The organism is Streptomyces sp. NPDC002537, from assembly GCF_053594975.1.
Genome location: NZ_JBSFWT010000012.1, coordinates 57,672 through 115,342, shown reverse-complemented (window position 1 = coordinate 115,342; position 57,671 = coordinate 57,672). Strand labels below are relative to the sequence as shown.

Sequence of the window (57,671 nt, the reverse complement as noted above, 5' to 3'; positions counted from 1 at the left end):
GGGACGGTGGGGGTGTACATCAGGGCTTCCTCGCCGTGCAGCTCGAACACCCGCGGGGCGAGGAACACGCACTGCGCGTAGCCCTGGCAGCGGTTGAGATCGACCACGACCCGCATCCCGGTCCGTTTCCTCTCGTCGGCCCGCAGCCCCTCTCCGTCCTATCATCCGCGGCGGGACGGCGCCGGTGGTGGTGCTCCGACAGGGTTCTGCGGAGTCCCGTAGGGGACTCGTCACGGAGGGGGCCCGTGCGGCTCAGGTGACGGTGGTGACGACGACGAAGCGCAGGTCGGGCTGTTCCGCGGGCATGAGGACGTGGCTGGTGACGCGGATCTCCGCGCCGCCGTGGCAGGGCAGCCGGAGGCGGAGGCGGTGGCCGCCGGGGTGGTCGACCACGGCGTGCTGTTCCGCCCAGATGCGGCGGCAGGTGCCGTTGGCGGCCAGGACGTCCTCGATCAGGGCCTGGATCAGCGCGTTCCGCGGGGCCCGGTGGCTGGCCAGCCGGAGCATGGGCAGATAGGTGCGGGCGCAGGTCTCCTCCCAGTCCAGCACCTGTTCGCGGGCCTCGTCCGAGGTCAGCGCCCAGCGCATCAGGTTGGCCTGCGGCTCACGGGTGAAGGGGAACCACTCGGTCATGGGGGTGTTGGCGGCGACGATGTTCCAGGCGGCGTCGGAGAGGTAGGCGGGGTGCGGCGCCTGGTGTTCGAGGAGGGCGACGGTCGCGGGGTCGACGGTGGTCCGGCCGTGCCGGGTGCCGCTCGTGGGCGGGCGGCGGCCGGAGACGCCGAGGAAGAGGGTGAGGGTCTCGGTCTCGCTCAGCCGCAGCGCCTCGGCGACGCGCAGCAGGAAGGCGTCCGAGAACTCGCGGGGCGCGCCGGTCTCCAGGGCGCGGTACCAGCCCTCGCTCACTCCGGTCAGCCGGGCGACGTCGGCCTGTGACATCCGCGATCCGGCCCGGTGTCCCCAGATGCGGAGCTCGGGTATGCGCCGCCGGTCGATCCGCTCCCGCCACGCGCGCAGCAATCGGCTGACGGAATCGCCGTCGGTGCACGTCACCGTCGCCGGGAACTCGGGACTTTGGTCCTGTTTCACCATGAGATCACGGGCCCGTCTTTAAACGATCATTGCCATGCCCGTTTCTACCGGATCGGGCCCGTACTGACCAGCCCCGGCCCAACCACCCGGAATTGCCGGGCGAGTTGATTCGCCGCCCGCGCGGAGTGCGGCGCGCGCCGCGGGACCGCCACTGGAACTCACGACACTACGAGTGTCGGATTACCTGTTGCACACTCTGGGGGCGAAGCAGACGTCGCGGCGAGATGCACCCCGTGGCGTCCGGTGCCGCGTGTCCGGATTCGGGAAACCCATAAGGACTCTTTGGGGGTGTCAGAATTTGCGCTTTCATATTCTCGGTCCTTTACGGATCGCCGACGGCCCCGAGGTGGTCGTCCTTCCCCCGTCGAAGCCCACCATTCTGCTCGCCGCATTGCTCCTGCGCCCGGGTGCGGTGGTCTCGACGGACTTCCTGCGGCGTGCGATCTGGGGTGACGAGGAGCCGTCGGCGGCGAAGGCGGCGCTGCACGCGTGCGTGCTGCGGCTGCGGAAGACGTTCACCAAGTACGGGATTTCCGAGGCGGTGATCGAGTCCGTGCCGGGCGGCTACCGGATCGTGGTCGGGGCGGGCTCGCTCGACCTGGCCGGGTTCCGGGAGCTGCGGGCCAGGGCGCGCGCCGAGCGCGATCCCGAGGCGGAGCTGTGCGTGCTGAGGGAGGCGCTGTCGCTGTGGGAGGGGCCCCCGCTGGCCAACGTCCCGTCGGAGTTCCTGCGCCGGGGCGAGCTGCCGGGGCTCGTCGAGGAGCGGCTGGCCGTCGTCGAGCGGGCCTGTGACATCGAGCTCGCGCTGGGGCGTTGCGGGCAGGCGCTGGTGGAGCTGTGGGCCGCGGTCCGGGCCCACCCCGGGCACGAGCGGTTCCGGGAGCAACTCGTCGAGGCCCTCTACCGCAGTGGCCGCCAGGCCGACGCCCTGGCGGAGTGCCGCGAGGTCAAGCGGTATCTGCGGGAGGAGCTGGGGGTGGATCCCGGACCCGGGCTGCGGAAGCTGGAGCTGGGCATCCTTCGCGGCGAGCCGATGGGCCCGCCCGCGGCTCCCCCGGCTCCACCGGCGCGCGAGGCGGCCCCGGTGGAGCCGGTGGAACCGCCGCCGATCGCCGCCGTGTCCTGCTTCACCGGCCGTGCGGCGGAGAGCGCGGCGATCGCCGCGCGGCTGACCGCCGACCGCTCGGGACCCATGATCGTGGTGGTCTCGGGCGCCCCGGGCATCGGCAAGACGGCGCTCGCCCTGCACGCGGCCCAGCTGGCCGAACGGCACTTCCCGGACGGGCTGTTCGCGGTGCGGACGACCCGCGCCGACGGCACGCCCCGGCCGACGGCGGAGGTGGCCGCCGAGCTCCGCCACGGCGCGGGGAACGGTGCCGCCGGGCCCGCCGGGAGCCGCCGGGCGCTGCTGGTCCTGGACGACGTGACCGACGCCGACCTGGTGCGGCCGCTGCTGCCGACGGGCGCGGGCAGCGCCGCGATCGTCACCAGCAGGCTCGGTCTCGCCGGGCTCGTCGCGGCGCACGGCGGCTGGGTGCACCGCCTGGGCACGCTCACCGAGGACGAGTCCTGCCTGCTGCTGGCGTCCGTCCTCGGTGACGGCAGGGCCGAGGCGGAGCCGGAGGCGGTCCGCGAGCTGGCGGCGGCGTGCGGCCACTTCCCGTTCGCGCTGCGCATCATGGCCGCGCGGCTGCTGACCCGGCCGCGGCTGACGGTGTCCGACTGTACGGCCTGGCTGCGCGCGGACCCATTGGCGCGGCTCTCCCTTCCCGACGATCCGCGGATGTCGGTGCCGAAGGCCCTGCGGGACGCGCTGGAACGGCTGGATCCCCGGCTGGCCGACGCGTTTCTCCGGGTCGGCGGCGCACCGGCGGCGGGGATTTCGGTGCCGGTCGCCGCGGGCCTTCTCGGAATACCGCCGGTGGCCGCCGAGGAAATCCTGGAGCGGCTGGTGGACGTGAGCCTGCTCGAAGAGGGACCGGCCGGCGGCTATCGGATGCACGGGCTGCTCCGGGATTTCGCCCGGCGCGCCACCGGACACCAGGACGACTCCCCCGCGCTGACCATGCGCCATTGAATTCATCCGTCTCCTTCACGAGGTGTGAAAGACATGCTCGAAGCCTACGAAGAGATTGCCGGGACGCGGCCCCGCATCCGCCGTGACGTCCTCTTCACCGAGACCGCGGAAGGGGTGCTGTTCCACAACGCGCACGGCGGGTTCCACCTCAACGCCGCGTCCGCGTACCGGTTCGCCACGCTGCTCGTCCCGCATCTGAACGGGGAGAACCGGGTCGCCGACCTGTGCGAGGGGCTCGGCGAGAAGCAGCGCGCCATGGTCGGGAAACTGGTGCGGACGCTGTACGAGCGGGAGTTCGCCCGCGACGCGCCCGTGGCCGGCGCGACGGCCGCGGCCGTCCTGGCCCCGGAGGTGGCGGAGCGCTTCGCCCCGCAGATCTCCTATGTCGACCACTACACCGACGACGCGGCCCGGCGCTTCGCGGAGTTCCGTTCCGCGAAGGTGGCGGTGCTCGGTGACGGCGCGGTCGCCCGCTGGTGCGTGCTGAGCCTGGTCCGCAACGGCATCGCCGCCGTCGGCCACCAGGAGCCCGCCGGCACCGGGCCCGCCCCCGGGACCGAGGCCGCCGGACTCGACGCGGCGGGCTGCCCGGTCGCGCTGCAGCCGCTGGCGGCGGACGGGCCGTTGGCCTGGGGCGATCTGGCGGCGTACGACATCGTCGTGGTCACCGGTGGCACCGCGGGTTCCCGGCAGTTGTTCCGGCTCCTGGAGGCGGGCGTGCCGGAGGGGAAGACCCTGATACCGGCGGCCCTGTTCGGCGGCCGCGCGGTGATCGGCCCGCTGATGACGCGGGACACCTCGGGCTGCTGGGCCTGTGCCGTGCTGCGGCTCGGTGCCCACGGTGACGCCGCGGCGGCCGCCGACCTGTGGAGCGGCGTCTGCCTCCCCGACGGCGGGGCCGTGCCCCTGCCCGAGCCCGGCCGCGGCCTCTCCGCGATGATCGGGAACCTCCTCGGCTACGAGGTCTTCCGGCTCACCACCGGCGCGCTGCCCGCCGAGACCCGCGGGCAAGTGATCGTCCAGGACATGGAGTCCTTCGACGTGGTCGCGGAGCCGCTGCTGACGCACCCGCGCTGCCCGTTCTGCCGTACGGCCGCCACGGAGGCGACGCCCGGCGCGGTGGTGGCACCGGCGGACGGGCCCGACGCGGCCGGGGGCAGCACGTCGGCGGACATCGACACCGACGCGCTGCTCGCCGAGCTCAACGGCCGCCGCGTCCTGGTCGGTCCGCACGCGGGCGTGTTCCACGGGTTCACGGACGAGCCGTGGACCCAGACCCCGCTGAAGGTCGGCACCGTGAGCCTGCCCCTCGGGCACGGTGCGCGGCGGCAGCTCGCCGCGTTCGACCTGCACACCGTCGCGGGCGCCCGGTTGTCGGCCCTCGCCACGGCGGCGGGCGTCTACGCCGAGCACGTCGTCCCGCCGGCCGGCGTCCTCACCGGTTCCGCCGCCGCGGGTGCCCGCCGGGTCGGGCCCGCGGAACTGACCGTGGCCGGCGGCCTCCCCGCCGTCGCCGACGACGTGACCGCGTGGGTCCGGGCCGGTTCGCTGACCGGTGGGCCGGAGGCGGTGGTACCGGCGGGCGCGGTGCGCACCTTCGGCGCGTACAACCGGGACCGGCTGTTCACCGCGACGGCGGCGGGCACCGGAGCGGGCCGTACGGCCGCCGAGGCCGCCGCGCGCGGGCTGTCGTCCGCCCTGTGCCACGACGCGCTGCTGCGTGCCGTGCGCGGGACGGCCGGGGCGGCCCGGGTCGCGGCGGACGCGGCGGGCGCCGACCCGGAGCTGACGTTCCTGGTCAGTTCGGCGCGCAACCTCGGCATCGACTACGAACTCCTCGACCTCGGGGAGGCACGGCGCTCCTCGGCGCACGTGCTGTTCGCCCGCGCGCTCCTCCCCCGGACCGGCGAGTGGATCTGGTCGGTGGCGGGCGCCACCGACCGGCGGCGGGCCGCGGTGACGGCCCTGCGCGACCTGCTGGGACAGGAGCAGCTGGGCCGTGAACTCGACAGTTCCGCCGTGGACCTGGGCGACCCGCTGCTGGCCGACCTGGCGCCGGAGGCGCTGGCCGTGACCGGGGAGAGCGCCGCGCGGCTGGACGCGTCGGACGCCACGTCGTACCGGACGGTGCTGGACCGGCTGCGCGCGGCGGGCCGCGAGGCGCTGGTCGTGGCCACGGACTCGGCGGACCTGCTGGCGGGCGGCATCAGCACGGCCCGGGTGCTGCTCACGCGCGAGGACGCCCATGCCCGCTGACGTCCCCCCGGAGTGGGAGCGGGCCCGCCGGGAGCTGGCCGGGCTGCTGGGCGGGTCCCCGGCGGGGTCCGGGGCGGTCGAGGTCACCGTGCTCGGCATCCGGGACGAGCTGGCCCAAGGCCCGTCCGGTGAGCGCGGGTTCGCACCGCGTGTGCAGCTCTACGGGCATCACGCGCTCGTCGGCCCGGCCGTCCGGGCGGGCGGGGCGTGTCCCCGGTGTCTGGCGCGGCGCTGGCAGTCCGTGCGCGGCCGTGCGCTGCGGGACGCGCTGGAGCTCGGCTCCGGCACGCGGGCCGCGGGGCGGCCGCCGTACGCGGTCCCGTTCCTCGCGGACGCCCTCGCGGCATTGCTGACGGCTCGTCATGACAGCACCGGCGACGGCCTGTTCACGGAGATCCATCTCGTCGACCTCGAAACCCTGCGGGTGAGCCGTCATCAGTTGGTGCCGGACGCCGAGTGCCCGGACTGCGGGCGCCGTGTCGCCGACAGCGCGGAGGCGGCCGAGTTCCCGCTGGGGCCCGCGCCCAAGTACCGGCCCGGCGCGTTCCGGGTGCGGCCGGTGGAGGAGTACGGCCTGCCGGTGGCGGCGTTCGCCAACCCGGTGTGCGGGGCGCTCGGTCCGGGGGTGGTGCACGACGTGGCGTCGGCGTCCACGTCGGCCACGGTCGGCTGCTTCGAGCTGCGCTCGGGCGAGTATCTGCGCGAGACGTTCTGGGGCGGGCACGCCGACACGTACGCGGACAGCGAGCGGATCGGTGTGCTGGAGGGCCTCGAACGGGCGGCGGGCATGCGGGCCCGGGGGCGGGCGTCGGCCGTGCGCGCGTCGCTGGCGGAGCTGGGCGGCGACGCGCTCGACCCGCGCGCGTGCGGCCTGTACTCGGCGGAGTTCCACCGGGCGAACCCCCGCGTGGTGCCCTTCTCCGCCGACCGCGTGATCCCGTGGGTGTGGGGGTACTCGCTGCGGGACCGCCGGCCGCTGCTCGTGCCGGAGATCCTCACCTACTACGGCACGCCCGGCCTGGAGAACCGCTTCGTGCAGGAGAGCTCCAACGGCTGCGCCTCGGGCGGTTCTCCGGAGGAGGCGGTCTACCACGGGCTGATGGAGGTGATCGAGCGCGACGCCTTCCTGCTCGCGTGGTACGGCCGGGCGGCGCTGCCCGAGATCGACCCGATGAGCGGCGCGGACCCCCGGACGCGGCAGATGGTCGACCGGCTGGCGATGTACGGCTACGAGGCGCGGTTCTTCGACACGCGGGTCACGTTCCCCGTGCCGGTGGTGACGGCGGTCGCGGTCCGTGCGGACGGGGGGCCGGGCACGCTGTGCTTCGGCGCGGGCGCGGGTCTCGACCCGGAAGCGGCGCTCGCGGGCGGTCTCTGCGAGATCGCCACCGACGCGGTGAACATCCGGGGCCGGGTCGAGCGCGACGGTGCCCGGCTGCGGGCCATGGCCGCCGACTTCGACAAGGTACTGGCCCTGCACGACCATCCGCTGGTCTACGGGCTGCCGGAGATGGCGGGCCACGCCTCGTTCCTCCTCGGGAACGGCGGCCCGAAGCGCTCGTTGGCGGAACTCTACGGGCCGGGCGGCCGGACCCTGCCGGTGTCGGACGACCTCCGGGACGACGTCCACGCCTGCGTGGCCGCGGTGACCGGCGAGGGCTTCGACGTGATCGTCGTCGACCAGACGCTGCCCGAACAGCGCGATCTGGGGCTGCACACGGTGAGCGTGCTCGTGCCCGGTCTGCTGCCGATCGACTTCGGCTGGCAGCGGCAGCGCGCCCTGCGGATGCCCCGGATGCTGACGGCGCTGCGCGCGGCGGGTCTGCGCGAGCGCGACCTGCGGCCGGACGAGCTCAACCCGGCGCCGCACCCCTTCCCCTGAGTCACCGAGTCACCGCATTCCCTTGAGTCGCCGAACCCCTGTCGTCGAACTGCTGAGGAGAACCCGTGGGTTACGCCCATGACTACGCGTCCGCGATCATGCATCGCGGCAGGATCCCGATGGAGCCGGCCGGCTTCGTGCCCGACTGGTCGGACCGTCCGCGCAAGGGGAAGTTCTACCCGGGCGCCGAGTCGTTCCCGCTGCCGGAGGGCGGCTCCGACCCGTCCGCCACGGTGCGGAAGGGGGTGTTCGCCGGGCCTCGGGAGGAGCCGTTCACGCTGCCGCTGCTGGGCGGGATGCTCCTGGACTCGTACGGCCGTACCGGGCGCCGTCTCGGTGTCCAGGCCAATACGGACCTGCCGTCGCTGCCCTGCTACACCGACGCCAACTGGTCCCGGGGCTCCGCCTCGGGCGGCGGCCTCTACCCCGTCACGGTCTACTGGGTGAGCGGCCCCGGCGGGCCGCTCACGCCGGGTGTGTACCACTACTCGACGACGCACCACGCGATGCAGCGGCTGCTGGCGGGCGACGTCTCCGCGGAGGTCCGCGAGGCCGCCGGGCTGGGCATGACGACGGATCAGTTCCTGGTGATCGGCGTCAAGTTCTGGCAGAACGCCTTCAAGTACAACAGCTTCTGCATGCACGCGGTCAGCATGGACGTCGGGGCCGCGCTGCAGACCTGGCGGATGTGGGCGGGTGCCCGGGGGCTGCGCGTGGAGCCCGTCCTGTGGTTCGACGAGGAGCGGCTGGTGCGGCTGCTCGGCCTCGACGTCATGGAGGAGGGCGTCTTCGCGGTGGTGCCGCTCTCCTGGGAGGGCGGGCCCGCCACGGCCACCGGGCGACCCGCCGGGCCCGCGCCGAGGGTCCGGCGGGCCGAGAGCGAGCGTTCCCGCAAGGTGATCGCCTTCGAGACCGTCCGGCGGATCCAGGCCGCGACGGTCGAGAACGCCGCCGACCGCCCCGCGCCGGGCGCGCTCGCCCCGGCGGCCGTCCTGCCGGAGCCCGCGCACGGCGAGCGGGTCGCGCTGCCCGAGCCGCCGCCGCTGGACATGGAGGTGCGGCAGGCGCTGCGCCGTAGGCGCAGCAGCTTCGGCCGCTTCGACGCACAACACCCCTTGGAAGCCGGGAAGTTGGCAGCGGTGCTGGACGCCGCCGCGGCGGCGTCCGTGGGCGGCGACGCCACCGGCCCGGACGGGCCTCCGCTGGCCAGGCTGTACGTCTTCGTCAACCATGTCGAGGGCGTCGCTCCCGGCGCGTACGCCTATGTGCCGGACACCCGTGAGCTGCGGCTGGTGAAGCCGGGGCCGCCGGGCGGCTTCCTGCAGCGGAACTACTTCCTGTCCAACTACAACCTGGAGCAGGCGGGGGCCGTCGTCGTGCCCGCCGTGCGCACCGCCGCCGTGCTCGACGCGGTCGGCGACCGCGGCTACCGGCTGGTCAACGCCACGGTCGGGGCGGTCGCGCAGACCTTCTACACGGCCGCGACGGCCCTGGGCGTGGGCAGCGGTGTCGCGCTCGGCTACGACACCGTGTCGTTCGTCGAGGAGCTGGACCTCGCCGGCAGCGGCGAGGCACCGCTGCTGATCATGCTCATCGGCCATGAGCGGCCCGGCTCCGCCGACTTCCGCTACGAGATCGCCTGAGCGGCGCTGGGGAGACATGACCACCGAGACATCCCACTGGGCGATGGCCCCGCGCTTCATGCTGCGCGTGGCCGGGCTGCCCCTGGACTCCGTACGGGCCCTGCGCTGTCCGGAGACGGGCCGCTGGGCGGAGCGCGTGCTCCGCGAGGAGGCGCGGCTGCGGGACCGGGGCGCGGCGCTGAGCGACCGGCTGCACCCGCTCGTCAAGGCCGCCGGCGGCGAGCGCGACCGCCGGGCGCTGCTGCGGCTGCGGCGGGAGGTGTTCAACGGCAGGCTGCCCGCCGGGCCGGAGGGGGCCGTCGCCCTGGTCACCGCGGCGGACCCGGCGGCCGCCGCCGAGGTGACCGCCTGGGTGCGCGACCGCCGGGCGCTGGCGGAGCTGCTCGCCGAGGGCGGCCCGCTGCTCGCCACCGAGACCGCCCGCACCCGCGGTGCGCTGCGCGGCCTGCTGGGCGAGGAACGGCTGCGCCTGGGGCTGCTGCTGGCGTCGCCGGAGCTGGAGGAGCGGCTGGACGCGTACGCGGCCGCGGACCCGGCCCGGGAGCCGGACAAGCGGCTGCGCAAGGTCGAGCGCTCCGCGCTCGCCTACCTCTACCGGACGGCCTGCAAGACCAGTCCGTTCAGCACGTTCACCGCGGTGGCCGTCGGCCGGTTCACCGACGGGACGGCGGAGACGCTCCGTGTCCCGGAGGCGTGGAGCGGCCATCCGCGGCTGAACGTCGTCGTCCTGGCCCGGCTCGCCGAGCTGATCACCGCCGACCCCGGGCGGCGCGGCGACCTGCCCGTCACCCTCGCCTCCGGCTGGGGGCTCGACGACGACCGGGTCCGCTATGTGCGCCGCTCGGTGACGGCGGGCGACGACGACGCCGCGGTCACCTTCGACGCGGCGAGCGACCGGCTGTTCTTCCTGCGCCGCAGCGGCACCCTGGAGCGGCTGCTGGCGCTGTTCGCCGAGCGGCCGGAGCTCCGCTACCGGGAGCTGGTGCGCTGGCTGGGCGCCGAGCGGGGCGCGGACCCGGAGGAGTGCGAGCGCTATCTGACGGCCCTGCTGGAGCTGGGCATGGTGCGGATCCCCTGCCTGGCCACCGATGTGCACACCGCCGACCCGCTGCGCGCGTTCCGCGACGCCCTGCGCGCCCTGGACCGCCCGTGGGCGACGCGGCTCGCGGAGACGCTGGAGTGGCCGGTCTCGTGCGTCGACCGCTATCCCGCCGCCGGCCCCCGGCTGCGCCGGGAGCTGCTGACCGAGCTGCGCCGCTCCCTGACGGATATTCAGCGGGAGCTCGGGGCGCGGGCGCCGGGCCTGCCGCGGACGCTGCTCTACGAGGACGTCCGCGCCGGGGACGGGGAGGTCGCCTGCTCGTGGGCCGCGCTCGGCGCCGGGCCGCTGGAGGCACTGCGCTCCGTGGAACGGGTGCTGCCCGCCTTCGACCTGACACTGCCTCAGCGGATCACACTCAAGGGCTTCTTCGTGGCGCGGTACGGCCGGGGCGGCCGCTGCGACGACCTGCTGAAGCTCGTGCACGATTTCCACGAGGACTTCTACGACCAGTACTTGACGTTCACCGCGCGCCGCAAGCCGTTCGACGAGCAGGGCGCGTACGTCCCCGAGCCGAACTGGCTGGGGCTGCCCGGGATCGCGGCCGTGGACGCGGCCCGCGAGGAGTGGACGGCCCGGATGCGCGGGCTCTGGGACACCGCGCGGGGCGCCGAGGAGATCCACGTCCGCGCCGGGGCGGTCGGCGCGGTCGCGGACAAGCTGGCCGGGGTCGCGCCCGGTTTCGCGCCGCAGAGCCACTTCCTCCAGCTGGTGCGGCGGGACGGCGATCCGCTGGCCGTGCTCAACCAGTCGTACGGCGGGCTCGCGTTCCCCTTCAGCCGGTTCACCCACTGCTACGACGGCGCGGACGAGGGGCTCTCCGGCCGGATCCGGCGCGAGGCCGTCGCGGCGCAGCCGGACGGGGCGGTGTTCGCCGAGATCACCGGCGGCTCCGTCACCAGCAACCTCAATCTGCACGGGCGGCTGACGGACTTTCAGATCGTGTGTCCCGGTGAGACGAGCACGGTGCCGGAGGAACAGCGGATCGGCCTGGACGACCTGTACGTCGAGCACGACCCCGGCGCCGACCGGCTGGTGCTGCGCTCGCGGCGGCTCAGCCGCGAGGTCGTCCCCGTCTACCTGGGCTATCTCGTGCCGCTGGCGCTCCCGGAGATCCCGCGCACGCTGCTGCTGCTCTCCCCCACGTCCATGGCGCCGCTCGACGTGTGGGGCGGGGTGCCGGAGGGCGAGCCCGAGGACGGGGTGACGACGCGGCCGCGGGTGCGGCACGGCCGGCTCGTGCTCAGCAGGCGCAGTTGGACGGCGGCGGCCGCGGCACTGCCCGCGCGGCCGTCCGGCCCCTCCGGGGACGCCGACGCGCGGCTGTTCCTGGAGTGGCAACGATGGCGGGAGCGGCACCGGTTGCCCCGCCGGGTCTTCGCCACCGTCACGGCGGCGGCGGGAGCGGCGGCCCGCGCGAAACCGCAGTACGTCGACTTCGACAGCTGGCTGTCGCTCGTCGCCCTGCACGGGCTGCTCAAGGACCCCGGGGACCGGGTGGTCTTCCGCGAGGCGCTGCCCGACGAGGACGGGCTGCACGCCTCCTCCGGCCGGGGCGGGCACGTCGTGGAACTGGCCGTCGAGACCCTCCGCAACGACCTCGAAGGAACCGGTGCGCTGACATGACCGTACCCAGCACCGGCACGGCCGGCGCCTGGCAGGCCCTGCACATCCACTACGCCGCCAACCCGCAGCCCCTGATGACCCGGTGCGTCGGACCGCTCGTCGAGGAACTCACCGCCGACGGGCTGCTGGCGAACCACTTCTTCATCAACTACTGGCTGGAGGGGCCGCACGTGCGGCTCCGCCTCAGACCCGCGACCGAGGCCGCCACCGGCGAGGTCCTCGACCGCGCGGAGCGCGCCATAGCGGCCTTCCTGCGGGAGCGGCCCGCGCTCTACGAGGTGGACACCTCCGGCTTCCTCAACGAGTTCTACAACACCCTGTTCGAGCTGGAGTTCCCGGAGGACGAGCGGGCCGGTTTCCTGGCCGCCGACGGGCGGATGCGGCTGCGGCCCAACAACACGTTCAGCCGCGAGCCCTACGAGCCGGAGTACGGCAAGTACGGCGGCCCGGCCGGGATCGAGCTCGCCGAGTGGCACTTCCGGCACTCCAGCGAACTCGTCATCGAGGCCGTCCGCAGCATGAACCTCCACCTCCGGACGGTCCGGCTGGGCACCTCGGCGCAGCTGATGATGGTGATGGCGGGCTGCTTCCTGCCCGGCCGGGCGGAGCTCGTGGAGTACCTGGACCGCTACCACGCCTTCTGGCACAGGGCGTTCTCCGGCACGGACCTCATCGGATCGGACGTCTACGAGCGCGGTTACGAGGGCATGGGCCCCGGGCTCGCGTGGCGCTTCGACGCCGTGCTGGGCGCCCTCGCGGACGGCGAGCCCCACCGGCTCCCGCGCTTCCTGCGGGGCTGGGCGGAGCACTGCGCCGAACTCCGCTACCGCGCCACCGCCCTGGCCCTGCGCGGCGACCTCGTGTTCCGCTCCTGGGACGGCACCACCGACGAGCGGGTGACGGACCCGGCAACGGCCCTGCCCCTCCTGCTGTCCCCCTATATGCACATGACCAACAACCGGCTCCATGTGACCATCCGCGACGAGGCCTACCTGTCGTACGTCCTGGGCCGCGCCCTGCGCGAGGAGGGCAGCCCATGAGCCCCGGGCCGCTGGAGCGGCGGCCCGCCCTGCGCCCGGACGTCCTGCGCAGCGCCGCGCTGCGGCGTGGTCCGGCCGTGGTCCACCTGGTGAAGGACCCGCGCGACGGGCAGTCCTTCGAGGTCGGCGTCAAGGAGCACTTCCTGATGTCCCGGCTGGACGGCACCCGGACACTCGGCGAGATCGGTGACGAGTACGCCCGGACCTTCGGCCGGCGGCTGGGCGAGGCCAACTGGCGGCAGCTCCTGGGGCTGTTGTGGGAGCGGGGGCTCCTGGAGGGCGCCGAACCGCGCCCGGTCCCGGCCCCCGCGGCCCCGGAGCGGCGCACCCTGCTCAAGGGCACGCTGCGGCTGACCGCCGACGCGGCGGCCACCACGGACCGGCTGCACAGGGCCGTCGGCTTCGCCCTGACGCCCGGCTTCGTGGTGCCGCTCCTGCTGCTGGCGCTCGGCCTGGAGGCGTACGTGGCCGCCCGCCTGGGGGCGTTCGTGGACGCGTCGCTGGAACTGTTCCGGCAGCCCGCGGCGCTGCTCGCGGTGTTCACCCTGCTGTGGGTGAGCACGGCCCTCCACGAGCTCGCCCACGGGGTGGTCGCCCGGCACTTCGGCGGGACCGTCGGCGAGATCGGGCTGCGCTGGCACCTGCCCATGGTGTTCATGTACTGCAAGGTGGAGAACTATCCCTATCTGCCCACCCGTTGGGCGCAGGTCGCGACCGCTGCCGCGGGCACGGTCATGAACCTGGCCTTCCTGCTGCCGTTCCTGGCGCTGCGGGCGGTCCTGCCCGAGGGCGACGCGGCCCAGGGGCCGCTGGCCGGGCTGCTGTTCATCGGCTCCGTCCTGGCCCTCACCAACCTGGTGCCGCTGCCGCCGCTCGACGGCTACAAGATGCTCGGGCACTCCCTCGGGATGGCCGACTACGCCACCGAGAGCCGCCGTTTCCTGCGGCTGCTGGGAGCGCGCGCCGTGCGGCGCGGCCCCGGGGTGGCCGCGTACCCCCGCGCGGCACGGATCGCCTACACCGCGTACGGGCTGGGGGCTCCCCTCCTCGTCGGCGGCAGCGGAGCGGCCGCCGTACTGCTGTGCCACCACGCCCTGTCCGGCCGGTACGGCGTGTGGGCGGCCGTCGCCCCGGCCCTGCTGGTCGCCCTGCTGGTGGCGGTGACGGGCCCCTGGGCGGGGCGCCGGAACGCACAGACCCTGTCCGCGACGCACGAGAAGAACCGAAAGAACTGAGGAATATGAAAGTCGACAAGACGGCCGGCCCCGCGCTGGTCCTGCGGGACGTGCGCAAGCGCTACGGCGACGTGCGGGCGGTGGACGGAGTCTCCCTGACGGTGGAGCGCGGCGAGTTCTTCGGCGTGCTCGGGCCGAACGGCGCGGGCAAGACCACCCTCGTGGAGATCATGGAGGGCCTGCGCCGGGCGGACGCGGGCACGCTGTCCGTGCTGGGCTCCGCCCCCTGGCCGCGCGATCTGGATCTGCTGCCGCGGATCGGCGTGCAGACCCAGAGCTCCGCGTTCTTCACCCGGCTGACGGCGCGCGAGCACCTGGCGACCGTCGCGGCGCTCTACGGCGCCGACCCGGCCGGGGTGACCCGCACCCTGTCGCTCGTGGGCCTGGAGCAGCAGGGCGACGTACGGGTCGACGTGCTCTCCGGCGGCCAGCGGCAGCGGCTCGCGATCGCCTCCGCGCTGGTCCACGACCCGGAGCTGATCTTCCTCGACGAGCCCACCGCCGCCCTCGACCCGCAGGCGCGGCGCGCTCTGTGGAAGGTGCTGCGGGCGCTGAAGGGCGAGGGCCGCACCATCGTCTACACCACGCACCATCTGGACGAGGCGGAGGCGCTCTGCGACCGGGTGGCGATCGTGGTCGCGGGCCGGGTGGTCGCGCTCGACAGCCCGGACCGGCTGGTCGGTGCCTCGAAGGCGCCGACCCGGCTGCTGGTGCCCGCGGACCGGATCACCGTGGAGCGGGCGCGGTCCTTCGAGGGTGCCGACCGGGTCCTCGCCGAGGGCGGCTCGGTGGTCATCGAGACGGGCTCGGCGGGGCCGCTGCTGGCCGCGCTCGGCGCGGCCGTCGGCCTCGACGGCATCCGGACGCGCACCGCGACCCTCGAGGACGTCTATCTGGAGCTCACCGGAACGGAGCAGGACGCATGAGCGCGTACTCCGCACTGACGGCCGCGAGTTGCCGGGCGTCCGTCCGGGACCGGACCACGGTCTTCTTCACCTTCGCCTTCCCGCTGATCTTCCTGGTCGTCTTCGGGCTGATCTTCCGGGGGAAGACGGTCGAGGAGAGCGGCCGCGGCTACATCGACTACATCGCGCCGGGTGTCCTGTCGTGGGGCGTGGGCAACGCCGCCGTGTTCGGCGTCGCGTTCACGCTCATGCAGTGGCGCCGCGACGATCTACTGCGGCTCATCCGGCTGACGCCCACCCCGCTCGGCTCGGTGCTCGCGTCGCGGTACGTCATCGCCCTGGCCATCGGTGCCGTGCAGGCGGTGCTGTTCATCGGCGTGGCGCTGCTGCCGGTCTTCGGCCTGCGGGTGGACGCCACGTGGCCGTGGGCGGTGCCGGTGCTGGTGAGCGGCATCACCGCGTTCCTGGCGATCGGCCTGGTGATCGGCGCGCGGGCGGACACCCCGGAGGCGGTGGCGGCGGTCGCCAACTGCGTCATGGTGCCGATGGCGTTCCTGTCCGGGTCGTTCTACCCCCTCGACGCGATGCCTTCCTGGCTGCAGTCGGTGTCCAAGGCGCTGCCCCTGCACTATCTGAACGAGGGGATCTCCAAAGCGCTGTCCGGGCGCGCGGGGCTGGAGTCCACGGCCGTCGCCTGTGCCGGACTCGCCTTGTTCGCCCTGGTCTTCGGTGCCATCGCGGTCAAGGTCTTCCGTTGGAGCAACGACTCATGAGCACTCCCACCGCGCCCATGGCCGCCGCGGGCGAACAGTTGCAGCGTGTGCTCACCGAGCGCTTCCGGGCGTCCGGGCACGGCCCCGGGGCGCCGGTCCCCCTCGTCGTGCCGGTGGGTTCGGCCGACGCCTTCCGGCCCGCCGAGGACCCGTACGGCGCCGCCCGTGCCCGCGCCACCGTGCACCTCACCGCGCAGGCGGTGCTGATCGGGCCCTGGGGCGCCGCCGAGGAGGCCACGGCGGCCTGTGGCAACTGCCTCGCGCGGCGCTGGCAGCGGCTGCGTTCGCGCTCCGAACGCGACGCGCTGGAAGTGGGCAACCGCATGGCGGCGGCAGGCAGTTGGCCCGTGCTGCCGGACTACGCCGTGGACGCGGTGTGGGCGGTGTACGAGGCGGTGCTCCTCTCCGGCCGTCCGGCCGGGGCGGGGCGGCCGGACGGCGAGTGGCACACCGCCGCGGACCTGCCGCTGCCCCAGGTCTCCCGCGTCGATCTGGCCACCCTCCGCGTCACCACCCTGCCGCTGCTGACCGAGCCGCTGTGCCCCGAGTGCGGGCCGTCCCCCGCGCCCCGGGAGCTGCCGGGGCTCATGTCCCGGCCGAAACCGGACCCGGACACCTGCCGGCTGCGCCCGGCGGACTCCTACCCGCTGCCGCGGGGGGCGCTCGCCAACCCCGTGTGCGGCGCGCTGGGCGAGGGCACGTGGCTCAACGTCGCCTCCCCCACGACCTCGCCGGTCGCGGGCAGCGTCTTCGTCCGCACCTACGCGGGCCTGTCCGACGTCACCTGGAGCGGGCAGGCCAACTCCTTCGCGGCCAGCCGGACCCTGGCCTTCCTGGAAGGGCTCGAACGGTACGCGGGCATCCACCGCAGGCACCACGAGGAGCCGGTCGTGGACTCCTACGACAACGTCCGCGACCACGCCGTCGACCCGCGCGACTGCGGCATGTACAGCCCGGAGACGTACCGCGACGACCCGATGGTCCGGCCCTTCGACCCCGCCCGGGAAATCCCCTGGGTACGGGGCCACTCGCTGCGCGACGGCCGCGAGGTCCTGGTGCCGATGCGGACGGTCCACTACGGGGCGGGCCTGCACAGCGACAACTTCGTCTTCGAGAGCTCCAACGGCTGCGCCACCGGCAGCTGTCTGGAGGAGGCGGTCCTCTTCGGGCTGCTGGAGCTCGTCGAACGGGACGCGTTCCTGCTCGGCTGGTACGGACGCGCCCGGCTCACCGGGATCGACCTGGCGTCGTGCCGCGGCGGCGCGGTGCGGGCCATGGCCGACCGGGCGGCGCTCCAGGGCTATGACGTACGCGCCTTCGACAACCGTGTCGACCTGGGCGTACCCGTCGTGACCGCCCTCGCGGTGCGCCGCGACGGCGGTCCCGGCACCCTGTCCTTCGCGGCGGCCGCCCGCCTCGACCCGGAGGAGGCGGTGGAGGCCGCGCTGTCGGAGGTCCTCACCTACCTGCCGCACCTGGACCGGCAGGTGGCGGAGCACCGCGCCGATCTGGAGGCGATGGCGGAGGACTTCTCCAAGGTGCGCCACCTCACCCATCACGCCCGGCTGTACGGCCTCCCCGGGATGGCACGGCACGCGCGCGAGTACCTGGAGCCGGTGTCCGTCCGCCCGATGGACGAACTGTACGGCGAGCGGCGGCCCGCCACCGGCGATCTGCTGGACGACGTGCTGCGGTGCCGGGACGAGCTGGTGCGCGCCGGCTTCGACGTGATCGTGGTCGACCAGACCGCGCCGGAGCAGGAGCGCATGGGACTGCGCACGGTGTCGACCGTCGTACCGGGCCTGGTCCCGATCGACTTCGGCTGGGACCGGCAGCGGGTGCTGGGCATGCGGCGGCTGCGCACCGCGTTCCGCCGCGCGGGGTGGCGGACGACGGACCTGACGGACGAGGAGATCCGCCGGGTACCGCATCCGTTCCCGTGAACCGTCCGAACCGTCTGAACCCTCTGAACCGTCGCGTTCAAGAACGGTGACCGTACCGGGCGCCGAGGGAGGCGAGATCGGGTTCGCCGAACTGCGCGCGCAGGTCGCGGAAGGCGCGGACCTTGTCCGGGCCGAACCGTGCGACGTGGGCGGAGTACGACGCGACCGAGTTGAACCTGGGCGGGCTGGTCTTGCTGTGGAACTTATCCGCGTACATGACCAGCCGCTCCTCGGGAGTCTCGGCCAGATAGTCGGCCGGCGGCAGGGCCAGGTCCTGCCGCCGGATGTCGTGCCGCGTGAGGCCGACTCCGGTATGGCAGGAACAGAACCGGCACAGGCGCTCCGGGAATCCCTCGTCGCGCAGGATGTCGTGGCCCAGTACGCCGTGCTGGATGTACCTGGACGTGTCGAGCCGGCCGGTACGTCCGTAGAGGCGGTACACGCCGATGTCGTGGAGCAGGGCTCCGGCGCGGACGAGTTCGGCGTCGATCCGTTGCTCCGTTCCGGCCAGGAGCTGCTCGGCGATGTGCCAGACGATCTCGCAGTGCGTGAAGACGAGCTCGAACGCCTCGGGCGTGGGCGCGTGTTTCCGGTGCAGCTCGTGGATGTCCTGGACCGACGGGAGGATCATCGGGGGAGCGTAGCAATCGGGGCTCGCGGCGAGAACGGGCCGGATGGCGCGACGGCGGGTCGTGCGGGACACCCGGGGGCGCTCCTCCGTGTCGAGGAGGAAGCGCCCCCGGGTGCCGGCCGCTCAGGCCCTGCTATGTTTCGCGGTGCGTCAGGCGGAGCAGCTGGTCGTGCTGGTGGTGCTGGAGCAGGTGCTGGTGGAGCTGGAGCTGGTGGAGCCCGCGAGGACCACCTCGCTCGCGTCCGAGTAGTCGGAGATCTCGAAGGTCTCCGACTCGAGCTCCAGGATCTCCTGGGCGAGGGTGGCGAGTTCAGCCTTCTGAGCCATGGTTCTTCTCCTTGTCGCGGTGGGGTACGGCCGTTGGCCCGTCCGTACGTCCGTTTCCGTGTGCGTCCTCAGTCCAACAGGGTCCGCTGACAGGTCCCTGTGCCGGTCGCTGACGGGAAGTGTCAGCGCGGCGACGTCCCCCGATCCGAGAGGCGCGCACCGATGCTCACGAAGGACCTGCTGGAAGCGGTCACGACCCTGTATCTCGATCTGCACGCCCACCCCGAGCTGTCCGGGGCGGAGGCGCGGACGGCGGGCCGCTTCGCGGCCTGGCTGAGGGCGGAGGGGTATCGGGTGACGGAGGGTGTCGGGGGGCACGGCGTGGTCGGGGTGCTGGAGAACGGCGAGGGCCCGTCGGTGATGCTCCGCGCCGAGCTCGACGCGCTGCCCGTGGCGGAGCGCACCGGTCTGCCGTACGCGAGCCGGGTGACGGATCCGGTGCCCGTCATGCACGCCTGCGGACACGACCTGCATCTGGCGGCGGCCGCGGGCGCGGCGAGCGTGCTGGCACGGGACAGAGGGCGGTGGCGGGGGACGGTGACGGTCGTCGGGCAGCCCGCGGAGGAGACGTTGACGGGGGCGCGGGCGATGCTCGACGACGGCCTGTACGAGCGGTTCGGCAGGCCGGACGCGGTGCTGGCCCAGCACGCGGCGCCGCTGCCCGCGGGGATGGTCGCGCACGGGGCGGGCCCCGTGACGGCGGGGGGCGTGTCCGTCGACGTGGTCGTGCACGGCCGCGGGGGCCACGCGGCGATGCCGCACCTGGCCGTGGACCCGGTGGTGACGGCCGCCGCGACGGTGCTCCGTCTCCAGTCGGTGGTCGCGGCCGAGACGGCACCGGCCGAGCACGTCGTGCTCACGGTGGGCCGGCTGCAGGCGGGCAGCCGCGGCAACGTCATACCGGACCGGGCCGAACTGGGGCTCACCGTGCGCGGTTTCTCCGAGCCCGCGCTCGACCGGGTCCTGGCCGCGGTGGAGCGGGTGGTGCGTGCCGAGTGCGCCGCGTCGGGCTGCCCCGAGCCGCCGGAGGTCACCGTCGTGTCCCGCTCCCCCGTCAACGTCCCCGACCCCGGGCTCGCCTCGGCCGTGCGGGAGGCGCACGAGGAGGCGTTCGGGGCGGAGCGGGTGGCGGGCCTCCCGCCGTCGATGGCGACGGAGGACTTCCCGCTGTTCGCGGTGGACGGGGTACGGACGGCGTACTGGATGCTCGGTGTGGTGGGGCGCCGCCAGTGGCTGGCGGCGCCGGGGGCCTCGGCGGCGGAGAAACTCGCCGCTCTGCCGCCGAACCACTCACCGTTCTTCGCGCCGAGTCCGGGCGCCGCGCTGCCGACGGGTGTCACGGCCATGGTGACGGCGGCGCTCCGCGCTCTCGCGGTGCGCCCGTCGGGCGGCGGTCAGACCGCTCCGCCCCGCACCCGGGCCGACGGACCGGGACCCGTCCCCGGGCCCGGACCCGAGACGGTCACGTGATCGTCCGGACGGGTCCGGGCGGCGGCGGGAAAGCCTTCGCGGGCACCGCGCGCCGGCGCCGTGGGGCCGGGCATCACGCCGCACTCGCGAGGGTCTCGTGGGCGCGGGGGGTGACCAGGCCGACGAAGTCCTTGAACGCTTCGAGGCCGGCGGGCTCCAGGAAGACGGCGGCGAAGCCCGCCGCGAGCAGCCGCCGGGCGGTCCTGCTGCCCTCGTCCCGGGCCCGGTCCTCCGCGCCGTGGGTGCCGAACTCGCCGACGATGACGACGGGGGTGCCGGCGAGCGCCCGGGAGGCGTGCAGGGCGCTGATGGCCCGGAGCCCGTCGCTCTCGCCGTGGCCGTCGACGCTGCTGAGCACGATGAGGTCGGGAGCCCGGTACCGGCAGCGGGCGACGATCTCCTTGCCCGTGACGCGGGGACCGAGGTTCTCGACGCGATGTCCCCAGCCCTCCAGGAGCAGCTGGAGATAGTCGAGGTTCCAGGTATGGGAGTCGGACCCGGTACCGCTCACGACGACATCGAGGGGGCTGTGCGTGATCATGCGCCTGTTTCTGTGGGGGTTGAGGGCCACGACGTGGGTGGACCACGGCCGTCGACCGGCCGATGCCATGCTGTCCGAAGCCGGTCAACATCCGTTCAACGCCGCATCACTACCCCGCGCTCCCCCGGAACGGGGGCTCCGCCGCTGGACCGTTCGCCGTTCCCCGCGCCGAGTGCGGGGCGCCGCGCCGCCGACGGCGACGGGTGTCACGGCCATGGTGACGGCGGCGCTCCGCACTCTCGCGGTCCGGCGGTCGGCGGTCTAGTGGCGGGGCTCGCCGCACCAGGCGGCGATGACCGGTCCCATCACCTCCGTGTGCGCGGGCCGCAACAGCTCGCCGTGCCGCCCGGCCACCTCGCACACTTCGAGCGGACCGGTCACGTACGGCGCCCACTCGGCGGGCCGCCGCTCCGCTCCCTCCGTCGCCCGGACGAACAGCACGCTCCCCCGGAACACCCGGGACACGAAGGCGTCCTGCATGCGCGCGTTCCCGAGGAACACCCGTGTCAGCGCCCCCACCCGCTCCTCTCCGAGGAGGGCGAGCGGGCTGTCGGGCGAGCCGCCCGCGTCCGGGTCGTGTCCGAGCGATTCGTGGACCGCCCGCAGCGCCTCCGCTTCGGAGAGCTCCTCCGTCCGGTCCGCGGGCGGGCCCGCGAGCGCGGGGTAGCTGTCCAGCAGGACGAGGGATTCGACGTCCTCGCCGTCCTCCTGGAGCCGGACGGCCAGCTCGTGGGCGACGATGCCGCCGAAGGACCAGCCGAGGAGGGCGTACGGGCCGTGCGGCCGTACGGAGCGGATCAGGGCCAGGTAGTCCTCGGCCATGTCCCCGATGGTCCCGGGCGCCGCGTCGGGGTCGGTCAGTCCGCGTGCCTGGAGTCCGTAGACGGGCCGGCCGGGGTCGAGGTGGCGCAGCAGCCCGGAGTACACCCAGCTGATCCCGGCCGCGGGGTGGACGCAGAAGACCGGGGTCGCGTCCGGGTCCTGCCCCTTGCGCAGGGGCAGCAGGGCGGAGAGCGGTTCGCTGCCGCCTCCGGTGCTGAGGTGTTCGGCGAGCGCGGCCACCGTGGGAGCGTCGAACAGGTCGCGGATGCCGATGTCCACGCCGAGCGCGGCGCGGGCGCGGCCGACGAGTTGAGCGGCCTTGATGGAGTGCCCGCCGAGCATGAAGAAGTCGTCGTCGATGCCGACGGACGGCGCCTCCAGGACGTCGGCGAACACTTCGCGCAGGATGCGTTCCTGCACCGTGCGCGGGCCGCGGCCGCCGTGGCCTCCCCCGGCTTCGGGGGCGGGCAGGGCACGGAGGTCGAGCTTGCCGTTCGGTGTCATCGGGAGCGTGTCCAGGAGCACGACGGCGGCGGGCACCGTGTGGCGGGGCAGCATTCCGGCCAGGTGGCGGTGCAGCCCGGCCTCGTCGGCCGCTCCTTCCCGGGCGAGGACCGCGTAGGCCACGAGCCGGACGTCGCCGGGCCGGTCCTCGCGTGCCACCGCCGCGGCCTGGGCGACCGCGTCGTGGGTGGTCAACGCGGCGGCCACCTCGCCGGGTTCGATCCGGAAGCCCCGGATCTTGACCTGGTCGTCGGCCCGTCCCAGGTACTCCAGGACGCCGTCGGAGCGCCAGCGGACGAGGTCGCCGGTGCGGTACATGCGCTCGCCCTCCGTGCCGAACGGGCAGGCCACGAACCGTTCCGCGGTCAGGCCCGGCCGGTTGACGTATCCGCGGGCCAGGCCCGCGCCGGCGACGTACAGTTCACCGACCACCCCGGCGGGCACCGGGCGCAGGCCCTCGTCGAGGACGTAGGCCCGGTGGTTCGTGAGCGGCCTGCCGATGACCGGGCGCTCGTGCTCGTCGACGCGGGCGTAGGTGGTGTAGACCGTGCACTCGGTGGGGCCGTACGTGTTGTACGTGACGGTCCCGGCGCCCGCGGCCTTGCCCAGGTCGGCCCACAGGGCCTCGTCGGCCGCCTCGCCGCCGATCTCCAGGAGCGCGGGGCGCGCGGGCTGTCCGGGCGCCAGCAGCCCGAGTTCCAGCAGCTGCCGGCAGTACGTCGGGGTCATCTCCATGTAGTCGATGCCCTCGCGGGCCGCGTAGGCGACCAGGGCGTCGGGGGCGCGGCGGGTCTCGTCGTCGACGAGGTGCAGTTCGTGCCCGGCGAGCATCCAGATCAGCGGGCTCCAGGAGGCGTCGAAGGTCATCGCCCCGGTCAGCGCGGCCCGGATGCGGCGGCCGCCAGGAGCGGTGACATCGACGCCGTAGACGTCGGCGGTGTGCGCGTGGAAGAGGTTGGCCAGGGCCCGGTGCTCGACCAGCACACCCTTCGGGCGGCCCGTCGACCCGGAGGTGTAGACGAGGTACGCGGGGTGGGTGGGCAGCAACGGGCACCGGCGGTCCGCGTCGGTGACGTCGGTGTCCGGGAACCGCGCCGGCCGCGTGCCGACGGCGTCCAGGCGGACCACGGCGGGGAGCGGTGCCCCGGCCGCGCGTTCCACGCCGTGCGCGTCGGTGACGAGCACGGCCGCTCCGGAGTCCGCGAGGATGAGCGCGATCCGCTCCGCCGGGTACTCCGGGTCGACGGGGATGTAGCAGGCACCGGACTTGAGCACGGCCAGCAGGGTGACGACGAGGTCGGCCGAGCGCGGCAGCAGGACGGCCACGCCGCGGTCCGGTCCGGCACCCCGCTCGATCAGGAGCCGCGCCAACCGGTTGGCCCGCGCCTGGAGTTCAGCGAAGGTGAGGGTGGCGTCGGCGGCGACCAGGGCGGTCTCGTACGGGGCGCGCCGCGCGTTCGCCTCGAAGATCTCCGGGAGGAGGCGCGCGTCCGTCCGGGTCCGGCCGGTGTCGTTCCACTCCGTGACGATCCGGCTCCGCTCCTCGGCGCCGAGCAGGTCCAGGGACCCGATGGCCGCCTCGGGATCGGCGGCCACGCCGTGCAGCAGCAGCCGCAGCCGTTCGGCGAGGGACGTGGCGGTCGCCGGGTCGAAGAGGTCGGCGGAGAAGTTCACGAATCCGCTGATGCCGGTGGGGTTCCCGGCCCGGTCGCGTTCCTCGACGAAGGTGAAGTCGAGATCGAACTTGGGCGGGGTGGAGCCGAACGGCTCGGGCTCGACGGAGAGGCCCGGGAGCTCGATGGCGCCTTCGGCGTTGTTCTGGAGGACGAGCATCACCTGGAAGAGGGGGTGCAGCGTCCCGGACCGTACGGGGTTGATCTCCTCGACCAGCCGCTCGAAGGGGACGTCCTGGTGCGCGAACGCGGCGAGGTCCGTCTCACGGACGCGGGCCAGCAGATCGCTGAACGCGGGGTCACCGGAGACGTCCGTCCGCAGGACGAGCGTGTTGACGAAGAACCCGACCAGATCGTCGAGCGCCTCGTCGGACCGGCCCGCGACCACCGTGCCGAGGGGGATGTCCGACCCGGCACCGAGCCGCGACAACAACGCTGCCAGACCCGCCTGCAACACCATGAACAGCGTCACACCGTGCTGCCGGGCGAGCTCGGCCAGTTCGACGTGCAGTTCCGCGCCGAGGTCGAACTCGACGAGACCGCCGTTGTGGCCGGGCACCGCGGGACGCGGGCGGTCGGCGGGCAGGGCGAGCTCCTGAGGGATGGAGTCCAACGACCGACGCCAGTAGGCGAGTTGATCGTCGAGAACTTCGGCCATGAGGTCGCGCTGCCAGAGGGTGTAGTCCGCGTACTGCACCGGCAGCGGAGCCCACGCGGGCACCTCGCCCGCGCACCGGGCCCGGTAGGCATGGGCCAGATCCGCGAGCAACGGCCGCTCGGACCAGCCGTCACTGGCGATGTGATGCAGTGCCAGGAGGAGTACGGATTCGGTGGCGCCGACGGTGAACAGCGTCACGCGGACGGGGAGCTCGTTCTCCAGATCGAACGGCGCGAAAGCCGCGCGGGACACCTGCTCGGCGATCTCCGGCTCGGAGCACGGGACGACGGTGAAATCGACCTGTATATCGGCGATGTCCAGGATCAGTTGGTACGGCTCGCCGTCGACGGCGGGGAAGCGGGTGCGGAGTGTCTCGTGCCGGGCGACGACATCGGTGACCGCCGCGCGGAGAGCGTCCGCATCGACCTGGCCGTGGAGGCGAAAAGCGAAAGGCGCATTGTAGGTGGCCTGCTTCTCGAAGCGCTCCAGGAACCACAGCCGGTGCTGCGCGGACGACAACGGCAGCCGATCGGGGCGCTCTTGTGCGGCCGTCAGCGCCGTACGGGTGCCGGCGGCTCCCTTGAGCCGTTCGACCAGGCTCGCGACGGTGGGTGCGTCGAAAAGGTCACGGATGCCGAGCTCGGCACCGAGAGCGGAACGGACGCGGCTGATCAGACGGGTGGCGAGGAGGGAATGACCGCCCAGCATGAAGAAGTCATCGTCAATGCCCACTACGGGAGTGGCGAGGATCTCGGCGAAGATGCCGCACAGGATCTCCTCCCGCACCGAACGCGGACCACGGCCATCAGCCTCCGGCTTGACCTCCGGGACCGGAAGAGCACGATGATCCAGCTTGCCGTTCGGCGTCAGCGGCAGAGCATCGAGCACAACCACAGCAGCGGGCACCATGTGGCGCGGGAGCGATGCGGCCGCGTGGCGGCGGAGTTCTGTCGGGTCGACCGGGTCCGTCAGGACCACATAGGCAACCAGGCGGACGTCACCGGGACGGTCCTCACGAGCGACCACCGCAGCCTGCACCACAGCACCGTGACCGGTCAGGACGGCCGCGATCTCACCCGGCTCGACACGGAAACCACGAACCTTGACCTGGTCGTCGCCGCGCCCCACATACTCCAGCACACCATCCGCACGCCACCGGGCCAGGTCGCCCGTACGGTACATCCGCTCACCGCCAGTACCGAACGGGCAGGCCACAAAACGCTCCGCCGTCAGACCCGGACGACTGATATAGCCACGGGCCAGACCCGCACCGGCGACATACACCTCACCGACCACACCGACAGGAACCGGACGCAGACTACCGTCCAGAACATAGGCCCGCTTGTTGCCCACAGGCCGGCCGATCGGCAACCGGGGACTCGCGAGATCCGCCGACTCCACCGCATGGCAGGTGGTGAAGCCCATGCTCTCCACCGGGCCGTAGCCGTTCCCCACACGCAGACCAGGGTGCAGCTCCAGAACCTTCGCCACATGGGCGACGGAACCGACCTCACCACCGGTGAAGGCCACCTTCACCCCACCGAACGCCGCAGGGAACTCATCCACAAGATGATTGAAGAGACTCGCCGACAGCTGAAGCATCGTCACACCATGCTCAGCCACCAACCGCTCGATCACCACAGGCTCAGGACTCTGCCCCGGCTGCAGCACACACACCGCACCATGCAACAACGCACCGAACAACTCCAGCGCAAAACCATCCCACGACACCGGCGAGCACTGCAAAAACACCTCACCCGCACCGAACTCACCGTAATCCTGACCCAGATACGTGCCCAACAGCGCACGATGCGACGTCGCCACACCCTTCGGACGACCCGTCGAACCCGACGTAAACATCACACACGCCACATCACCCGGACCGACAGCTGCTACCGCAGCGCTCCGCGGCCCATCCGGCAGGGAGTCGACGCAGACGGTCGACACGTCGAGCCCGTCCATGGACACGCTCAGCCCGGTACGCGTCACCACAACCCGCACACCCGCCTCAGCCACCACAGCAGCCAGACGCTCGGACGGAAAATCAGGATCCAGCAGCGTATACCCGGCACCCGACTTCAGCACCGCCAGCAACGCCACCACCATGTCCACCCCACGCTCAAGATGAACACCCACCACACCACCCGACACCGGAAGCCGCACCGCCAGCGCATCCGCACGCGCATCCAGCTCCGCATACGAAACACGCTCACCCTCAAAGATCAGCGCCGTCGCGTCAGGCGCCTCGGCGACCCGCTCCTCGAACACCTCGTGTACGCACCGATCCAGCACACCCGATGCCACACGATCCGTCGCATTCCACACCGACAGAACCTGGTCGCGTTCCTGGGGGCTCAGGAGTTCGACCGAGCCGACGGGGGCCTTGGGGTCGGCCGATGCCCCGTCGAGCAGGCTCCGCACGCGGTCCGCGATCGACTGAGCCGTGGACCGGTCGAAAAGGTCGGTTGCGAAGAGCAGCTCACCACGAATGCCTGCCGGAAGCCCGGAAGCGTCCCTCTCCTCCACGAAAGCGAAGTTGAGGTCAAACTTCGCCGGAACCTCACCGGTCGGCTCCTCCTCGATCACCAGGCCCGGAAGCTCGAAGCTCCCCTCCGCATTGTTCTGGAGGACCAGCATGACCTGGAACAAGGGATGCCGGGAACCCGAGCGGTCCGGGTTGATCTCCTCCACCAACCGCTCGAACGGCACATCCTGATGCGCGAACGCCGCCAGATCCGCCTCCCGCACCCGCGCGAGAAGATCCTCGAACGCCGGATCACCCGACACATCCGTCCGCAACACCAACGTATTGACGAAGAACCCGACCAGATCGTCCAACGCCTCGTCCGACCGGCCCGCGACAACGGTGCCGACGGGGATGTCCGGTCCTGCGCCCAGTCGGGAGAGTGTGGCCGCGAGCCCCGCCTGCAGCACCATGAACAGCGTCACACCATGCTGCCGGGCGAGCTCGTCCAGCCTGGTGTGCAGCTCAGCGCCGAGGTCGAATTCGACCAGGCCGCTGTTGTGGCTCGCGACCGCCGGCCGTGGCCGGTCCATCGGCAGCGCCAACTCCTGCGGCACACCGTCCAGCGCCCGGCCCCAGTAGTCCAGCTGCTCGCCAAGAACCTCGTCCAGAAGGTCCCGCTGCCACAGCGTGTAATCCGCATACTGCACCGGCAACGGCGCCACCCACTCCGGAACCTTCCCCACCCGACGGGCCCGATAGGCCAACGCCAGATCCTCCAACAGCGGCCGCTCCGACCAACCATCACTCGCAATATGATGCAGAGTCAGAAGAAGCACGGACTCCCCGGCACCCACCATGAACAAAGTGCCTCTGATGGGGAGTTCGGACTCCAGATCGAAGGGAGAGAGAGCCGAACCCGATATCCGGTCCGCCAGATCCCGCTCCGAGCATTCCACCACGGTGAAGTCGAGCGGTGCTTCCTCGGCGCTCAGGATCCGCTGCCGCGGATCGCCGTCCGCTGCCGGGAACACCGTACGCAGTGCCTCATGCCGGCCGATCACATCGCGCATGGCTGCTCGCAGCGCCTCGGCGTCGACCCGGCCGCGCAGGCGGAAAGCGAACGGGGCGTTGTAGGTGGCCTGCGACTCGAAGCGCTCCAGGAACCACAGCCGGTGCTGCGCCGACGACAACGGCAGGACATCGGGCCGCGCCTCCACCGCTCGTAGCGCTGTACGGGCCGTTCCGCCGTCGTCGAGGCACCCGGCGACACCCGCCACCGTCGGATTGCGGAACAAGTCGCGGATGCCCAGCTCCGCACCCAGCACCGACCGCACCCGGCTGATCAAACGCGTCGCCAGCAGCGAATGACCACCCAGGGCGAAGAAATTGTCCTCCACCCCCACCACGGGTACATCCAGGATCTCGGCGAACAACCCGCACAAGATCTCCTCACGCAGCGAACGCGGCCCACGGCCAACAGACTTGACATCCTCCGCAGCCACCGCGATCCCGGCACGCGCACGCTCCGCACGCGCCAAGCACTCCCGCTCCTCCGCCGCCGAATCAAACAGCACGAGCGATCCCACAGAGGCCGTGAAGTCGTCCCCGACCTGATCGAGCAGCCGCACCATGCGGTCCGCGAAGGACATCGCGGTCGCCCGGTCGAAGAGGTCCGTGGCGAACACGGCAAGGCCCTGGATGCCTGCGGGGTTGCCCGTGCTGTCACGCGCCTCGACAAAGGTGAAGTCGAGGTCGAACTTCGAGGGAACCATCCCGAAGGGCTCTGTCTCGGCGGTCAGGCCGGGCAGTTCCAGCCGGCCTTCTGCGTTGTTCTGGAGGACCACCATGACCTGGAACAAGGGGTGTCGCGACCCCGAACGGTCCGGGTTCACCTCCTCGACCAGTCGCTCGAAGGGGACGTCCTGGTGCGCGAACGCGGCGAGGTCCGTCTCACGGACGCGGGCCAGCAGATCGCTGAACGCGGGGTCACCGGAGACGTCCGTCCGCAGGACGAGCGTGTTGACGAAGAACCCGACCAGATCGTCGAGCGCCTCGTCGGACCGACCCGCCACCACCGTACCGAGGGGAATGTCCGACCCGGCACCGAGCCGCGACAACAACGCGGCCAGGCCAGCCTGCAGCACCATGAACAACGTCACACCGTGCTGCCGGGCCAGAGCCTCCAGCTTGACGTGCAACTCGCTGCTCAGGGTGAACTCGACCAGGTCACCCTCATGGCTGGCTGTCGCCGGTCGCTCACGGTCGAAGGGCAGGGCGAGCTCTTGGGGAACGTCCTCCAGTGTCTGCCGCCAGTAGGCGAGTTGGCCGTCGAGGACTTCGGCGAGGAGGTCGCGCTGCCAGAGGGTGTAGTCCGCGTACTGCACCGGCAACGGCACCCACACCGGCGCCTCACCCGCGCACCGGGCCCGGTAGGCATGGGCCAGGTCGGCGAGCAAGGGCGCCTCCGACCAGCCGTCACTCGCGATGTGGTGCAGCGTCAGCAGCAGTACGGACTCGGTGGCACCGACGGTGAACAGCGTCACCCGGATGGGGATCTCACCCTCCAAGTCGAACGGTGTGAACGCGGCACCCGGGACCCGCTCCGCCAGTTCGTGTTCCCGGCACTCGACGACGGTGAAGTCCACCCGTACATCAGCGGATTCCAGCACGAGTTGACGGGGTTCGCCGTCGACGGCGGGGAAGCGGGTGCGGAGTGTCTCGTGCCGGGCGACGACATCGGTGACCGCCGCGCGGAGAGCGTCCGCGTCGACCTGGCCGTGGAGGCGGAAAGCGAAAGGCGCGTTGTAGGTGGCCTGCTTCTCGAAGCGCTCCAGGAACCACAGCCGGTGCTGCGCCGACGACAACGGCAGCACCTCCGGACGCTCACGCGACACCAACGCCGCACGCGCCTCTCCCACATCGCCCAGCCGCTCGGCCAGGCTCGCGACGGTGGGTGCGTCGAAGAGGTCACGGATGCCGAGCTCGGCACCGAGAGCGGAACGGACGCGGCTGATCAGACGGGTGGCGAGGAGGGAATGACCGCCCAGCATGAAGAAGTCATCGTCAATGCCCACCACGGGGGTCGCGAGGATCTCGGCGAAGATGCCGCACAGGATCTCCTCCCGCACCGAACGCGGACCACGGCCATCAGCCTCCGGCTTGACCTCCGGGACCGGAAGAGCACGATGATCCAACTTGCCGTTCGGCGTCAGCGGCAGAGCATCGAGCACAACCACGGCCGCGGGCACCATATGGCGCGGGAGCGATGCGACCGCATGGCGGCGGAGTTCTGTCGGGTCGACCGGGTCCGTCAGGACCACATAGGCAACCAGGCGGACGTCACCGGGACGGTCCTCACGAGCGACCACCGCAGCCTGCACCACCATGTCGTGACCGGTCAGGACGGCCGCGACCTCACCCGGCTCGACACGGAAACCACGAACCTTGACCTGATCATCACCGCGCCCCACATACTCCAGCACACCGTCCGCACGCCAGCGGGCCAGGTCGCCCGTACGGTACATCCGCTCACCGCCGGCACCGAACGGGCAGGCAACGAAACGCTCCGCCGTCAGACCCGGACGACTGATATAACCACGGGCCAGGCCCGCACCGGCAACGTAGACCTCGCCGACCACACCGACAGGAACCGGACGCAGACTGCCGTCAAGAACATAGGCCCGCTTGTTGCCCACAGGCCGGCCGATCGGCAGCCGGGGCGTATCCAGATCGGCCGTTACGACCTCGTGGCAGGTGGTGAAACCCATGCTCTCGACCGGGCCGTAGCCGTTCCCCACACGCAGACCGGGGAAAAGGTCGAGGATCTTCGCCACGTGGGCGACGGAGCCGACCTCACCACCGGTGAAGGCCACCTTCACCCCACCGAACGCCGCAGGGAATTCGTCGACGAGGTGGTTGAAGAGACTCGCCGACAGCTGAAGCATCGTCACACCATGCTCAGCCACCAACCGCTCGATCACCACAGGCTCAGGACTCTGCCCCGGCTGCAGCACACACACCGCACCATGCAACAACGCACCGAACAACTCCAGCGCGAAACCATCCCACGACACCGGCGAGCACTGCAAAAACACCTCACCCGAACCGAACTCACCATAATCCTGACCCAGATACGTCCCCAACAACGCACGATGCGACGTCGCCACACCCTTCGGACGACCCGTCGAACCCGACGTGAACATCACACACGCCACATCACCCGGACCGACAGCCCCGACGACGGCAACCGGCACCTCAGCGGGCAACGCATCAACACACACGGTCGACACCTCAAGGCCGTCCACCGCACCGCTCAGCCCAGTACGCGTCACCACGACCCGCACACCCGCCTCGGCCACCACAGCAGCCAGACGCTCGGACGGAAAATCAGGATCCAGCAGCGTATACCCGGCACCCGACTTCAGCACCGCCAGCAACGCCACCACCATGTCCACCCCACGCTCAAGATGAACACCCACCACACCACCCGACGCACCCAACCACGACGCCAGACGATCAGCCCGCGAATTCAACTCCCCATAACTGACACGCTCATCACCGAAGATCAGGGCCGTCGCATCGGGTGTCCGGACAGCGCGCTCCTCGAACACCTCATGCACACACCGGTCCAGCACACCCGACGCCACACGATCCGTCGCATTCCACACCGACAGAACCTGGTCGCGCTCTTCGGCACTCAGCAACTCCACCGAGCCGACCCGAGCCTGCGGATCGACCGACACCCCGTCGAGCAGGAACCGCAGACGGTTCGCAAACGACTGAGCGGTGGCCTGGTCGAACAGGTCGGTCGCGAAGATCAATTCGCCCCGGATGCCCGTCGGAAGTCCATCGCCGTCCCGATCCTCCGTGAAGGAGAAGTTGAGATCGAACTTCGCCGGAATCGCGCCGGTCGGCTCCTCCTCGATCACCAGGCCCGGAAGCTCGAAGCTCCCCTCCGCATTGTTCTGGAGAACCAGCATCACCTGGAACAAGGGATGCCGGGAACCCGAGCGGTCCGGGTTGATCTCCTCCACCAACCGCTCGAACGGCACATCCTGATGCGCGAACGCCGCCAGATCCGCCTCCCGCACCCGCGCAAGAAGATCCTCGAACGCCGGATCACCCGACACATCCGTCCGCAACACCAACGTGTTCACGAAGAACCCGACCAGGTCATCGAGCGCTTCGTCGGACCGCCCCGCCACCACTGTGCCGAAAGGGACATCCGGCCCGGCGCCGAGCCGCGACAACAGCGCGGCCAGACCGGCCTGCAGCACCATGAACAGCGTCACGCCGTGCTGCCGGGCGAGCTCGTCCAGCCTGGCGTGCAGCTCCGCGCCCAGATCGAACTCGACCAGGCCACCGTCGTGGCTCGCGACCGCCGGCCGTGGCCGGTCCATCGGCAGCGCCAACTCCTGCGGCACACCGTCCAGCGCCCGGCCCCAGTAGTCCAGCTGCTCGCCAAGAACCTCGTCCAGAAGGTCCCGCTGCCACAGCGTGTAGTCCGCATACTGCACCGGCAACGGCGCCGCCCACTCCGGAACCTTCCCCACCCGACGGGCCCGATAGGCCAACGCCAGATCCTCCAACAGCGGCCGCTCCGACCAACCATCACTCGCAATATGATGCAGAGTCAGAAGAAGCACGGACTCCCCGGCACCCATCGTGAAGAGCGTCACCCGGATCGGCAGATCCGTCTCCAGATCGAACAGGGTGAACGCCGCGCGGGAGAGCTCGCCCGCCAGCTCATCCGCCGCGCACTCGACGACCGCGAAGGCGACCTCCGCCTCATCGATGTTTCGTACGCACTGCCGAGGCTCCCCCTCCACCGCCGGGAACACCGTACGCAACGCCTCATGCCGACCGACGACATCACCCACCGCGGCCCGCAGCGCCTCGGCATCGACCCGCCCGCGCAGCCGGAACGCGAAGGGCGCGTTGTAGGTGGCCTGCTTCTCGAAGCGCTCCAGGAACCACAGCCGGTGCTGCGCCGGCGACAACGGCAGCGTCTCGGGCCGTTGCTCCGCTGCTGTCAGGGCCTTACGGGCCTGTCCGCCGTCCGCCAGGCGCTCGGCGACCCCGGCCACGGTCGGATTGCGGAACAAGTCGCGGATGCCCAGCTCCGCGCCCAGCACCGACCGCACCCGGCTGATCAAACGCGTCGCCAGCAGCGAATGGCCACCCAGAGCGAAGAAATTGTCCTCCACCCCGACCACCGGCACACCCAGGACCTCGGCGAACAACCCGCACAAGATCTCCTCACGTGCCGAACGCGGCCCACGGCCAACAGACTTGACATCCTCCGCAGCCACCACGATCCCGGCACGCGCACGCTCCGCACGCGCCAAGCACTCCCGCTCCTCCGCCACCGAGTCGAACAGCGCCAGCGAACCGATGGAAACCGCGGAACCAGAACCGGCCTGCTCCAGCAACCGCACCAGACGGTCCGCGAAGGAATGCGCGGTCGCCTGGTCGAAGAGGTCGACAGCGAACTCCAGCTCTCCGACGATTCCCGTCGGGGTTCCCGTGCTGTCGCGCTCCTCGACGAAGTTGAAGTTCAGGTCGAACTTCGCGGGGGTGCCGGTGACGAGCTCGCGCTCGACGGTCAAACCGGGCAGTTCCAGCCGGCCTTCCGCGTTGTTCTGGAGGACCAGCATGACCTGGAACAGCGGGTGCCGGGAACCCGAGCGGTCCGGGTTGATCTCCTCCACCAACCGCTCGAACGGCACATCCTGATGCGCGAACGCCGCCAGATCCGCCTCCCGCACCCGGGCGAGAAGATCCTCGAACGCCGGATCACCCGACACATCCGTCCGCAACACCAACGTATTGACGAAGAAGCCCACGACATCGTCGAGTGCCTCGTCGGACCGGCCCGCGACCACCGTACCGAGGGGGATGTCCGACCCGGCACCGAGCCGCGACAACAACGCGGCCAGACCCGCCTGCAGCACCATGAACAACGTCACACCATGCCGCCGCGCCAAAGCCTCCAGCCCGACATGCAGCTCACTGCTCAGCGAGAACTCGACCAGACCACCGTCATGACTCGCGACCACCGGACGCTCACGATCGGCCGGGAGCGCCAGCTCCACCGGAATTCCGTCCAACGACCGGCCCCAATAACCTAGTTGCTCATCCAGCACCTCCTCCAGCAGCTCCCGATGCCACAACGTGTAATCCGCATACTGCACCGGCAACGACGAACCCCACACCGGAGCCCCACCCACGCACCGAGCCCGATACGCGTAGGCCAAATCCCGGAACAGCGGCTCCTCGGACCAACCGTCACTCGCGATGTGATGCAGCGTCAGAAGAAGCACGGACTCCCCGGCACCCATCGCGAAGAGCGTCACCCGGATCGGCAGATCCGTCTCCAGATCGAACAGGGAGAACGCCGCGCGGGAGAGCTCGCCCGCCAGCTCGTCCGCCGCGCACTCGACGACCGTCACGTCGACGCGTACGGCATCGGCGTCCAGGAGCACCTGCCGGGGCTCGCCCTCCACCGCCGGGTACACAGTGCGGAGTGTCTCGTGCCGGGCGACGACATCACCCACCGCGGCCCGCAGCGCCTCCACATCGACACGGCCGTGCAACCGGAAAGCGAGAGGAACGTTGTAGGTGGCCTGCTTCTCGAAACGCTCCAGGAACCACAGCCGGTGCTGCGCCGACGACAACGGCAGCACCTCCGGACGCTCACGCGACACCAGCGTCGCACGCGCCTCTCCCACATCGCCCAGCCGCTCGGCCAGGCTCGCGACGGTGGGTGCGTCGAAAAGGTCACGGATGCCGAGCTCGGCACCGAGAGCGGAACGGACGCGACTGATCAGACGGGTGGCGAGGAGGGAATGACCGCCCAGCATGAAGAAGTCATCGTCAATGCCCACCACGGGGGTCGCGAGGATCTCGGCGAAGATGCCGCACAGGATCTCCTCCCGCACCGAACGCGGACCACGGCCATCAGCCTCCGGCTTGACCTCCGGGACCGGAAGGGCACGATGATCCAACTTGCCGTTCGGCGTCAGCGGCAGAGCATCGAGGATCACCACAGCAGCAGGCACCATGTGGCGGGGCAGCAGCCCGGCCACGTAGCGGCGAAGACCAGGCCCCTCGATCGGGGCGCTCGTCACGACGTACGCCACCAGGCGGCCCTCACGAGCGACCACCGCAGCCTGCACCACAGCATCATGACCGGTCAGAACGGCCGCGATCTCACCCGGCTCGACACGGAAACCACGAACCTTGATCTGGTCGTCGCCGCGCCCCACGTACTCCAGCACACCATCCGCACGCCAGCGGGCCAGGTCGCCCGTACGGTACATCCGCCCACCAGCCACACCGAACGGGCAGGCCACAAACCGCTCAGCAGTCAGACCCGGACGGCTGATGTAACCCTGGGCCAGACCCGCACCCGCCACATACAGCTCACCCACCACACCCACCGGGACCGGACGCAGACTCTCGTCCAGGACATACGCCCGCTTGTTCCCAACAGGACGGCCAACCGGGAGCTGCGAGGCCAGCAGATCGTCCGGGGCGACCTCGTGGCAGGTCGTGAAGCCCATGCTCTCCACCGGGCCGTAGCCGTTCCCCACACGCAGACCGGGGTGCAGCTCCAGAACCTTCGCCACATGAGCGACGGAACCGACCTCACCACCGGTGAAGGCCACCTTCACCCCACCGAACGCCGCAGGGAACTCATCCACAAGATGATTGAAGAGACTCGCCGACAACTGAAGCATCGTCACACCATGCTCAGCCACCAACCGCTCGATCACCACCGGCTCAGGACTCTGCCCCGGCTGCAGCACACACACCGCACCATGCAACAACGCACCGAACAACTCCAGCGCGAAACCATCCCACGACACCGGCGAGCACTGCAAAAACACCTCACCCGCACCGAACTCACCATAACCCTGACCCAGATACGTCCCCAACAGCGCACGATGCGACGTCGCCACACCCTTCGGACGACCCGTCGAACCCGACGTAAACATCACACACGCCACATCACCCGGACCGACAGCCCCGACGACGGCAACCGGCACCTCAGCAGACAACGCATCAACACACACGGTCGACACCTCAAGGCCGTCCACCGCACCGCTCAGCCCGGTACGCGTCACCACAACCCGCACACCCGCCTCGGCCACCACAGCAGCCAGACGCTCGGACGGAAAATCAGGATCCAGCAGCGTATACCCGGCACCCGACTTCAGCACCGCCAACAACGCCACCACCATGTCCACCCCACGCTCAAGATGAACACCCACCACACCACCCGACACCGGAAGCCGCACCGCCAGCGCATCCGCACGCGCATCCAGCTCCGCATACGAAACACGCTCACCCTCAAAGATCAGCGCCGTCGCGTCAGGCGCCTCGGCGACCCGCTCCTCGAACACCTCGTGTACGCACCGATCCAGCACACCCGGCGCCACACGATCCGTCGCATTCCACACCGAAACAATCCGCTCACGCTCGGCGGAATCCAGCAGTTCCACCGAACCGACCGTCACCCCTGGGTCGGAAGCGACACCATCGAGCAACCGCCCCAGACGCGTGGCAAGGGACTCCACCGTCGCCCGGTCGAAGAGATCCATCGCGAACTGCAGTTCGCCGTGGATGCCCGCGGGGAGGCCGGCGTCATCCCGGTTCTCCGTGAACGCGACGTTCAGGTCGAACTTCGCCGGTGCGGAGTCGAAGGTCGTGGGGTCGACGGTCAGGCCCGGCAGATCGAGGGTTCCCTCCTCGTTGTTCTGCATGACGAGCATGACCTGGAACAGCGGATGCAGTCCACCCGAACGGTCCGGGTTGATCTCCTCCACCAGTCGCTCGAACGGCACGTCCTGATGCGCGAACGCCGCCAGATCCGTCTCCCGCACCCGCCCCAGCAACTCGCCGAACGCAGGATCGCCCGACACATCCGTCCGCAACACCAGCGTGTTCACGAAGAACCCGACCAGATCGTCCAACGCCTCGTCCGACCGGCCCGCCACCACCGTCCCCAGCGGGATGTCCGAACCGCCGCCCATCCGGGACAACAACGCGGCAAGACCCGCCTGCAGCACCATGAACAGCGTCACACCGTGCTGCTTGGCCAGCACCTCCAGGCGGCCGTGCAGGGCGGCGTCCAGCTCGAACGAAACCAGGCCGCCGTCGTGACTCGCCACGGCCGGGCGCGGGCGGTCGGCGGGGAGCGCCAGCTCCTGAGGGGCGCCGTCCAGTGCCGCGCGCCAGAAGTCCAGTTGGGTGCCGAGGACATCGTCCAGCAGCTCTCGCTGCCACAGGGTGTAATCCGCGTACTGCACGGGCAACGGCGTCTCCCACACCGGCTCCTCGCCCGCGTGCCGGGCCCGGTAGGCCAGCGCGAGATCGCGGAAGAGCGGCTCCTCGGACCAGCCGTCGCCCGCGATGTGGTGCAGGACGAGGACGAACAGGGCGTCCGCGTCACCGGCCGTGAACAGCGCTGCCCGAACCGGCAGTTCGGTCTCCAGGGCGAAGGGGGCGAAGGCGGCCGCGGAGGCGCATGCCATCAGGTCGCTCGCGGCGCACTCGGTCACGGTGAAGTCCACGCGCGCGTCCGCCGGCTCCAGGATCACCTGACGAGGCTCGCCCTCCACTTCGGGGAACACCGTCCGTAGTGCCTCGTGCCGGCCGACCACGTCCCGCACCGCCGCCCGCAGTGCCGCCGTGTCGACCCGGCCCCGCAGCCGGAACGCGTAGGGCAAGTTGTAGGTGGCCTGCTTCTCGAAACGCTCCAGGAACCACAGCCGGTGCTGCGCCGACGACAACGGCAGCACCTCCGGACGCTCACGCGACACCAACGCCGCCCGCGCCCCCTCGGCACCGTCCAGCCGCTCCACCAGTTCCGCCACCGTCGGCGCCTCGAACACGTCCCGTACGGGGAGTTCGACGCCCAGGGCCGACCGCACCCGGCCCACGAGCCGCGTCGCGAGCAGCGAGTGGCCGCCCAGGTCGAAGAAGCTGTCGTCGACGGTCACCCGGTCGACCCCGAGGACCTCCGCGAACAGGTCCGCCATCGCCCGCTCCTGCGGGGTCCGGGCCTCCCGTCCGTCCGCCGAGCCCGTGAACTCGGGCGCGGGCAGGCTCCGCCGGTCCAGCTTGCCGTTGGGCGTCAACGGCAGCGCGTCCATGACCACCACGGTGGCGGGCACCATGTACGCGGGCAGGACGGCGGCCGCGAGCTCGCGCAGCCCGGCGGGGTCCGGGCGCTGCCCGTCCGCGGCGGGGACGACATAGCCGACGAGCCGCTGGTCGCCGGGCTGGTCCTCCCGCAGGACGACCACGGCCTGTGCGACGTGGGGCGAGCGGGCGAGCGCCGCCTCGATCTCCCCGAGCTCGATCCGGAAGCCGCGGAGCTTGACCTGGTCGTCGGCCCGGCCGAGGTACTCCAGCTCGCCGTCCGTCCGCCAGCGCGCCAGGTCGCCCGTGCGGTACATGCGGGTGCCGGGTGCCCCGTACGGGTCGGCGACGAAGCGCTCCGCGGACATGCCGGGCTTGTTCCAGTAGCCGTACGCGAGTCCGGCGCCGGCGATGTAGAGCTCGCCGGTCTCCTGCGGCGGCAGTTGCCGCAGCTCCCGGTCGAGCACGTAGACCTGGGTGTTGTCGATCGGGCGGCCGATGGTGACGGTCTCCCCCACGGCGGCGCGTGTCGAGTAGATCGTCGTCTCGGTGGGGCCGTAGAGGTTGGTGATGTCGGCGGCGGACCGCCGGAGCGTATCGGCCAGGTCGGCGGGCAGCGCCTCGCCGCCGACGACGATCCGGAGCCCGCGCACCGCCTCGGGGTCGTGGGCGACCAGGCCCCGCCACAGGCTCGGGGTGGCCTCGGCGATGGTCACGCCCTGGCGGTCGAGGAGTTCGGCCAGGGCCGCCGGGTCCCGTGCGACATCGCGGTCCACCAGGACGACGGCCGCTCCGGAGATCAACGGCAGGTAGAGGTCGAGTCCGGCCATGTCGAAGGCCACCGAGGCCATCGCGCCCCAGCGGTCGGTGACACCGAGCCGGAACCACTCCGCCATGGAGGTGAGGAAGTTGACCAGGCCGCGCTGGCCGACGTAGACGCCCTTGGGCCTGCCGGTCGACCCCGAGGTGTAGATCACGTACGCGGGGCGGTCCCCCTTGACGGGCACGGAGGGCGCGCGCTCGGCACGGAGCTCGCCCAACTCGTCCAGCTCGTCCAGCTCGTCCAGCTCGTCCAGCAGCAGCGCGGGGACGGGCGGCAGGGCGGCGGCCACCTCGCGCTCGGAGAGCAGCAGGGCCGGGGCGGCGTCGCGCAGGATGTAGGCGATGCGCTCCGCCGGGTATTCGGGGTCGATCGGGACGTACGCCGCCCCCGCCTTCTGTACCGCCAGCAGCGCCACCATCAGCCGGGTCGACCTCGGCAGCGCCACCGCCACGAACCGGCCCGGCCCCACACCGCGGTCCGTCAGCAGCCGGGCCAGTCCGTTCGCCAGGGTGTCGAGCTCCGCGTAGGACAGCACGTCGTCACCGCAGACGACCGCGGTGGCGTCGGGGGTGCGGGCGGCCTGTGCCTCGAAGAGTTCCGGCAGTGACACATCGGCCAGGGGGCTTTGGGGCCCGTGGCTCCACTGCTGGAGCAGGTCCCGCTCCCCGGTCGATATGTCCTTCGGCTGAGTCATGACGCTCCTCGGTACCAATGAATGCGATGGGGGGGTTGCGGGAAGGGGTGTGGGGCCGGGGGGTGGGAAGGCGCGGTGGGTCAGCCTGCCGCGGTCGGCTGCGGCATCAGGTCGGTCCAGTTCTGGTCGATGAACTCCAGGCACGCCTGGCGGGTGTCCTCGCCGTGCGCGACGGTCCAGCCGGCGGGCTGCGCGATGTGCGCGGGCCACAGGGAGTGCTGGCCCTCGGCGTTGACCAGCACGACGTAGACGCCCTCGGTGTCCTCGAACGGGTTCGCCATGACGTGACTTCCTTTTCTTCGAAGGGGTTTCAGCAGGGGTTTCAGAGAGGTTTCAGCAGGGGTTCAGCAGGGATGGACGCGAAAGGGCCGGTTGAATCGCTCAGTTGTCGAGCGTGGTGACGCCGGGTGCCCAGACGTCCTCGGGGGCGAGCGCGGAGGGCGCGTACTTCCCCAGCGCGCTGACGATCAGCCGGAGTTCGAGGGTCAGGCAGGCGAGCAGCCGGTCGAGGCCGTCGTCCGGGTTCTCGTCCACGGCCAGCAGGGCGGCCCGTCCCAGGCCCGCCGCGCGGGCGCCGAGGGCGAGGCCTTTGGCGACCCGGGCGCCTTCCCACATCCGGCCGGAGGCCAGCAGGCAGGAGGACTGTTCCCAGGCGCGGACGCGGCGCAGGCACTCGGCGAGCGGCAGGCCGACGTGGTCGAAGAAGGGGCGCGGCGCCCAGCCGCTGCCGCCTTCCGCGCCGTCGACGGTCACGGCGTCGGCGCCCGCGTCCCAGGCGACGGCCGCGGCGGTGTGGATGTCACGGCCGGGCGGGAGCTTCACCCAGACCCGTGCGCGCGGGTAGTTGTTGCGCATGAAGCGGATCTGCTGGCGCAGGATCTCCTCGGTGAAGGTGCCTGGGCTGCTGCTCCGGAGGATGTGCTCGCCGTCGCCGAAGATGTCCTCGGTGGTGAAGTGTTCGGCGAGCCGGGTGGCGGACGCGGTGTCGACCACGGTCATGCCGCCGAGTCCGGGCTTCGCCCCCTGCCCCACCTTGAGCTCGAAGGCGAGCCGTCCCGAGTCGAGGAGGTGCTGGGCGGAGGGCGCGCTGTAGATCAGGTTCCAGACCTCGGCGTCGGCGTCCTCGGTGCTCTGCTGGAAGGCGATGCCGCCGACGCCGTCCGGTACTTCGCTCTCGTAGGCGCGCAGCCGGGCGAGGATGCCACCGCTCCCGGTGTCGCTTCCGGTGCCGGTGCCGGTGCCGCCGCCGGTGTATCCGACGGTCGGCACGATGTTCTCGCCGATCACCATGGGGATGCCCAGGCGTCCGGCCTGGCGGCTGACGGCGGCGCCGAGGCCGGAGTCGGCGACCTGGGTGGAGCCGAACGCGGAGACGTAGACGGGGGCAGTGGACCGGAAGCCGCCGATGTCGGTGTGGAGGTCGACGTCGCCGTAGTGCGGTTCGCGGGCCAGCTCGATCAGTTTCTCGAGCCGTTGGGGCATGAGGACGGGCGGCACCAGGCGCAGCGCGTCGAGGGGGTCCGTGGCGGGTGTGCCGGGCCGGGCGCCGAAGAGCTGGTGCCCGTACTCCTCGCGGGACGGGAACGCGGCGGCGGCGCCTTCGCGGGCCCGTCGGCGGATGTCCTGCTCGGGGAATCCGGCGGCCGTGAGGGAGGCGGTCACGCCGACACCACCCCGGGGGTCTTCGGGAAGGCGGTGGCCTGCCATACGGCGTCGAGTCCGGCGATGTAGCGGGTCAGGCGCTCGATGCCGATGCCGAAGCCGGAGCTGCCGGGGATGCCCTGCCGGACCATGTCGAGGTACCAGGCGTACTTGGCGGGGTTCTCGCCGGTTTCGCGCATGCGGGCGACGATGCGCGCGTAGTCGTGTTCGCGTTCGCTGCCGCTGATGAGTTCGCCGTAGCCCTCGGGGGCGATGAGGTCGAAGTTGGTGAGGACGCCGGGGCGTTCGGCGTCCTCGCGGTCGTAGAAGCCGCGGGATCCCTTGGGGTAGTCGGTGATGAAGAACGGCCTGTCGGCGCGGATGGAGAGGAGGGCCTCGCCTTCCCAGTCGATCTCGGCGTCGGGGTTCTGCTTGTGTCCGAGGCGGGTGAGTTCGGCGACCGCTTCGGCGTGGGTCGTCCGGTCGAAGGGTGCGTCCTCCTTGAGGAGGGCGGCGAAGGCCTGCGGGTCCCTGCCGAGGGCGGCGAGTTCGTCGCCGAGGTCGGCCACGACCGCGGCGGTGGCCTGGGTGATGATGTCCTGGGCGACGGCCATGGCGTCGTGCCGGGAGGCGCCCGCGATCTCGACGTCGAGCTGGTGGAATTCGACGAGGTGGCGGCTGGTGTTGGCCGTTTCGAGGGGCTCCAGGCGGACGTTGGGGGCGACGCAGAAGATCTTGTCGAAGGCCAGCAGCGACGCCTGCTTGTAGAGGATGGCGCTGGTCATCAGCTTGTAGCGGTGGCCGTAGAAGTCGATGTCGATCTGTTTGGAGCCGCGGCCGCCGGGGTCGGTGACGGGGCCGATGATCGGCGGCATGAGTTCGGTGAAGCCCTCCGCGGTGAGGTGTTCGCGGGCGGCCTGGATGATGCGGTTCTGCACCCGGACCATCGAGCGGGTCACGGGGTTCCGGAGGTGGTCCGGCAGGGCGGCGCGGGGCCGGGTGTCCAGCTGGTCGTTCATCGGGTTTCCCCCTGGTTCAGTGGATCAGTTGCACGCGGTCGCCCGGCGGTACGCCGAGGATCGCCGCTTGGTCGAAGGAGCGCTGCACGCGGGAGAGGGCGCCCAGCAGGCCGGCGGCCGTCATGCCGGTGCTGTCGGTGGTGGTGCCCTCGGCACGGAAGGGCAGGGAGCCGGTCCGGGACCAGCGCAGCCGGCCGTCCGGGGCGATGTGGCTCCTGGTCCGGCCCATGTTGTCCGCGTGCAGGCAGTACGGGACGTCCAGGAGCCCGCGGGCGAAGGCCTGCATGAGGGCCGTGCCGGGGTCCTCGGACAGTCCGAGGACGGTGGTGATGACGCTCAGGGCCTCGTCGAAGATCTCCTGGGCGTCCGGGTCGGCCGTGAAGTCGTCCGTGTCGGCGGGTGGTGGGCCCGCGGCGCGGACGTGGCGGTCCGTCGCGGCGGCGGTCTCCAGTGCCTGGATGTTCTCCGCGACGGTCGCAATGCGGTGGGCCTCCGCGGCGGTCTTCACGATGAGCCGCTCGGCGCCGGTCCGTACGGCGATGTCGACGGACTGTTCCAGCAGCAGCCGCGCGCCCGCCGCGCTCCTAGGGTAGACGCCCATGTAGGTGTAGATGACGACGTGCCAGTCGACGTCGGGCATGAAGTGCCGGGCGAGGCGGCGCAGCGCGCGGACGGCTCCGCGGTCCTGTTCGGCGTGGGTCTGCTGGGCGTAGCTCAGGGAGATGCTGCGGACGCCGTGCCGGCGGAAGAAGAGGCCTTCGAGGAGGCTGATCGCGACGAGCAGGCTCGGTGGGCAGAGCTGTCCGAGCATGCAGCCGCCGAAGGTCTCGACGTGGGGTTCGGCGCCGTGTGCGCGGGCGGCGGCCATCAGCCGGCAGGACTGTTCCCAGTTGTGCACGGAGTCCCGCAGGGAGATCCGCCCGTAGGGGAGGCAGTAGGAGACCGGGCCGCCTTCGGTGGCGTCGAGGCCCGCGCGCAGCGAGGCGGCGATGATGTCCTGCGGTCGTGCCGAGCCGTGCCGCACCTGGATGGGGAAGTCGGGGGCGAGCAGGCCGTCGAGGAGCTGTCTGTTGGTGGTGAGGCTGTGGGTGACGATGGGGTAGCCGTTGATGTCCGCGCCCTCGTCCAGCGCCTTGCGGGCCGCGTCGAGGTCACCGACGCGGGTGTAGCTGTCGAGGGTGACGGTGCCGATGGTGGTGGCACGGGCCTCCTTGACGGCGGTCAGGCCGTCGCGCATCGTCCTCGGGTCGCCGAACCCCATCCTGGGCTGGACCACCAGGCGGCCCGCGGCGCGGGACCGTGCCACGAAGTCCCCGAAGAGGCTGCGCGGGGCTGTCACCGTGGGGTCCTGCATCACGCCCGGCTCGGCTGGAGGGTCTCGTGGGCCCGGTGGGCGCGGGGGGTGACCGAGGCGACGAAGTCCTCGAACGTGCCGAGGTCGACGGGCTCCAGGAAGACGGCGTCGAAGCCCGCCGCGAGCAGCCGCCGGGCGACGTCGTCGGGGCCGCCGTCGCCCCGGGCCCGGCCGTCCGTGCCGTGGGTGCCGAGCTTGCCGCCGATGACGACGGGGGTGCCGGCGAGTGCCGGGGAGGCGCGCAGGGCGCCGATGGCCCGGAGTCCGTCGCTCTCGCCGTGGCCGTTGACGCTGCTGAGCACGATGAGGTCGGGGGCCTGGTATCCGTAGCGGGCGACGATGTCCTTGCCCGCGATGCAGGGGCCGAGGTTCTCGACGCGATGTCCCCAGCCCTCCAGGAGCAGCTGGAGGTAGACGAGGTTCCAGGTGTGGGAGTCGGACTCGGTGCCGCTCACGACGACATCGAGAGGACTGTGCGTGGTCATACGCCCGCTCCGGTGGGGGTGTTGAGGGCCGCGATGCGGGTGGGCAAGGTGTTCCAGATGTCGGGGGTGTAGAAGTGGCCGCCGGGCAGGACGTCGTGGCGGTAGTCGCCCAGGGCCAGGGCGCGCCACTGTTCGCCGGCGTCGGCCTCGATGACGCTGTCGTCGGTCGCGGAGAGCATCTGGAGGGAGGCCCGGACCTTGGCGTCCGGTGTGTGCCGGAAGGTGTCGCGGACCTCGATGTCCGCGCGCATCAGCTCCAGCGCCATCTCTTCGAGGTCCGGGTCGCCGAGCACGTGGGCGGGCATCAGGCCGTTGCTCTTCATCCAGGTCAGCAGTTCGGCGTCGGTGTCCTGCATGGCCGGGAACATGTCCCGGGGGGTGAGGCCGCGGTCGGGGGCGTTGCAGGAGGACACGACCAGGGCCTCGGGTGCGGGGCCGCCGTCGCGCTCGATCCTGGTGGCGGCTTCGAAGGCCATCCAGCCGCCCATGCTGTGGCCGAAGAGGACGTACGGGCCGTCGACGGCGGACAGTACGCACTCGGTGGCGTCGGCGGCCAGTTCGTCCCAGTCCTTGGCGCAGTCCTCCAGGAAGCGGCCTTCCCTGCCGGGGTAGCAGACGGCGGAGAGGGCGGTGTGGTCGGGGAGGGCCGTGCTCCACTGGTGGTACGGGCCGGTGCCGCCGCCGCAGAATCCCAGGCAGATGAGGGTGCGGTCGGTCTTCCGGGGGGTGTGGATGCGGATGACTTTGGTGTCCTGGTGTGGGGCCACTGAGCGCGTTCCTTCGTCGATGGGGGTGGTTCGGTGGAGGTGGTTCGGTGGGGGTGGTGCGGGCTCGGGTTTCCCCGGCCCCGCCGGATGGGGGAAGGGCGGGGCCGGGGAGGACGGGTGCCGCCGGGTGCGGCTACGGGGTGAGGGTGGTGATGTGCCGGGCCAGGTCGCGGAGGCTCGGGTGCCGGTAGACCTCCTTGACCGGCATGACGATGCCGAGCTGCTTCTTCAGCCGGGCGACCACGCGCAGTGCGAGCAGCGAGTGCCCGCCCAGGGCGAAGAAGTCGTCGTCGGCGCCGACCTGTTCGCGCCCGAGGACCTCGCCCCAGACCCCGGCGATCAGGGTTTCGAGCTCGCCCTCGGGGGCGATGTGCCCGTCCGCCGGAGCGTCGCCGGGGTCCGGCAGGGCGGCGGTGTCGACCTTGCCGTTCACCGTCAGCGGCATGGTGTCGAGTCCGACGTACGCGGAGGGGACCATGTACGGCGGCAGGGCGGCGGCCAGGTGGTCGCGCAGTGTGTCGGGGGCCGGGGAGGTGCCGTCGGCCGGGACGTAGTAGGCGGCGAGCCGGTCGCCCGCCTCGGCGTCGTGGTGGACGGTGACGGCGACGGCCCGGACGTCCGGGTGACCGGCGAGGGTGGTCTCGATCTCGCCCAGTTCGACCCGGTAGCCGCGGATCTTGACCTGGCGGTCGGTCCTGCCGAGGTAGGCGAGGCTGCCGTCGGGCAGGCGTCGCACCTTGTCCCCGGTGCGGTACATCCGCTCGCCGCGGGCGAAGGGGTACGCGACGAAGCGCTGTGCCGTCAGCGCGGGGTTGCCGACGTATCCGTGCGCGACGCCAGGGCCGGCGAGGTAGAGCTCGCCCGCGGTGCCGTCCGGGAGTTCGGCGAGGTCCTCGCCGAGCACGCGGGCGACGACGCCCGGCAGGGGACGGCCGATGTGCGGCTCGGGGCCCTCGATCCAGGCCGTCGTGGCGTCCACGGTGCACTCGGTCGGGCCGTACAGGTTGACGGTCTCGATCTCTCCGCGCTCCCGTGCGGCGGCCAGTTCCCGCCAGGTGGCCCGCGGTACGGGCTCGCCGCCCATGAACAGCCGCAGGGGACGGCCGCCGATGGCGGGGGCGAGCAGGCTGTCGCGCAGGAACTCCCAGTGGGAGGGCGTCAGATCGAGGTCGTCGACGCCGTGCTCGTCCAGCAGCGTCCGCAGCTTCGCGGGGTCCGTGCGCTCGGTCTCCCCGATGACGACGATGGTGTCGCCCCGGCACACGCGGACCCACTGCTGTACGGACGCGTCGAAGGAGATGCTGGCGTTCCAGGCGACGACGCGCGGCTCGGCGTCGTACAGGCCGGCCAGTTCCAGGCCGCTGATCAGGGACGCCACTCCCCCGCGGGTGGTCTGGACGCCCTTGGGGGCGCCGGTCGAACCGGAGGTGAAGATCACGTACGCCGGGTCCCGCGGGGTGGCCTCGACGGGCGTGGCGGCGGCCCGCGTCGCGTCCCTGCCCGGCAGCGGGAGGGCCTCCACGCCGGTGGGCCACGTGGTGGTGGTGCTGCCGTTGCCGGTGAGTACGGTGCGGACGTCGGCCCGCTCCACCATGTAGGCGAGGCGGTCCTTCGGGTAGGCCGGGTCGAGCGGTACGTAGGCGGCACCCGCGCGCCACACGGCGAGCAGGGCGACCAGGAGGTCCGCGCCGCGGGGGAGGCTCACCCCGACGCGGTGTCCGGGTCCGGCTCCGCGTGCGGTGAGCAGGGCCGCGATCCGGGCCGTGCGGCGGTCGAGTTCGGCGAAGTCGAGGTGGTCGGTGCCGTCGACCACGGCGAGGCGGTCCGGCGCGGCGGCCACCGTGTCGTGGAAGCGGGCCAGGGGGTCGAGGAGCCGGGTGAGGGCGTTCGTGGCGCTCATGCCGTCCGCTCCACCTGTGCGGCGGGGGCCACGGTCGGGGAGCAGTCGGTGAGTTCGACGGGGCTGCCCATGGCGACGACGATCTTCCGGTCGCCCCGGAAGGGGTCGCGGCCGTGGCTGGTGAGGACGTTGTCGACGAGGAGGACGTCGCCGGCCTGCCAGGTCTGCCGGACCGTCGCCGCCTCGTAGGCGGCGTTGATCAGGTCGAGCTCCTCGCGGGTGAAGGGCAGGTCGTCGGCGAAGTCCGTCTCGAAGGGCAGCCCGTCCGGGCCGAACTCGTCGGTCAGCGCCTCCCTGAGCTCGTCGTCGAGGGACCAGGAGCTCCAGAACGCGAGGTGGTTGAACCAGACCTCGGCACCGGTCTCGGGGTGCCGGATGATGCCGGGCCGCAGCTGGGCGGTCCTGAGGTTGCCCTCGTCGTCCCAGGCGCAGGAGATGAGGTTGTCGGCGCAGTACTTCTCGACCTCGGCGCGGTCGGTGGTGGCGAAGGCGTTCTGCCAGCTCACCGAGATGTGCTCGGAGTAGTGCCGGGTCAGGGACCAGCCGTGGGCGCGCATGCGGGCGACCAGGCCGGCGGGGAGCCTGCGCAGGACCTCCCGGCAGTCCGCGACGGGGGTCGCGCCGCCCTCCTCCGGGGCGGTCAGACAGGCGAACATCAGCAGCCCGGGGAAGGTGAGGGTGTAGCTGTTCTCGTTGTGCATGCGGATCGCCTGGGCGGGCGGCAGGTCGGTGGACGAGTAGACGTCGTTGCCGAAGCTGCTGCGCGGGGTGGCCTTCTCGCGGTAGGGCGTCCGCCGGGGCAGCAGGACGTCCCGCACCAGCGCGAAGTCCTCGACGCTCCGGAGGGGCAGTCCGCGCAGGTAGAGGGCGCCGTGTTCATGGAGTTTCGCCCGCAGGCCGGTGTCGATGCCGGACAGCCAGGCGCACGCTTCCTCGATGGTGTCGAAGTGCGGGACGTCGGTGGTGGCGGGCTTGCCCTCGGCGAGGTGCCAAGCCGGTGTTCCGGTGCTGCCGGAGTCAGGAGAATCTGTCATCTCTCCACGTCCTTTTCCTAGGGTCGACGGCATTCGGGGGTCAGGCGGTCCGTAGCACCGTTTCGGGCAGATCGCGCTGTTCCCTGATGGGCGAGAAATAGAGGATGAGCGCGCTCAGCGGCAGCATGACCGTCAGTGTCAGCAGCGCGGGGCGGAGCCCGATCACGGTGCCGAGCGCCCCACCGATGACGGCGCCCAGCGGCATGGTCCCGTAATTGAGGAATGCGGAACTCGCGGAGACGCGGCCGAGCACCCCGGGCGGACAGTAACGCTGGAGGAAACTCGATTTGATGACGTTTCCGGCCACTATTCCGGTGCCCACGGCGGCACTTCCGACGACATACAGCAGGAGACCGGCACCGGACGCGGTGAGCGCGATGAGCGGGGCGAACGAAAGCAGCCCCAATTCGAAGAGGAGAAGTGCCCGTCCGGTGCCGATCCGGTCGGCGGTCCGCCGTACCACGAGGGTGCCGAGGACACCGCCGAGCCCGCCGATCGAGCCCACCACCCCGATCGTTCCGGACGACAGGCCGATCTCCCGGAAGAGAAAGACGACCGCGATGGACTGATAGGCCGTCAGCAGGAGGTTGGCCGTCGCCCCGAAAAGGGTGAAGCTGCGCAGATAGGAGTCGCGGGCGACCAGCCGGAGCCCTTCCCCGATCTCCCGGAGCAGTGCGCCGCGGGTGCGTTCCACCGGTTCGGGCGGCGGCTCGGGCCTGCCGATGCGGGCCACGCAGACGAAGGAGACGAGGAAGGTGACGGAGTTGGCGAGCAATCCGCCGACCGCCCCGGCGAGTTGGGCGATGATGCCGCCCGAGCCGACGCCGATCAGCCGGGCCGCCGAATCGCTTCCGTGCAGCTTGGCGTTGCCCTCGGCACGGTCCGCCGGCGCCAGCAGGGTGGGGAGGTAGGCAACGTACGCGGTCTCGAAGAACACCGCCGCGGAGCCGGTGAGCAGGGCCACGGCCATCAACTGGCCGATGCTCAGGACGCCCAGCCAGGCCGCGACGGGGACGCTGGCGAAGAGAACCAGGCATATCGCGTCGGAGGCGAGCATGATGGATCTCCGCCGCATTCTGTCCACCCAGGCGCCGACCGGAAGTCCGATGACCAGCCAGGGCAGCCAGGTCGCGGCACTGAGCAGGCTCACCACGAGGGCACTGGAATTCAGGGTGGACACCGCGACCAGCGGAAGCACCAGGCCGGTGACCGAGGCACCGAATGCCCTGGCGGTTTCGCCGTACCACAGCAGCCGGAAATCCCGGTGCCGCCGCAGCAGCCCCCTTTCCGTGTCCTCCGCGCGCCGTTCGCACTGCCGTAATTCTTCTGTCATTTTCGGCAGCAGCTCCTTCGGCACGGATTCCACAGGCGAGTGCCGGGGGCTCTCCCTGCCCGGCATCGGCCATGCTGCCCGAGGCCGTTCAACGTCCGATCGACGTCGCATCTACGTGCCTGTACCACCCGCAATCCGTGCGGTTTCCGGGAAATGCGGTTACGGAGCGGGAAAGGCCGACGGCGAAGGCGCGCCGGCCGGCCGGGCCCAGGGATGCGATCACTCGTGATCGGCGCTGCCATGGAGGCATGGCCACGAACGGGCCGCGCGTTCCGGGCGGGGCGCCGCCGGGCGGAGCGGGCAGGCGGCTGCACGCCGTCTTCGAGGCCACGTGCGACCGCGTGGCCTCGAAGACGGCGCTGGAGTGCGGGCCGCACCGGCTGACCTATGCCGAGCTGGACGCGCGCGCCAATCGGCTCGCCCACCACCTGCGCGGGCTCGGCATCGGCGAGGGGTCACGGGTGGCGGTCCTGGTGCCGCGCTCGGTGGACATGTACGCGTCGCTGCTCGCGGTGGGCAAGGCCGGCGGTGCCTTCGTGCCGATCGACCCGGCGTCGCCCCCGGACCGGGTCGGCTTCATCACGGACGACGCCGCCGTCGACGCGGTCCTGGCCGCGTCCGGCACCTCGGCGGCGGTGGCGGGGCTCTCCTGCCGTGTGGTCGACCTCGACGCGTGCGCGCACGAGCTCGCCGGGCGGCCCGCCACCCGCCCGCCGCCCGCTCCGGCGGCACACGGCCTGCGGGACCCGGACCCCCTCGCGTACATCATGTACACCTCGGGTTCGAGCGGCAGGCCCAAGGGTGTGCAGATCGCCCAGTCCAGCATCCGCAACTTCCTCGACATCGTCCCCGGGCTGTACGACGTGCGGCCGGACGACCGGGTGCACCAGGGCATGACCATCTCCTTCGACTTCTCCATCGAGGAGATCTGGCCGACCTGGACGGTCGGGGCCACGCTCGTCGCGGGCCCGACCGGCTCCGGGCGGTTCGGCGCCGAGCTGGCCGATTTCCTGGAGAGCCACGGGATCACGGTGCTGTACTGCGTGCCGACACTGCTGGCGACGATCCCCCGGGACCCCCCGCGCCTGCGCAGCATCCTGGTCGGCGGCGAGGCCTGCCCACAGCGGCTGGTCGAGCGGTGGAGCAGGCCGGGGCGGCGCATCCTCAACACCTACGGGCCGACCGAGGCCACCGTCACGGCGACCTGCGGGGAGCTGCGGCCGGGCCGGGCCGTGACCATCGGCAGGCCGCTGCCCACGTACACGGTGCTCCTGCTCGACGAGCAGCGCCGTCCGGTGCCCGACGGCGCCGTGGGGGAGATCTGTATCGGCGGCCCCGGTGTCGCCCGCGGTTACGTCGGGCGGCCGGAGCTGACCGCCGACCGGTTCGTCGAGCACCCGCTGGCGCCCCCGGGCAGCAGGCTCTACCGCACCGGCGACCTGGGCCGGACGACTCCGGACGGGGAGATCGAGTACCTGGGCCGGGCCGACGCCGAGGTGAAGGTCCGCGGGCACCGGGTCGACCTCGGCGAGATCGACAACGTCCTGCTGGAGGACCCCGGCGTCGCGGAGGCGGCCACCGCGCTGACGGCCCCGCCGGGCGCGGACGGCACCGGCGGCGAGCTGTCCGCCTATGTGGTGCGCACGGCGGACGGCGGGAACGACGACGCCCTCGTCGCCCGGCTGCACGAGCACGCGCGGCGCAGGCTCCCCGCGTACATGGTGCCGTCGTTCCTGGACGTCCTCCCCGAGCTGCCGGTCATGCCGAGCGGCAAGGTGGACCGGGGGCGGCTGCCCGCCCCGACCGGCCGCCGTCTGGTGGACGGCGGCCGGGTGGTGACCGCCCGGGGCGGGCTGGAGACCCACGTCAGGGACGCCTGGGCGGAGGTGTTCGGCGTCGCCCCCGAAACCCTGTCGGTGGAGGCCGACTTCTTCACCGACCTCGGCGGCCACTCCCTCGTCGCGGCCCAGGCCGTGTCACTGCTGCGCGGCCGGGGCACCGCCACGGACCTGACCCTGCGCGAGCTCTACGCGCACCCGACCGTGCGCGGCCTGGCGACGCGGCTGAGCGCGTCGGCGGGCACCGCGCGGCCGACCGCGCCGCCCCGCCCGGAACCGCTCCGCCACGGCCGCCGCAGGATCGCGGCCGCGGGCACGGCACAGGCCGCCGCGATCTACCTGCTGCTGCTCCTGCTGACGCTGCCGGTGTCCTGGGCGCTCACCCGGAACGACGGCCGACTGTCGCCCCACGATTCCCCGCAGCTCGCGATCAGCCTCCTGCTCAGCTACTTCGGTGTGCGCTGGATCGCACCGGCCGTCCTCGTCCGCCCTCTGAGCATGGGCATCCGGCCGGGCCGCTACCCGCTGTGGGGCCGGACCTACGTGCGGCTGTGGGCGGTGAACCTGCTGCTGGGCGTCAGCCCGCTGCAGGTGCTGAGCGGCTCCCCCATGATGGCCGCCTACCTGCGGCTGCTCGGGGCGCGCGTCGGGCCCCGGGCCACGATCGCCACGAGCATGCTCTCCCTGCCGACGCTGCTGCGCGTCGGCGGCGACTCCGCCGTCGGCTACGGGGTCTCGCTGCGCCCGTGGCGGGTGGCGGACGGCTGGGTGACGGTCGCCCCGATCGAGATCGGGGAGCGCTGCTACGTCGGGGCGAGCGCGGTCCTCGAACCCGGCGCCCGCATGGGTCCCGGGGCCGGTCTCGGCGAGCAGTCCGTCATCGGCCAGGGTGACGTGATTCCGGACGGGGCCCGCTGGGCCGGATCGCCGCCGCGCCCCGTCGACGCGCTCGCGCCGGGCGTGGAGGCCATCCTGCGGTCCCGCGGCGGTGGCGACGGGTGGCGGGCGCGCCACGTCGCCGCCGCGCTGTGCGGTCTGGCGTTCCTCGAAGGCGCCGTCGTCGCGGTCCTCCTGCCGAGCATCGCGCTGGTCTGGTGGGCCCTGCTGAACTGGGACAGCTGGGCCGGGCTGCTGGCCGCCGTGCTGTGCGGCCCGGTGTTCGTCCTCACGGTCTGCTGCGTGGTCGCCGCCGGCAAGCGCCTGGTGCTGCCCCGGACGCCCGTGGGCGTCCATCCGCTGCGCTCCTCGCTGGGGGTGCGCAAGTGGGTGGCGGACAAGCTGCTGGAGTTCAGCCTCATGTACACCAACTCGCTCTACGCCACCCTCTACACCGTCCCGTGGCTGCGGCTGCTCGGCGCGCGGATCGGCCGGGGCGCCGAGGTGTCCACCGCCTCGCATCTCGACCCGGACCTGCTCACCCTCGACGAGGGGAGCTTCGTCGCAGACATGGCCAGCATCGGTGCCGCCACCTTCGCCGCCGACCGGGTGGCCTTCGGCCCCACCGAGGTGGGGCGGCGCGCGTTCGTCGGCAACGCGGCGTTCGTCCCGGCCGGCACCCGGCTGGAACCCGGCTCTCTGGTCGGCGTGGGGACGGTCCCGCCGCGGGAGAGCGTCCCCGCGGGCACCTCGTGGCTGGGCTCGCCCGCCTTCCACCTGCCGGTGCGGCAGAGCAGCGGCTCGTTCCCCGAGGAACTGACGTTCCGGCCGACCCGCAAGGCGGTGCTGCACCGCCTCGGTGTCGAGTTCTTCCGCACGACGATGCCCTCGTCGGTGCTGGTCTGCAGCGCGTACGCCTATCTGCTGGCGCTGTCCGGCCTGGTCCGTCTCTCGGACGTCGTCGCGGTGCCGCTGTTCGTGTCGCCCGTCCTGCTGATGGCCGCGGGGCTCGCGGCGATCGCGTACTGCGCGGTGGTCAAGCACCTGGTCGTCGGGGTCTACCGGCCGCGGGTCGAGCCGCTGTGGAGCCGGTTCGTACGGCGCACCGAGTTCGTCACCGGCCTCTACGAGGCGGCCGCCGTGCCGGCCGGGGTGGGCACCCTGACCGGGACCCCGTTCCTGCCGCCCGTGCTGCGCTGGTTCGGCGCCAGCATCGGCAGGCGTGCCTGGATCGGCACCACCTACCTCACCGAGTTCGACCTGGTGCGGGTCGGCGACGACGCCGCGGTCGGCACGGGGGTGTCCCTGCAGACGCACTTGTTCGAGGACCGGGTGATGAAGATGTCGACGGTGACCGTGGAGGCGGGCACGAGCATCGGCACCCGGGCGATCGTGCTCTACGGAGGGGTGGTCGGCGAGGGCGTCTGGCTCGGCGCGCTGTCGCTGCTCATGAAGGGCGAGTACCTGGCGCCGGGCACGAGTTGGAGCGGCATTCCCGCCCAGGGCCTGGTCCACGAGGCGGTGAGGACGCGGTGACGCCCCGCCCGCTCGCGCTCGTCTACCGGGGACCGGCCGCGCTGCCGGGCTGTCCGGAGGCGGTGGCCGGGCTGCTCGCCGCCGGACCCTGGGGCCTGGACGTCCGCTACACCGGCCCGGACGGGGAACTGCCGCTGTCGGCCGGCTCGCTGGCCCACGCCCTGGTGTACGCGCAGCCGGGCGGCGGCACGCTGTCCCGCGCGTACCGGCGGCTCAGGCGGGAGCGCACCGCGATCCGCGACTACGTCCGGGGCGGCGGCCGCTACCTGGGCTTCTGCCTCGGCGCCTACCTGGCCGGGGCCACGCCGGGGTTCGCCCTGCTGCCCGGCGACACCGACCAGTACATCCGCTCACCGGGCTGCACGGTCCACGACGAGAGCGACACCCTGGTGGAGACGCGGTGGCGCGGCGAATGGCGCACCCTCTTCTTCCAGGACGGCCCGTACTTCGTCCTCGACGCGGGGGCCGACGCGACGGTCCTGGCCACCTACCCCAACGGCACGCCCGCCGCGCTCGTCGCACCGTTCGGCGCGGGCCGCGTCGGCGTCGTGGGCCCGCACCCGGAGGCCACCGACGACTGGTACGCCGACGCGGGCCTCCCCGTCCACCGCACCCGGGACGTGGGCCTGGACTTCGTGGGCGCGGTGCTGGAGGAATGAGCGCGCGGACCCGCCCGCCCGGTAATGCGCCAACTCCCGGTTCCAGGGCCCGAAGTGGACCACGAAAGGGGACACTACTGCTCAAGGAAGGCGCCCTCTCGCGGAAGGACGGCCTGTGAACGCGATCCGTGGCTCTCTCGTCTCCCTCGCCCTCGTCCTCACCCTCACCGGCACGACGGCGGCCATACCCGGGAGCCGGCCACCGGACCGGCCCGCCCCCGGAGCCCCCGGCCTCGGCGACCCGTACTTCCCGCTGGACGGCAACGGCGGGTACCACGCGCTGCACTACGGGCTCGACATCGGCTACGAGCCCGCCGGCGCCCACCTCGACGGCCGCGCGGTCATCACCGCGCGCGCCACGCAGGCCCTCTCCCGCTTCGACCTCGACCTGTCGGGGCTCACGGTCCGGTCCGTGCGGGTGGGCGGCTCCCCCGCCGCGTTCCGCCGCGACGGACAGGAGCTGATCATCACACCGCGCAGGCCGCTGCGGCGCGGGGAGGTCTTCCGGACGACGGTGACCTACGACGGCACGCCGCAGGCGGTCAACGTGCCGGGCGATCCGTTCGACGGCTGGAACATCACCGACCACGGCGCGTTCGTGGCCGGTGAGCCGCAGGGCAGCCGCACCTGGTTCCCGCTCGACAACCACCCCTTGGACAAGGCCTCGTACGACGTCACCATCACCGTCCCCGAGGGCTACACCGCCGTCTCCAACGGCACCCTCACCGATCTGCGCACCCGGAGCGGGCACAGCACCTTCCACTGGCACAACCCCGAACCGATGGCGGGCTACCTCGCCACGGCCACCATCGGGAAGTTCCGCACCGAGAGCTACCGCACCCGCGGCGGGCTGACCGTCTACAACGCCGTGGACCCCCGCGAGGCGGCCGCCTCCGCGCCCGTGCTGAAACAACTGCCGGAGATCATCGAGTGGGAGAGCGGTCTGTTCGGCCCGTATCCGTTCGGCGCGGCCGGGGCGATCGTGGACCACGCACCGCAGATCCCGTACTACGCCCTGGAGACCCAGACCAGACCGCTCTACTGCAAGGCGCCGACCGTCGTCACGCTCGTGCACGAGACGGCGCACCAGTGGTTCGGTGACTCGGTCAGCCTCACCCGGTGGCAGGACATCTGGCTCAACGAGGGCTTCGCGACGTACGCGGAGTGGCTGTGGGCCGAACAGCACGGCGGCCTCACCGCCCAGCAGGCCTTCGACGCCGCGTACGCCAGGCCCGCGAACGATCCGGTATGGGCCTTCCCGCCCGCCGTCCCGGGCGACTTCACCCATCTCTTCGACGCCCCGGTGTACGACCGCGGGGCGATGGCACTGCACAAGATCCGCACGCTCGTCGGCGACCGCGACTTCTTCCGCGTCCTGCGCGCCTGGGCGGCGCGGCACCGCGACGGGCACGGCACCACGGCGGAGTTCACCGGTCTCGCCCGCGCCCTCTCCCACAAGGACCCGGGCCCCACGGTCGCCACCTGGCTCTACGGGCAGGGCAAGCCCGCGCGGCCCTGAGCCCGCCGGGCCCGCGCCGACCGGCGGGCCCGTGCGGGCGGCTCAGCCCAGCGGATAGGTCTGCGACGGCCCCGAGCCGGAAGGGCGGTCGCCGAGGTAGGTGACCTTCAGACGGGAGAAGTACGGGGCCTTGCCGTGCGGCCGGGCCACCGGGCGGTACGTCTCCACGCTCACCCGGTACGTGTGGAACCTGCCCTCGGCGCAGGACGGAAGGCAGTCGTTCACCACCTGCTGTCCCGTGCCGTGCCCGGCGTGGTCGGTCCAGTCGGTCCAACCGAGTCCGCGCAGGCCGTTGTTGCCGTCGGCGCAGCTCACCATGTATTCCCGCGGGCGCACTTGATCGTGCCGCAGGCAGTCGACGAGGACCGGGGTTCTGTGAGGGACGGCGGGTACCGGGGCGGTGTCGCCCGCGTGCGCGGGAACTGCGGTGGTGGCGAGCGCGGCGGCGCAGAAGGCCGCGCCGACGAAGCGGCGGCTGGACGACAAGGGTCGTGTCCTCTCGGTGCGGGGCGTGCGGGCCGGACGGAAGGGTGTATGTGGCCGGACATGTCACGTACCCGGCCCGGGGCGCCGCTATCCGGAACGGCCCGGCTCCCGTGCTTCCGGAGGCCACGGACTTGCGCGGCCTGCCGCCCGGGAAAGACGATGCCTTCTGTGATCCGACTCGCCAGACAAGAGGAAATCCCCCGCCTCAGGGACATCGAGAGGGCCGCCGGAATACTGTTCCTCGACGTCGGCATGGTGTCTGTCGCCGAGGACGAACCCCCTGCCGCGGAGCTGCTCCGGGAGTACATCGACGCGGACCGCGCCTGGGTGCACACGGACGGCGACGATGTCCCCGCCGGTTATGTCATCGTCGACCTCGTGGACGGCTGCGTGCACATCGAGCAGATCTCCGTGGACCCCGGGCACGCCCGGAAGCGCATCGGGGCGGGGCTGATCGAGCACGTCGCCGCCTGGGCGGAGCGGCGGGGCGCCGCGGCGCTCACCCTGACCACCTTCACCGAGGTCGCGTGGAACGGCCCGTACTACGAGCGGCGCGGCTTCCGTGCCGTCCCGGACGCGGAGCTCACCCCGGGCCTGCGCGACATCCGCGCGGCGGAAGCCGCCCACGGCTTGGACCGCTGGCCCCGTACCTGTATGCGCCGCGCGCTCTGACCGTCCGGCTACGGCGCCCCCGAGGCCGTGCCGGGTTCCTCGGCGGCGCCGGCGAGCAGTTGGGCCAGTTCCTGGTGCCCGAACCGGTTGGCGTCGTCCAGGGGTGTCCCGCCCCAGCGGTCCACCGGTCCCGGGTCGACCCCCATGGCCAGCAGGAATTCCACGATGTCCCGGTGCCCCTCGGCGGCGGCCAGGTGCAGGGCGGTGCGCCCGTCGTAGTCGGCCGCGCCGAGGGGGACGTTGCAGGCGGCGAGGCGGCGGATCTCGTTGAGGTCGCCCTGGCTGGCGGCGAAGCACAGCCCCACGATGCCTTCGATCGCGCTCTGCTGACGCCGGAGCCGGGGGTCGCGCTTGCCGCTCCCCGCGCCGGTGCCGGTGCCGGTGAGCAGGTCGTAGGTGTGGACGTTGTAGCAGTCGACCAGGCCCCGGCAGACCTCGATCCCCCGCACCGAGTTCCCGTGCTCGTCCAGCCGGGGCGACCAGATGGCGATGCCCATCAGCTGCGGCACGACCAGCATCAGGGCGCCGGAGACCCCGCTCTTGGCGGGCAGGCCGATGGTGAAGGCGAACTCGCCGGAGAAGTCGTACATGCCGCACGAGGACATCAGCGACAGGCAGTGGCGCACCGTCCGGGCGGAGAACACGGGGTCCTCCGTCAGCGGGCACACCCCGGCATTGGCCAAGGAGGCGGCGGCAACAGCCAGTTGCTGGGCGTCGACCTCGATCGAACAGCACTGGAAATAGAACTCCAGGGAGGCCAGCAGGTCGGTGCCGGGCGGAAAGGCACCGCGTTCCCGCATCGAGTAGCCGAGCGCGAAGTTGCGGTCCGCGGTGTTGCGCTCGGACAGATAGACGGAGTTGTTGAACCCGACGCCGCGCCCGCCCGCGAGCCGTTTCCAGGTGTCGGCCACGAAGTCGAAGCGGTCCGCGGCGTCCAGGCCGCGCTGGATGAGCGCGCAGCTCATGATGGCCCCGGCGTTTATCATCGGGTTGTGCGGCAGCCCGGCCTTGTTGAAGGTCAGTTCGTTGAAGCCCTGCCCGCTCGGCTCCCGTCCCACATGGCGGTGGACGGTGTCGGGCCCGTGCTCCTCCAGGGTGAGGCAGTAGTTGACGGTCTTGGACACCGACTGCAGGCAGAAGTTCACGTCCGCGTCGCCGATGGAGAAGCGCTGCCCGTCCACCGTGCACACCGAGATCGCGAACTGGTCGGCGTCCACCCGCGC

At 71.8% G+C, this 57,671-nt stretch carries 32 protein-coding genes (2 of these 32 cut by a window edge); 15 read left to right on the top strand and 17 right to left on the bottom strand.

The annotated features are described in order from the left end of the window. Positions 1-116: the 5' portion of a ferredoxin gene (locus ACWD4A_RS08535; protein WP_451191114.1), read on the bottom strand. Its footprint begins 94 nt before the window's first position; 116 of the gene's 210 nt are visible here — the first part of the coding sequence; the start codon lies at positions 114-116; its stop codon lies off the left edge, out of view. A 136-nt stretch (positions 117-252) separates the two neighbouring features. Next, positions 253-1,092 carry a helix-turn-helix transcriptional regulator gene (locus tag ACWD4A_RS08530; RefSeq protein WP_451191112.1) on the bottom strand — a complete coding sequence of 280 codons (840 nt, stop codon included), beginning with the start codon at positions 1,090-1,092 and terminating at the stop codon, positions 253-255. Between the two features lie 298 nt (positions 1,093-1,390). Between ACWD4A_RS08530 and ACWD4A_RS08525 the strand changes: the two genes are divergently transcribed. From ACWD4A_RS08525 to ACWD4A_RS08480, 10 genes are all read left to right on the top strand, one after another. Further along, positions 1,391-3,169 (top strand): BTAD domain-containing putative transcriptional regulator, encoded by a 1,779-nt coding sequence (locus tag ACWD4A_RS08525; RefSeq protein ID WP_451191109.1) that lies wholly within the window; start codon positions 1,391-1,393, stop codon positions 3,167-3,169. A gap of 33 nt (positions 3,170-3,202) precedes the next feature. After that, on the top strand, positions 3,203-5,425 hold the full coding sequence (locus ACWD4A_RS08520; protein WP_451191107.1) for a TOMM precursor leader peptide-binding protein: 2,223 nt from the start codon (positions 3,203-3,205) through the stop codon (positions 5,423-5,425). After that, entirely contained in the window at positions 5,415-7,307 is a 1,893-nt protein-coding gene (locus ACWD4A_RS08515) for a TOMM precursor leader peptide-binding protein (RefSeq protein WP_451191104.1), read from the top strand. Before ACWD4A_RS08520 ends, ACWD4A_RS08515 begins: the two co-directional genes overlap by 11 nt. Before the next feature lie 65 nt (positions 7,308-7,372). Then, positions 7,373-8,950: a SagB family peptide dehydrogenase gene (locus ACWD4A_RS08510; RefSeq protein WP_451191101.1), complete on the top strand. Its 1,578-nt coding sequence runs from the start codon at positions 7,373-7,375 to the stop codon at positions 8,948-8,950. A gap of 16 nt (positions 8,951-8,966) precedes the next feature. Then, complete coding sequence (locus tag ACWD4A_RS08505; RefSeq protein ID WP_451191099.1) at positions 8,967-11,675, top strand: lantibiotic dehydratase; 2,709 nt, start codon at positions 8,967-8,969, stop codon at positions 11,673-11,675. Further along, on the top strand, positions 11,672-12,715 hold the full coding sequence (locus tag ACWD4A_RS08500) for a lantibiotic dehydratase C-terminal domain-containing protein (RefSeq protein ID WP_451191096.1): 1,044 nt from the start codon (positions 11,672-11,674) through the stop codon (positions 12,713-12,715). Before ACWD4A_RS08505 ends, ACWD4A_RS08500 begins: the two co-directional genes overlap by 4 nt. Then, positions 12,712-13,950 (top strand): metalloprotease, encoded by a 1,239-nt coding sequence (locus tag ACWD4A_RS08495; RefSeq protein WP_451191094.1) that lies wholly within the window; start codon positions 12,712-12,714, stop codon positions 13,948-13,950. The genes ACWD4A_RS08500 and ACWD4A_RS08495 overlap by 4 nt, the downstream gene beginning before the upstream one ends. Positions 13,951-13,955: 5 nt before the next feature. After that, complete coding sequence (locus tag ACWD4A_RS08490; protein WP_451191091.1) at positions 13,956-14,876, top strand: ABC transporter ATP-binding protein; 921 nt, start codon at positions 13,956-13,958, stop codon at positions 14,874-14,876. Then, positions 14,873-15,628 (top strand): ABC transporter permease, encoded by a 756-nt coding sequence (locus ACWD4A_RS08485; RefSeq protein WP_451191088.1) that lies wholly within the window; start codon positions 14,873-14,875, stop codon positions 15,626-15,628. The genes ACWD4A_RS08490 and ACWD4A_RS08485 overlap by 4 nt, the downstream gene beginning before the upstream one ends. After that, positions 15,625-17,571 carry a TOMM precursor leader peptide-binding protein gene (locus ACWD4A_RS08480; RefSeq protein WP_451191085.1) on the top strand — a complete coding sequence of 649 codons (1,947 nt, stop codon included), beginning with the start codon at positions 15,625-15,627 and terminating at the stop codon, positions 17,569-17,571. The genes ACWD4A_RS08485 and ACWD4A_RS08480 overlap by 4 nt, the downstream gene beginning before the upstream one ends. 37 nt (positions 17,572-17,608) lie before the next feature. Here ACWD4A_RS08480 and ACWD4A_RS08475 read toward each other — a convergent pair whose 3' ends face one another. Beyond that, positions 17,609-18,202: an HD domain-containing protein gene (locus ACWD4A_RS08475; protein ID WP_451191082.1), complete on the bottom strand. Its 594-nt coding sequence runs from the start codon at positions 18,200-18,202 to the stop codon at positions 17,609-17,611. Positions 18,203-18,352: 150 nt separating this feature from the next. After that, positions 18,353-18,529 carry a thiazolylpeptide-type bacteriocin gene (locus tag ACWD4A_RS08470; protein ID WP_451191079.1) on the bottom strand — a complete coding sequence of 59 codons (177 nt, stop codon included), beginning with the start codon at positions 18,527-18,529 and terminating at the stop codon, positions 18,353-18,355. Between the two features lie 162 nt (positions 18,530-18,691). Here ACWD4A_RS08470 and ACWD4A_RS08465 point away from each other — a divergent pair, with 162 nt between their 5' ends. Beyond that, positions 18,692-19,999, top strand: a complete 1,308-nt coding sequence (locus ACWD4A_RS08465) for an amidohydrolase (protein WP_451191076.1) — start codon at positions 18,692-18,694, stop codon at positions 19,997-19,999. A 73-nt stretch (positions 20,000-20,072) separates the two neighbouring features. Here ACWD4A_RS08465 and ACWD4A_RS08460 read toward each other — a convergent pair whose 3' ends face one another. The 11 genes from ACWD4A_RS08460 to ACWD4A_RS08410 all read right to left on the bottom strand — a co-directional run bounded on the left by ACWD4A_RS08460 (position 20,073) and on the right by ACWD4A_RS08410 (position 48,862). Beyond that, entirely contained in the window at positions 20,073-20,540 is a 468-nt protein-coding gene (locus ACWD4A_RS08460; protein WP_451191073.1) for a cobalamin B12-binding domain-containing protein, read from the bottom strand. Positions 20,541-20,801: 261 nt separating this feature from the next. Then, positions 20,802-39,329, bottom strand: coding sequence for a non-ribosomal peptide synthase/polyketide synthase (locus ACWD4A_RS08455; protein ID WP_451191070.1), 18,528 nt, complete (start codon positions 39,327-39,329; stop codon positions 20,802-20,804). A gap of 80 nt (positions 39,330-39,409) precedes the next feature. Beyond that, positions 39,410-39,610 carry an MbtH family protein gene (locus ACWD4A_RS08450; protein WP_451191067.1) on the bottom strand — a complete coding sequence of 67 codons (201 nt, stop codon included), beginning with the start codon at positions 39,608-39,610 and terminating at the stop codon, positions 39,410-39,412. A gap of 100 nt (positions 39,611-39,710) precedes the next feature. Beyond that, positions 39,711-41,036 carry a glutamate synthase-related protein gene (locus tag ACWD4A_RS08445; protein ID WP_451191064.1) on the bottom strand — a complete coding sequence of 442 codons (1,326 nt, stop codon included), beginning with the start codon at positions 41,034-41,036 and terminating at the stop codon, positions 39,711-39,713. Continuing rightward, entirely contained in the window at positions 40,988-41,989 is a 1,002-nt protein-coding gene (locus tag ACWD4A_RS08440) for an asparagine synthetase A (RefSeq protein WP_451191061.1), read from the bottom strand. Before ACWD4A_RS08440 ends, ACWD4A_RS08445 begins: the two co-directional genes overlap by 49 nt. Positions 41,990-42,005: 16 nt before the next feature. Continuing rightward, on the bottom strand, positions 42,006-43,328 hold the full coding sequence (locus ACWD4A_RS08435) for a methylaspartate mutase (protein WP_451191058.1): 1,323 nt from the start codon (positions 43,326-43,328) through the stop codon (positions 42,006-42,008). 14 nt (positions 43,329-43,342) lie between these two features. Then, the gene (locus ACWD4A_RS08430) at positions 43,343-43,828 is read right to left on the bottom strand and encodes a cobalamin B12-binding domain-containing protein (protein ID WP_451191055.1); all 486 of its coding nucleotides are present in this window, start codon (positions 43,826-43,828) and stop codon (positions 43,343-43,345) included. Next, positions 43,825-44,595: a thioesterase II family protein gene (locus ACWD4A_RS08425; protein ID WP_451191052.1), complete on the bottom strand. Its 771-nt coding sequence runs from the start codon at positions 44,593-44,595 to the stop codon at positions 43,825-43,827. The genes ACWD4A_RS08430 and ACWD4A_RS08425 overlap by 4 nt, the downstream gene beginning before the upstream one ends. 133 nt (positions 44,596-44,728) lie before the next feature. Next, positions 44,729-46,495, bottom strand: a complete 1,767-nt coding sequence (locus tag ACWD4A_RS08420) for a non-ribosomal peptide synthetase (RefSeq protein WP_451191049.1) — start codon at positions 46,493-46,495, stop codon at positions 44,729-44,731. Beyond that, the gene (locus ACWD4A_RS08415) at positions 46,492-47,529 is read right to left on the bottom strand and encodes a TauD/TfdA family dioxygenase (RefSeq protein WP_451191046.1); all 1,038 of its coding nucleotides are present in this window, start codon (positions 47,527-47,529) and stop codon (positions 46,492-46,494) included. The genes ACWD4A_RS08420 and ACWD4A_RS08415 overlap by 4 nt, the downstream gene beginning before the upstream one ends. A gap of 40 nt (positions 47,530-47,569) precedes the next feature. Next, positions 47,570-48,862, bottom strand: coding sequence for an MFS transporter (locus tag ACWD4A_RS08410; RefSeq protein WP_451191043.1), 1,293 nt, complete (start codon positions 48,860-48,862; stop codon positions 47,570-47,572). A gap of 248 nt (positions 48,863-49,110) precedes the next feature. Here ACWD4A_RS08410 and ACWD4A_RS08405 point away from each other — a divergent pair, with 248 nt between their 5' ends. The 3 genes from ACWD4A_RS08405 (at position 49,111) to ACWD4A_RS08395 (ending at position 55,290) form a co-directional block, all read left to right on the top strand. Further along, complete coding sequence (locus tag ACWD4A_RS08405) at positions 49,111-53,112, top strand: Pls/PosA family non-ribosomal peptide synthetase (RefSeq protein ID WP_451191039.1); 4,002 nt, start codon at positions 49,111-49,113, stop codon at positions 53,110-53,112. Beyond that, on the top strand, positions 53,109-53,771 hold the full coding sequence (locus ACWD4A_RS08400) for a BPL-N domain-containing protein (protein WP_451191036.1): 663 nt from the start codon (positions 53,109-53,111) through the stop codon (positions 53,769-53,771). Before ACWD4A_RS08405 ends, ACWD4A_RS08400 begins: the two co-directional genes overlap by 4 nt. Before the next feature lie 115 nt (positions 53,772-53,886). Continuing rightward, positions 53,887-55,290, top strand: a complete 1,404-nt coding sequence (locus ACWD4A_RS08395; RefSeq protein WP_451191033.1) for a M1 family metallopeptidase — start codon at positions 53,887-53,889, stop codon at positions 55,288-55,290. Positions 55,291-55,332: 42 nt separating this feature from the next. Here ACWD4A_RS08395 and ACWD4A_RS08390 read toward each other — a convergent pair whose 3' ends face one another. After that, positions 55,333-55,776: a hypothetical protein gene (locus ACWD4A_RS08390; RefSeq protein ID WP_451191030.1), complete on the bottom strand. Its 444-nt coding sequence runs from the start codon at positions 55,774-55,776 to the stop codon at positions 55,333-55,335. A 159-nt stretch (positions 55,777-55,935) separates the two neighbouring features. On the opposite strand from ACWD4A_RS08390, the gene ACWD4A_RS08385 reads away from it, so the two are divergent. Beyond that, on the top strand, positions 55,936-56,448 hold the full coding sequence (locus tag ACWD4A_RS08385; protein WP_451191027.1) for a GNAT family N-acetyltransferase: 513 nt from the start codon (positions 55,936-55,938) through the stop codon (positions 56,446-56,448). Between the two features lie 8 nt (positions 56,449-56,456). Here the strand turns inward: ACWD4A_RS08385 and glsA are convergent, their stop codons facing one another. After that, positions 56,457-57,671, bottom strand: partial view of a glutaminase A gene (gene glsA / locus ACWD4A_RS08380; protein ID WP_451191024.1) — the 3' portion only. The gene runs 435 nt beyond the window's last position; the window shows 1,215 of its 1,650 coding nt (coding positions 436-1,650); the start codon falls outside the window, past its right edge; its stop codon occupies positions 56,457-56,459.

Excerpts from the sequence above, each read along its gene's own strand:
- ACWD4A_RS08460 (WP_451191073.1), bottom strand. The coding sequence starts at position 20,540 with ATGATCACGCACAGCCCCCTCGATGTCGTCGTGAGCGGTACCGGGTCC.
- ACWD4A_RS08470 (WP_451191079.1), bottom strand. The coding sequence starts at position 18,529 with ATGGCTCAGAAGGCTGAACTCGCCACCCTCGCCCAGGAGATCCTGGAG.
- ACWD4A_RS08445 (WP_451191064.1), bottom strand. The coding sequence starts at position 41,036 with ATGGCAGGCCACCGCCTTCCCGAAGACCCCCGGGGTGGTGTCGGCGTG.
- ACWD4A_RS08490 (WP_451191091.1), top strand. The coding sequence starts at position 13,956 with ATGAAAGTCGACAAGACGGCCGGCCCCGCGCTGGTCCTGCGGGACGTG.
- ACWD4A_RS08430 (WP_451191055.1), bottom strand. The coding sequence starts at position 43,828 with ATGACCACGCACAGTCCTCTCGATGTCGTCGTGAGCGGCACCGAGTCC.
- ACWD4A_RS08520 (WP_451191107.1), top strand. The coding sequence starts at position 3,203 with ATGCTCGAAGCCTACGAAGAGATTGCCGGGACGCGGCCCCGCATCCGC.
- ACWD4A_RS08480 (WP_451191085.1), top strand. The coding sequence starts at position 15,625 with ATGAGCACTCCCACCGCGCCCATGGCCGCCGCGGGCGAACAGTTGCAG.
- ACWD4A_RS08455 (WP_451191070.1), bottom strand. The coding sequence starts at position 39,329 with ATGACTCAGCCGAAGGACATATCGACCGGGGAGCGGGACCTGCTCCAG.
- ACWD4A_RS08515 (WP_451191104.1), top strand. The coding sequence starts at position 5,415 with ATGCCCGCTGACGTCCCCCCGGAGTGGGAGCGGGCCCGCCGGGAGCTG.
- ACWD4A_RS08505 (WP_451191099.1), top strand. The coding sequence starts at position 8,967 with ATGACCACCGAGACATCCCACTGGGCGATGGCCCCGCGCTTCATGCTG.
- ACWD4A_RS08500 (WP_451191096.1), top strand. The coding sequence starts at position 11,672 with ATGACCGTACCCAGCACCGGCACGGCCGGCGCCTGGCAGGCCCTGCAC.
- ACWD4A_RS08410 (WP_451191043.1), bottom strand. The coding sequence starts at position 48,862 with ATGACAGAAGAATTACGGCAGTGCGAACGGCGCGCGGAGGACACGGAA.
- ACWD4A_RS08440 (WP_451191061.1), bottom strand. The coding sequence starts at position 41,989 with ATGAACGACCAGCTGGACACCCGGCCCCGCGCCGCCCTGCCGGACCAC.
- ACWD4A_RS08385 (WP_451191027.1), top strand. The coding sequence starts at position 55,936 with ATGCCTTCTGTGATCCGACTCGCCAGACAAGAGGAAATCCCCCGCCTC.
- ACWD4A_RS08495 (WP_451191094.1), top strand. The coding sequence starts at position 12,712 with ATGAGCCCCGGGCCGCTGGAGCGGCGGCCCGCCCTGCGCCCGGACGTC.
- ACWD4A_RS08415 (WP_451191046.1), bottom strand. The coding sequence starts at position 47,529 with ATGACAGATTCTCCTGACTCCGGCAGCACCGGAACACCGGCTTGGCAC.
- ACWD4A_RS08420 (WP_451191049.1), bottom strand. The coding sequence starts at position 46,495 with ATGAGCGCCACGAACGCCCTCACCCGGCTCCTCGACCCCCTGGCCCGC.
- ACWD4A_RS08475 (WP_451191082.1), bottom strand. The coding sequence starts at position 18,202 with ATGATCCTCCCGTCGGTCCAGGACATCCACGAGCTGCACCGGAAACAC.
- ACWD4A_RS08450 (WP_451191067.1), bottom strand. The coding sequence starts at position 39,610 with ATGGCGAACCCGTTCGAGGACACCGAGGGCGTCTACGTCGTGCTGGTC.
- ACWD4A_RS08405 (WP_451191039.1), top strand. The coding sequence starts at position 49,111 with ATGGCCACGAACGGGCCGCGCGTTCCGGGCGGGGCGCCGCCGGGCGGA.
- ACWD4A_RS08465 (WP_451191076.1), top strand. The coding sequence starts at position 18,692 with ATGCTCACGAAGGACCTGCTGGAAGCGGTCACGACCCTGTATCTCGAT.
- ACWD4A_RS08485 (WP_451191088.1), top strand. The coding sequence starts at position 14,873 with ATGAGCGCGTACTCCGCACTGACGGCCGCGAGTTGCCGGGCGTCCGTC.
- ACWD4A_RS08530 (WP_451191112.1), bottom strand. The coding sequence starts at position 1,092 with ATGGTGAAACAGGACCAAAGTCCCGAGTTCCCGGCGACGGTGACGTGC.